This is a genomic window from Variovorax boronicumulans NBRC 103145 (assembly GCF_001591345.1).
GTDB lineage: Bacteria > Pseudomonadota > Gammaproteobacteria > Burkholderiales > Burkholderiaceae_C > Variovorax > Variovorax boronicumulans.
Genome location: NZ_BCUS01000049.1, coordinates 1 through 43,473, shown reverse-complemented (window position 1 = coordinate 43,473; position 43,473 = coordinate 1). Strand labels below are relative to the sequence as shown.

Here is a 43,473-nt window from a genome sequence, read left to right as displayed (position 1 = left end):
GGGCGGCCTGCTGCTCAGCAGCTCGGGCCACTACCCGGTCGACCGCGCCGCGCTGCAGCGCCCCGACCTGCTGGCCGGGCGCAAGCCGCGCACCATCAACATGAGCACCATCGGCGATGCGCTGCTCGACACCGCCAAGCCGGTGAAGGCCGTCGTGGTCTACAACAGCAACCCGGTGGCGGTGGCGCCCGAGTCGGCCAAGGTGGTGGCGGGCTTCGCGCGCGAAGACCTCTTCACCGTGGTGCTGGAGCAGTTCCGCACCGACACCGCCGACTACGCCGACTACCTGCTGCCCGCCACCACGCAGCTCGAGCACTGGGACATCCACTGCAGCTACGGCCACACCGACGTGCTGCTGAACCGCCCGGCCGTGGCGCCGCGCGGCGAGGCCCGCAGCAACGCCTGGGTGTTCCGCGAACTGGCGCGCCGCCTGGGTTTCGACGAGCCCTGCTTCTCGGAGAGCGACGAGTCGTTGTGCCGCACCGCCTTCGCCGAGAAGGCGATCGACTTCGAGCAGCTGCGCGCGCAAGGCTTCACCAGCCTGAAGCTGGCCGAGGCGCCGTTCGCCGAAGGCAGGTTCCCCACGCCCTCGGGCCGCTGCGAATTCTTCAGCGAGCGCCTGCAGGCCATGGGCATGGACGGCCTGCCCGACCACGTGCCCAACTGGGAGCCGGCCGGCAGCTCGACCGAGTTCCCGCTGGCCATGATCTCGCCGCCGGCGCGCAACTTCCTCAATTCGACCTTCGTCAACGTGACCAGCCTGCGCGCCATCGAGGTCGAGCCGCTGCTCGAGATCCACGCTGACGACGCCGCCGCGCGCGGCATCGAGGACGGCGCCACGGTGCGCGTGTTCAACCAGCGCGGCGAGCACCGCTGCCGCGCCGAGGTGTCGCGCCGCGCGCGCCAGGGCGTGGTGCACGGCATGGGCATCTGGTGGCGCAAGCTCGGCATGGACGGCACCAACGTCAACGAGCTGACCAGCCAGCGCCTGACCGACATCGGCCGCGGCCCGACCTTCTACGACTGCCTGGTGCAGGTCGAAAAGGCGTGATGCGACGGCTGCGCGCGCCCGCGCTGGCGTTGGCCGGCGCGCTTTTCTTGAGTGGCTGCGCCGACCTCGGCTACTACTGGCAATCGGCCAACGGCCACCTCGACATCCTGCGCGCGGCCAAGCCCGTGCCCGAATGGCTGGCCGACCCGGCCGTGGGGGCGCCGCTCAAGGCCAAGCTTGAGCTTGCCCAGCGCATCCGCCGTTTCGCATCGAGCGAACTCGGCCTGCCCGACAACGCGAGCTACACCTCGTATGCCGATCTGCACCGCCCCGCGGCCGTGTGGAACGTGGTGGCCGCGCCGCCGTACTCGCTCACGCTCAAGAGCTGGTGCTTCCCGGTCGCGGGCTGCGTGGGCTACCGCGGCTACTACGACGAGGCCGCCGCGAAAACCGAGGCCGAGGCGCAGAAGACGAATGGCCTCGAAGTGGCCGTGTACCCCGTGCCGGCCTACTCCACGCTGGGCTGGATGAACTGGGCCGGCGGCGATCCGCTGCTGTCCACCTTCATCGGCTACCCCGAGGGCGAGCTGGCGCGCCTCGTGTTCCACGAGCTGGCGCACCAGGTGCTCTATGTGCCGGGCGACACCGTGTTCAACGAGTCGTACGCCACGGCCGTCGAGCGCATCGGTGGCGCGATGTGGCTGCAGCGCGAAGCCGGCGAGGCGGCGCGCGCCGAGTACGCGCAGTTCAATGCACAGCGGCAGGACTTCCGTGCGCTGGCGCTCAACACGCGCCGCACGCTCACGCAGGTGTACGAGTCGCCCGAAGCCAAGGCGAAAGACTGGACGAAGGTCGAGGCGCAGAAGCAGGCCGCCATGGCCGACTTCCGCGAGCGCTATGCCGCGCTGAAGGCGGCATGGACCGGCCCGCGCCAGAACGCCTACGACGGCTGGGTGGCGCGCGCCAACAACGCGGCCTTCGGTGCGCAGGGCGCGTATGACGACCTGGTGCCGGGCTTCGAGGCCCTGTTCGAACGCGAGGGCCGCGACTGGCCGCGCTTTTACACTGCGGTGCGGCGCATCGCCGCGCTGGCCACGACGGAAGAGCGCCGCAGCGCCCTGCAGGCCGCCACGGGTATCCTGCACACCCACGCGCGCCAAGGCCGCACACACGACAACAACGGAGACGACGGTGCCTGACATCCAAATCGAACGCAACCACACGCTGGGCATTGCCGGCGCCCGCGAAGTCGCGCGCCAATGGGTGCATCAGGTCGAGCAGGACTACGGTCTGGAATGCACCTACACCGAGGGCACCGACTGCGACCGGGCCCAGTTCAGCCGTGCGGGCATCGACGGCACGGTGGAGGTCACGGCCGACACCTTCCGGCTCGAGGCGACGCTGGGTTTCCTGTTCAGCAGCTTCAGCGACCAGATCGAGCAGAAGATCTCGCGCAACCTCGATGCGCTGCTCGACGCGCCGCAGGGCGGCACCCGCTTCGCCTGAGGCGGAGGTTTTTCTTCAGGCGATGGTGTAGCCGCCATCGACCGGCAGTGCCACGCCGCTGACCATCGCCGCGCCGTCGGACAGCAGGAACAGGATCGGCGCGACCACTTCGTCGACCTGCGCGAAACGTCCCAACGGAATGTTCTTGAGCGCTGCCGCGCTCTTGGCCGGATCGGACCATGCCTGCTCGGCCATGGGCGTGAGCGTGACGGTCGGGTTCACGCTGTTCACGCGGATGCCGTGCGGCCCGAATTCGAGGCACAGCGCACGCGTGACGGCGTCCATCGCCGCCTTCGAGGCGCTGTAGCAAAGGTGGGCGTCGAGCGCGACCAGCGAGGCTTGGCTCGACACGTTGACGATGCTGCCGTGCACGCCGGCCGCGATCATGGCCCGGCCGCAGCGCGCGGCCACGAGCGCTGCGGCGCGTGCGTTGACGGCCATCACGGCGTCGAAGCTCCCGGCCTGCAGGTCGATGGCGCGCTCGATGCGTGTGGTGCCGGCGCAGTTCACGACGAGGTCGAAGGCGGGCAAGGGGGCGAGCGCTTTTTCCAGTGCGGTGACGTCGGCCACGTCGAGTGCCAAGGGCGAGCAGCCGGACTCGGCCTGTAATGCTTCCAGCGCGTCGGCGTTGCGACCTACGGCGGTGACTTGTGCGCCTGAGTGGGCGAGCTGCGCTGCTACTGCGCGGCCGATGCCGCTGCTGGCGCCTGTCACGAGGGCGCGCTTGCCTGAGAAGTCGTAGGTGAGTGTCATGGTGTTCTGCTCATCAAAGGTGGTGGTTCAGGGCGTGTGCACAGGCCACCGGGTACTTCCCTCCGCGAATGTCCCCCGGCCTGCGGCCTCCTCCTTGATTTCGCTGCGGGAAGCACCCAGTGTCCTGTGCACGGGACGTGCTGCTGGTGCTCGCCGATCAACAACCGCTGCTGACAACGATCACGCTGATGGGGTGCCTTGCGCAGCGAAATCAAGGAGGAGGGCGAAGCCCGGGGGACATTCGCGGAGCAAGGTGCCTCGTCGGCGGGATCGTGCCCCGGACAGATGCGTCATCCCAACCGATGCATCGCATCGCGCAGAGCCGGGTACAGCGAGGTGTAGATCTCGAAGCGCTCCCGGTAGACCGCCTGCGCCGCAGGCTCGGGCCGCGCGCGTTCCTCCAGCGTGACCCAGCCGCGTTCGGCGGTAGCTGCATCGACCAGCCCGGCACCGAGCGCCGCGAGCATCGCCGCGCCGAGGGCGGCCTCGACCTCTTCCTCGATCGTGAACACGCGGTAGCCCGTGACGTCCGCCACGATCTGCATCCACAGGTCGGAATGCGCGGCGCCGCCGACCACGATCAGGCGGTCGTCCAGCGGTTGGCCGCTGCGTCGGCCGGCCTCGATGTTGTGCTGCAGCGCGAAGCTCACGCCTTCGAGCACGGCGCGGTACAGGTGGGCGCGGCTGTGCGCGAGCGAGAGGCCGAGGAAGGCGCCCTTGGCCTGCGCGTCCCAGATCGGGCTGCGCTCGCCCATCAGGTAGGGCAGGAAGACGAGGCCGTCGGCGCCGGGCGGCACGTCGACCGCGCGGCGTTCGATCAGGGCGTGCGCGTCTTCGCCGGTGCGCGCGGCCTCGGCCACCTCGGCCTGGCAGAAGGCCTCGCGAAACCAGGTGACGGCCGCGCCGGCCGTGATCGCGCCGCCGAACACGTAGCTGCGGTCCGCGCCGCGGTAGACGTGCGGCATGGTGATGAGCTGATGGCGCGCATCGACGGTCGGGCTCACGAAGCCCCAGCACATGCTGGTGCCGATCATCGCGACGTGGTCGCCGCTGCCGGTGACGCCCGCGCAGAAGGTGGCCACCGCCGCATCGACGCCACCGGCCATCAGCGGCATGCCTTCGCGCAGGCCCAGCTGCGTGGCCCACTCGGCGCTCAGGTGGCCGACCACCTCGCTCGATTCGACGAGCCGCGGCGGCATCATGCGCGCCGGAATGCCGAGCATGTCGAGCGCCTGTACCGACCAGCGCCGCCGCGCCGCGTCGTACACGCCGCCGATGTTGCCGGCCGAGCTGTGATCGACCGCGAGCTGGCCCGTCAGCCGCCAGTTGATGTAGCTGTTGGGCGGCAGGAAGTGGTGCGTCTTCGTCCACACCTCGGGCCGGTGCTCGCGCAGCCACAGCATCTTGGTGAAGCCGTAGTAGCTGTCGACGCCGTTGCCTGTGATGGCCTGCAGCCGAGCCACGTCGATCGTCGCGTTCACCGCGTCGACCTCGGCGGTGGCGCGGCGGTCCATCCAGATGAGGCAGGGGTGCAGCGGGCGCATGGCCTCGTCGACCGGGATGCCCGCGCCGCCGTAGAGGCTGCTCACGCACATCGCGGCGATGTCGGTGGCTGCGACGCCGCCTTGCGCCACGCAGGCGCGCACGCTCTCGCACACGGCCTCGAACCAGACCTCGCAGTCCTGCTGCGCCCACAGCGGCTTCGGCGTCTCGGGCTGGTAGGCCACGCTGGCCTGCGCGTGCACCTTGCCGTCGATGCCGACCAGCAGGCACTTGGTGCTCTGCGTGCCGATGTCGACGCCGATCACGTACTTCATGAGGTGGCGCCCGGCGTGCGGGGCTCGGGCTTGAGCAGCACCTTGATCGAATCGAGCGAGTTGGCCAGCGCGAAGGCGCGCTCCCATTCGGTCAGCGGAAAGTCGTGCGTGACGATGCCCTTCGATGTGACGAGCCCGCGCGCCAGCAGGTCGATGGCGACCGGGTAGCAGTAGGGCCCCAGGTGCGCGCCGCGCACGTCGAGTTCCTTGCGGTCGCCGATGATCGACCAGTCCGCGCTCGTCTCCGAGCCGAACACGCTGAACTCGACGAAGCGGCCGAGCTTGCGGATCATGTCCAGGCCCTGCGTCACGCCGATGGGCGCGCCGGTGGTCTCGATGTACACGTCGCAGCCGTAGCCTTCGGTGAGGCCCTTGACGATGGCGTCGGCGTTCTCGGTCTTCGGGTTGATGACGACGTCGGCGCCGTACTGCTTCGCGAGTGCGAGGCGTTCGGGCACGAGGTCGATCACGATCAGCTTCTTGGGTGTCTTGAGCGCCGCCACCTGCGTCATCATCAGGCCGAGCGGGCCGGCGCCGGCGATCACCACCACGTCGTCGAGCTGGAGCTCGCCGCGGTTCACGGTGTGGATCGCACAGGCCAGCGGCTCGATGATGGCCGCGTCTTCCAGCGAGATGCCGTCGGGGATCTTGTGCACGCGCGAGGTCGGCGGCAGGCGCATGTAGTCGGCCATGCCGCCATCGGCCACGACGCGCTGGAAGCCGAAGATGTGGTGCACCTCGCACATCCAGTACTTGCCCGAGGTGCAGAAGCGGCACTTGCCGCAGGGCACGATCTGCTCGGCGATCACGCGGTCGCCTTTCTCCACGCCGAAGTGCTCCGCCGCGCCTTCGCCCAGCGCCTCGACGTAGCCGAAGAACTCGTGGCCGGGAATGACCGGCGCCTTGACCCACGAGGGCTGGCCGTCGCCGCCCCAGAACATCTTCGCGCCCGAGTGGCACTTGCAGTCGGAGGCGCAGATGCCGCAGGCCGCGATGGAAATGAGCAGTTCGTTCGGGCCGATGACGGGCATCGCGACGGTCTCGAGCCGGTAGTCCTTCGGGCCGTGGCACACGACGGCCTGCATGGCGGCGAGTTCGCCGATGGCGCCCGTGGCGCCGGGTTGGAGCTTTTGATACGACATGGATTCCTTGAGATCAGGAGGGGTGCGAAGAAGCGGAGGAGAAGAGGTCAGCGGCGGGCTTCGCGGCTGATGAAGATCGCAAGGAGCACGATGCCGCCCTTGATGATCAGTTGCAGGTACGGCGACACGCCGATCATGTTGAGACCGTTGTTGAGCACCGCCAGCAGCAGCGCGCCGACCAGCGTGCCCACGATCGCGCCGCGGCCGCCCGCGATGGACGTGCCGCCCATCACCACCGCCGCGATGGCGTCGAGCTCGAAGCCCACGCCCACGCCGGGCTGGCCGCTGGTGACGCGCGCGGCCTGCACGATGCCGGCGACAGCGGCCGTGAGGCCGCTGAGCACATACACCAGCAGCTTGTAGCGCGACACGCGCACGCCCGACAGCCGCGTGGCTTCCTCGTTTCCGCCGATGGCGTACACGTAGCGGCCGAAGGGTGCCATGTTGAGCAGCACGTAGGCCACGAGGTAGGTGGCCAGCATGATGAGGATCGGCACCTTCAGGCCCGCGAGCGTGCCGCTGCCGAGGAAGGCGAACGACTCGGGCAGCCCGTCGATTGGGTAGCCGCCGGTGTAGATCAGGGCGATGCCGCGCGCGATGCCCATGGTGGCCAGCGTCACGATGATCGGCGGCATGCGCAGATAGGCCACGCAGTAGCCGTTGAACAGGCCGATCACCGCGCCCACGCCGAGCCCGAGCGGCACGGCGAGCACGGGCGGCAGGCCGAAGTGCACCATCAGCCCCGAGGCCAGCGTGCCCGACAGCGCCACCACCGCGCCCACCGACAGGTCGATGCCGCCCGTGAGGATCGCGGCCGTCATGCCCACCGCGATGATCGCGTTGATGGACGACTGCAGCGCGATGTTCTGCAGGTTGCTCGCCGAGAGGAAGTTGTCGGTCGCCACGATCATGAAGACCGAGATCGCGACCAGGCCGACCAGCGGCAGGAAGGCCGTCGAGCGACGCAGCTGCGTGAAGAACCCGCCCGCGGGTGCCGGCGGCGTGGGATGGGTGGCGGTGGCGGTCATGGGGGGCTCCCGGAGGAAGAGGGAAGGGAGGGAGAAGACGATGTCGCGTGGCGCATGATTTCGCCCGCGTTGATCGCGTCGCCCGTGAGCGTGGCCACGATGGCGCCGCCCGAGAACACGGCGACGCGGTCGCACAGGCCGACGATCTCGGGCAGCTCGCTCGAGATCATCAGGATCGATTTGCCCTGGCGCGTGAGTTCGCGCATCAGCTGGTAGATATCGGCCTTGGCGCCTACGTCGATGCCGCGCGTGGGCTCGTCGAAGATCAGCACGTCGCAATCGTGGCCGAGCCAGCGCGCGATCACCACCTTCTGCTGGTTGCCGCCCGACAGCGTGGCCACGCGGGTGTCGATGCCCGGCGCCTTCACGCCCACGCGGCGCGAGAGTTCATCGGCAGAGCGTTTCTCCGATGCCGTGTCGACCACGCCCGCGCGGCGGTGCCGCCCGAGGTTGTTCAGCGAGATGTTGAAGCGGATCGTGAAGTCGGTGATCAGCCCTTCGACCTTGCGACTTTCGGGCAGCAGGCCGATGCCGTGCGCGAGCGCCTGCGTCGGGTCGTCCAGGCGCGCGGGCTGGCCGTTGCGCAGCACCGTCTTGCGGTGCGCGCGGTCGGCGCCCATCATGCCCAGCGCGAGTTCGGTGCGCCCCGAGCCCACCAGCCCCGCGAAGCCGAGGATCTCGCCCGCGTGCAGGTCGAAGCGGTTGACCGGGCCGTCCTTCACGAGCTGGATCTCGGGCACCTCGAGCACCTTGCGGCCGTTCGGCGCGGGCTGCGGCTTGGGCGGAAAGCTCTGTTCGATGCGCCGGCCCACCATCATCTCGACCAGTGCGTCCACGGTCGTGGCGGCCACCTCGGCGTGCCCGGCGTTGGCACCGTCGCGCAGCACGCTGATGCGGTCGCACACCTCGAAGATTTCATCGAGGTGGTGCGAGATGAAGATCATCGCCACGCCCTTGGCGCGCAGCGCGCGCATCACCTTGAACAGGTGCTCGGCCTCGTTGGGCGTGAGCGTGGCGGTGGGTTCGTCGAGCACCAGCAGCCGCGCTTTCAGCGACAGCGCCTTGCCGATCTCGACGAACTGCTGCTGGGCCACCGAGAGCTGGCAGATCGGCACGCCGAGGTCGATCTGCACGCCCAGCTCGTCGAACACCGCGCGGGCTTCGCGCTGCATCGCCGCCTGGTCCATGAGGCCGAAGCGGTTCGTGAGGTAGCGGCCCAGGAAGATGTTCTCCACCGCGTTCAGGTACGGCACCAGGCTGAACTCCTGGAAGATGATGCCGATGCCCGCCGCGATGGCGTCGCCGTAGCCGGCGAAGTGGCACTCGGTGCCGTCGATGACGATGCGGCCCTCGTCGGCCCGGTGGATGCCGCCGAGGATCTTCATCAGCGTCGACTTGCCCGCGCCGTTCTCGCCGAGCAGCGCGTGCACCTCGCCCTGGCGCACCGAGAGGTCGATGTTCGACAGGGCCTTCACGCCCGGGAAGCGCTTGGACACGCCTTCCAGCCGCAGCATCTCCCGGGGTGGTTCGTACGTGACGGTCACGGGCGGCGCGTCCGGCAACTTACCAGCTGAAGGTCTTGGCGCCTTCGGCGTCGATGAGCTTCACGTCGACCGGCACGGCCGCGGGCACGTTGGCGCCCCACTTCTTGGCCAGGGCGATGCCGATGGCCAGGCGGATCTGGTCGCGCGGGTACTGCGCGGTGGTGGCGATGAATTTCGAGCCCGCCTTCTGCATCGCCTTGATGGCTTCGGGTGCGCCATCGACGCTGGTGAGCTTCACGTCCTTGCCGCTGGCCTCGATGGCCGCGAGCGCGCCCATCGAGCCGCCGTCGTTCACGCTGAACACGCCCTTGAGGTTCTTGTTGGCCTGCAGGATGTTCTCGGTCACGGTGAGCGCGGTGGCGCGTTCCTGCTTGCCGTTCTGCGTGCTCACGACCTTGATGCCGGGGTACTTGGCCAGCGCCTCGCGGCAGCCCTTCACGCGCTCCAGGATCGGCACGACCGGGATGCCGTCGAGGATGGCCACGTCGCCCTTCTCGCCGATGTTCTTCGCCAGGTACTCGCAGGCCAGGCGGCCGGCGTCGAGGTTCTTGGAGCCCACGAACGAATCGACCGGGCCCTGCGCGTTGGCGTCGACCGCCACCACGATCACGCCGGCCTTCTTGGCCGAGCGCACCGCCGACTGCACGCCGGCCGAGTCGGTCGGGTTCAGCAGCAGGATGTCGATCTTCTTCTGGATCATGTCTTCCACGTCGCCGATCTGCTTGGCCACGTCGTGGCGCGCATCGGTGGTGACCACGGTGGCGCCGATGCTGGCGGCGGCTTCTTCCAGTGCCTGCTTCATCGTCACGAAGTAGGGGTTGTTCAGTTCCTGGAAGGTCATGCCGATGCGCAGCGGCTGCTTGGGCGCCTGGGCCAGTGCGGCGGTGGTGCCGCAGGCCAGGGCGGCGACGAGGGCGGTGGCTTTGAGAAGGCTCTTCATTGGGTTGTCTCCTTGAGGTTGGTTGTGTGACGGTCTGCAAAAAACGCGGGCAAAGGGCCGCCCCGCGCGGCGCGCAAGGCGCCGCGCCAGGAACGACGCGGGGAACACGGGGCGGCGCGCTACGGCGGGCTGTTGGCGGCGCGCGATGCAGCGAGCTGCATGCGATGGAAATGGCGGAACTTGGTCGGCGGCATGCGCTTGTGCAGCAGGAACTGCCGGTTGAAGTTCGACACGTTGTTGAAGCCCACGTCCATGCAGACGTCGAGCACGGGCTTGTCGCTGTTGGCGAGCAGTTCGCAGGCGCGGCCGATGCGCAGCCGGTTCACGTAGCGCACGAACGACTGCCCCGTGTGCTTGCGGAACGAGCGCGAGAACGCGCTCGGGCTCTGGCCCACCAGCTCGGCCAGCATCGGCTCGCGCAGCTCGTCGCCCAGGTTGGCGGCAATGTGCGCCAGCACGTTGTTGATCGCGTGCGACATGAAGGCCTTGGGGTCGGGCGTGAACGCGGGGCTGGCCAGCCGCTGGCGGTCGTCGCTGGCCACCAGCAGCTCGAACAGCGACAGCAGCAGCACCACGCGGCGCAGCCCGCGCGCCTCGAGCAGCGCTTCCATGATCGGCTTGGCCGCGGCGGCGGTGGCGGCCGAGAAGAGCAGGCCGGAGGCCGACTCGGCCAGCAGCGGCTCGATGCGGCGGAACTCGGGGAAGGTGGCCGCCATGTTGCGCACCAGCGCGGCCGGAAACTGGATCACGATGCCGCGGCGCTCGACGCTCTGGCCGGCGGGCACGTCGCTGATCCAGTTGTGCGGCAGGTCGGGGCCCATGAACACGAGGTTGCCCGGCTCGAAGTGGCCGACGTGGTCGCCCACGAAGTACACGCCCTGGGTCTCGACGATCAGCTGGATCTCGTACTCGGGGTGGAAGTGCCAGCGCACCGTGCGATACGGATAGCCGTGCGCCCAGGCGGTGAACGATTCGTCACCTTGGACTTCGACGATTTCCAGATCGGGTTGCATGGCTGGCAGTCTTTCCTCTGTGGTGGTGGCCCCGGGGTGGGGTGAGGCGGACTGTACGAATCGCTCCGGATGCCAACAACCAGCGTTGGGGTGCGCAACTGATACTTTTTTGAGTCGCGGTCCTGCCTGGTAGTGAAGGGCGCGACGACGCGCTGCGCTGCAGCAAACCCCTTTCTCCTCGGGGCGTGGCGCATGCCGGAGCGCAATTGCTGCGGTGCAAAAGAGCCGCTTCGCGCCGTGTCAAGATTTCATAGGTGTTTTCCCGGCCCGACCCGGTGTCCGGGGCGGCACGGCACACTCCCAAACCATGACGCAAAGCTCTCTTTCCCTTCCGGCCGCGGGTCCGCTGGCCGGCCTCAAGGTCGTCGAACTCGGGCAACTCATCGCCGGCCCGTTCGCGGCGCGCACGCTGGCCGACTTCGGCGCCGACGTGGTCAAGATCGAGCCGCCCGGCGCGGGCGATCCGCTGCGCACCTGGCGGCTGCTGAAGGACGGCACTTCCGTCTGGTGGCAGGTGCAGTCGCGCAACAAGCGCTCGCTGGCGCTGGACCTGCGCCAGCCCGAGGCGCAGGCCATCGTGCGCCAGCTCGCGGCCGAGGCCGACGTGCTGGTCGAGAACTTCCGCCCCGGCGCGATGGAAGGCTGGGGCCTGGGGCCCGACGAGTTGCTGGCCGCCAACCCCGCGCTCGTGATGCTGCGCATCAGCGGCTACGGCCAGACCGGCCCCTACCGCGACCGCCCCGGCTTCGGCGTGGTGGCCGAGGCCATGGGCGGGCTGCGCCACCTCACGGGCGAGCCGGGCCGCGTGCCGGTGCGCGTGGGCGTGTCGATCGGCGACACGCTGGCCTCACTGCATGGCGTGATCGGCGTGCTGATGGCCATGCAGCATCGCCACGCCACCGTGAGCGCCGAATTTCCCAAAGGCCGGGGCCAGGTGGTCGACGTCGCGCTGTACGAGGCGGTCTTCAACTGCATGGAAAGCCTGCTGCCCGAGTACGCCGAATTCGGCGCGGTGCGCGAGGCCGCCGGCAGCGCGCTGCCGGGCATTGCGCCCACCAACGCCTACCGCTGCGCGGACGGCGGCTACGCCATCGTCGCGGGCAACGGCGACAGCATCTTCAAGCGGCTCATGGCCTGCATCGGCCGGCCGGACCTCGCAGCCGACCCGGCGCTGGCCGGCAACACGGGGCGCGTGGCGCAGGTCGGGATGCTCGATGCCGCCATCGGCGACTGGGCCGCGCAGCGCACGGTGACCGAGGTGCTGGCCGCGCTCGATGCGGCGCACGTGCCGGCCGGGCGCATCTACACCATCGCCGACATCGCGGCCGACCCGCACTACGCCGCGCGCGGCATGCTGCAGGAGGTGAAGATGCCCGACGGCAGCGCGCTCGCGGTGCCCGGCTTCGTGCCCAAGCTGTCGCTCACGCCGGCCGGCCACCGGCGCAATGCGCCGGCGCTGGGGGCGGATACGCAGGCGGTGCTGGAGGAGATCGGGCTGAGTGCCGAGCAGATCACCGCGCTGCAGGAACGCGGGATCGTCGGCTGATCGGTCAGCCTCGGAGGGACTCGATCAGGTCGATGTACTTCTGCTTGGCTTCGTCGGCCGTGGCGCCCTTCTGGGCGGTCCACGCGTCCCACTTGGCGCGCGCGACGATGTCGCTGAAGCTGGGCTTCTTGGCGGTGTTGTCGCCTTCGGTCGCCTGCTTGAACAGGGCGTAGATCTTCAGCAGCGTCGGGTTGTCGGGGCGCTCGGCCAGCAGCTTGGAGTTGGCCTGGGCGGCTTCGAATTGGGCGTTGAGGTCGGACATGGCGGTCGGGAAGAAGGTCAGAAACCGCGCATCTTAAATGGATTGGTACCAAGTGGTACCAATCGTGAGCTTGCAGGCCCTTCAGTCCGTCAGCCCCGCCCGCGCCAGCTCCACATCCAACCGCTCCCGCGCATCCGCCGGCGTCAGCGCCGCCGCCTTCTCGTACAAGCCGTTCGCCTCGCCGAGGCGCGACTCGCCGTGCAGCATCAGCAGCGCACGCGCGTACTCCATCATCCCGGCCGCCGACTGCGGGTGCAGCGCCAGCCCGCGCTCGAACAGTTCGATCGAGGTTTCGGCGCGCACGCCGTAAGTCATGCGCCCGACCAGCGCGCCGACCTTGTCGATCACCTCGGCGTGGAAGGCGGCCAGCGCGAGGTGCGCGTCGCCGTGCTCGGGCTGCAGCTCGATCACGTGCTCCAGCGCGCCCTTGAGCTTGGTGCCCAGGCCCTGCGCCAGGGCGCGCGCCACGCTGATGCCCTGGCTGTAACGGCCCAGCGCGTAGGCCTGCCAGTACAGCGCCTGGCAGTTGTCGGGTTCGGCCGCGACCTGCGCGCCGGCGCGTTCGATCACCTGGCGGAACATGGCGAGCCGCACGGCCTCGCGCGGCTCCAGGTAGTTGGCGTAGATGGCGGTCGCCTGGTTGGCGAGCGCCAGGCCGTCGGGGCCGTGGCGCAAGCCGAGGGCGGCGGCGCGTTCGAACTCGCCGCTGTGGTACAGCGCCCAGCCTTCGGCCAGCGGCGCGTCAGGCGCGGGCGGCGGCAGCGCGTGGCCGGCGTGCAGGCGCTGCCAGTGGGCGAGCAGGCTGCGCGCGTCGTAGCGGGGCACGTCGGGGTAGGGAAGGGGCGTCCAGGGTTCGGTGCCGGCGGTGGCCGTGGCCGCGGCAGGGCCGGCGGACAGCAGCGAGAGCGGTTTGAAATCGGAGTGGGGCATGGATGTTCTAGGCCGCCATATCGACAGTCGGTGGCACGGGGCTGGGGTTGCTGTTGGCGGCGCTTTCGCCGTTGTAGGCATTGCTCAGCGCCAGCAGGTGGCGGCGCTGGTCGCGTGCGAGGTAGGGCGCGAGCAGGTGCAGCGTGTGGTGGCCGCCGCGCATCAGCGCGCCCTGCGCGTGCGCGGGCTCCAGCGCCTGGCGCGGGTTGCGCACGTACTCGTAGCTGAGCCAGTAGGTCAGCACGACGACCATGCTCTGGGCCAGCGTGTCGACCTCGTGCGCGTCGATGTCCAGGTGGCCGGCGCGGCTCAGGCCGGCGATCAGCTGGCGGATGGCGCGCGCCTTGTTCTTGAGCACGAGCTGGAACTGGGTCTCCAGGTGCCGGTTCTTGCTCAGCAGGTCGTTGAGGTCGCGGTACAGGAAGCGGTAGCGCCAGATCAGCTCGAAGAGGCTGTGCATGAAGAACCAGGCGTCCTCCACGTCGTGCACGCCTTCGCTGGCGTGCAGCAGCTCGTTGAGCTCTGCTTCGTAGCCTTCGTAGAGCTTGTTGATCAGCTCTTCCTTGGCGGGGTAGTGGTAGTAGAGATTGCCGGGGCTGATGTTCAGCTCGCCGGCCACCAGCGTGGTCGACACGTTCGGTTCCCCGAAGCGGTTGAACAAATCCAATGCGGCTTCGAGGATGCGTTGCGCAGTGCGGCGTGGCGCCTTCTTTGCCATGTCGGTGCCCCCGTGGTTTCTCTTGGTCTTGGGGGCACTCTAGCGCATGTGCGCTGCACCATGAACGGTGCGGGACATGTTTTGCGGCGCTGAATTTTTGTGCAGTGCCGCAATTACAGAACGATGTCAGCCGGCCTTGGTGCGGCGCAGGGTCTTCTTGGCGGCGGGGGCCGGCGCGGCCTTGCGCGCGGCGGACTTGCGGGGCGCCGTGGCGGCGGTCTTGGCGTCGCGCTGCTTGAGCTGGGCTTCGAGCGCCTCGACGCGCGCCTGCAGCGCGGCCACGTCGGCGGCCGAGGGCACGCCGAGTTTTTCGAGCGCGCGCGCCACGCGGTCTTCGAAGATGTTCTCGAGCTTGCCCCACTGGCCGGCGGCCTTGGTGCCGAACTCGCTGGCGAAGCCGGCCATGCGCTGCTGGGCCTGGGCCAGGGTTTCCTCGGCGGCCTGCTGGGTCTTCTTCTGCATGCCGGCGCCGTCCTTGACCAGCGCCTCGAAGGCCTTGCTGCCTTCCTGCTGCATCTTGGCGAAGGCGCCGAGGCCGGCCAGCCAGATCTGCTGGGCCGAGTCCTTGATGCGGTCGGTCTTGTCGTTGCTGTCGTCGTCTCGGGAGGTGGCCATGCGGTGTGTTCCTTGGGATGCAATCACACGACTCTAGCCGCCCGGGCGCGCCGTGGTTAGGGCGCGCCGCCTATCCCCGCGCCCCGGATCAGGGCGTGCCGCCGGCGGCGCGGCTGGCGTCCAGGTGCGCCTTGGCGCGCTCGGCCAGTGCCATTTCGCCGGGCGTGCCGGGCACGAAGGCTTCCACCGGCAGCGGCCGGCCGTGTGAGTCGACGGAGACGAACACGATCAGGCATTCGGTGGTCTTTTCCATCACGCCGCCCTTCATGTCGCCGCTGCGCACCTCGACCGAGATGTTCATGCTGGTCTTGCCGGTGTAGGCCAGGCGGGCCTCGACCTCGACCAGGTCGCCGATCATGATCGGCCGGTGAAAACGGATGCTGCCGATGAAGGCGGTGACGCAGTAGCGCTTGGCCCAGCTGGTGGCGCAGGCGTAGCCGGCCTCGTCGATCCACTTCATGACCGTGCCGCCGTGGACCTTGCCGCCGAAGTTGACGGTGCTGGGTTCGGCCAGGAATCGGAGGGTGATGGAAGACATGGGGCGCCTTTTTTCTGTGGGCTGTGGGTGGGGAGCCGCGATTATGCGAGCGCCCGGGCGCCCTTTGGTGCCGTTCAGCTGCCGCTGAACAGCTGGGCCAGCGTGCGGCGCAGCCAGGCGTTGCCCGGGTCGGCATGAAAGCGCTCGTGCCAGTGCTGCTTGACGGCGTAGGCCGGCAGCGTGAAGGGCGGCGCCAGCACCTTCACCGGCTCCTGCGTGGCCAGCACGTTGCCCAGGATGCGCGGCACCACCACGATCAGCTCGGTGTGGGCCACGATGCGCGCCACGCTCAGGAAGCTCGACAGCCGCACCACCACGTTGCGCTTGAGGCCCAGGCGCGCGATGGTGGTGTCGACGATGGCGTGCCCCGTGCCCGAGCTGGACACCACCGCGTGCGCCTCTTCCTCGAAGCGCTTGCGCGTGAGCTTGGCGCCGATGCGCGGGTGGTTCTGCGCCGCCAGGCAGACGAAGTTCTGCATGAACAGCACCTGCTGGTAGAAGCCCGCGTCCAGCTGCGGCATGAAGCCCACGGCCAGGTCGACGTCGCCGTCCTGGAGGCGGCGGCCGCTGTGGGTGGAGATGATCTCGGTCTCGATGTGCACGCCCGGCGCCGCGTGCCGCAGGTGGTCGAGCAGGCCGGGCAGCAGCACCACCTCGCTGATGTCGGTCATGCAGATGCGAAAGCGCCGCTGCGCGCGCGCCGGCTCGAAGCTGCTGCGGTTGCCCTGCGCCTGCGCCAGTTGCGCCAGCGCCTCGCGCAGGTTCGGGTAGATGCGCTCGGCGTGCGGCGTGGGCTGCATGCCCTGCGCGGTGCGGGTGAACAGGCGGTCGTCGAAGTGCGCGCGCAGCTTGTTCAGCGCCGTGCTGGCCGCCGCCTGCGCCATGCCCAGGCGCTCGGCCGCCTTGGTGACGTTGCCGGTCTTGTAGACCTCGTCGAACACGGCGAGCCATTCGAGATCGAGCTTGGACATGGGGTGAGGCGGGGTGGAGCCCTGAAGGCGAAAGGCACCATTATCGAAATTTCGAATTCCGTGTATTGGCATGCGGTCTTGAGGAAATAGTGGTGCGGGTCAACAATGCCGCCAACGGAGACACCGACCCCATGAACCCCGCTTCTTCCCATGCCGCCAGCGCACCGGCCAACGCCGCCGAGCGCCGCGACTACTACGCCCGCATCCGCCCGCTGAATCTCTCGCCGCTGTGGGAATCGCTGCACGTGCTGGTGCCGCGCGAGCCCAAGAGCCCGTGCGTGCCCGCGCTGTGGCGCTACGACGAGATTCGCCCGCTGCTCATGGAATCGGCCGACCTCATCACCGCCGAAGAGGCCGTGCGCCGCGTGCTGGTGCTCGAGAACCCGGCGCTGCCCGGCAACGCGTCGATCACGCAGTCGATCTACGCCGGCCTGCAGCTCATCATGCCGGGCGAGGTGGCGCCATCGCACCGCCACGTGCAGTCGGCGCTGCGCTTCATCGTCGACGGCAAGGGCGCCTACACCACCGTGGGCGGCGAGCGCACGACGATGCACCCCGGCGACTTCATCATCACGCCCTCGTGGGCCTGGCACGACCACGGCAACGAAGGCATCGAAGGCGTGACCGAGCCGGTGGTGTGGCTCGACGGCCTTGACATTCCCATGCTGCGCTTCTTCGACGCCGGCTTCGCCGAGAACGACGACGCCAAGGTGCAGCACGTGGCGCGCCCCGAAGGCCACAGCCTGGCGCGCTTCGGCCACAACATGGTGCCGGTGCGGCACGACCACACCTCGGCCACCTCGCCGATCTTCAACTACCCCTACCTGCGCAGCCGCGAGGCACTGGCGCAATTGCAGAAGCAGGAGGCGCCCGATGCCTGGCTCGGCCACAAGCTGCGCTACATCAACCCGCTGACCGGCGGCTCGCCGATGCCGACCATCTCGACCCAGCTGCAACTGCTGCCCAAGGGCTTCGCGGGCCAGGCGCACCGCGCCACCGACGGCACCGTCTACAGCGTGGTCGAAGGCCACGGCACGGCCGAGATTGCCGGCCAGCGCTTCGACTTCGGCCCGCGCGACACCTTCGTCGTGCCCTCGTGGGCGCCGCTGCTTCTCGAGTCGCCGAACGAAGACACCGTGCTCTTCAGCTTTTCCGACCGCCCCGTGCAGCAGGCCATGGGCATCCTGCGCGAAGCCTTCCTCGAAGACGCCTGAAAGCGCGGCGACCTTCTTTCCTTCTTTTTTCTTGTTTGTCTGATGTGCCGTCCCACGCGGCAGGAGCTTCCATGTCCTTCGTCTTCACGCCCCCTTCCATCGTCGGCCTGCCCATCGTGGGCTCCGACCAGCAGTTCCCCGTGCGCCGCGTCTACTGCGTGGGCCGCAACTACGCGGCGCATGCGCGCGAGATGGGCTTCGACCCCGACCGCGAACCGCCGTTCTTCTTCTGCAAGCCCAACGACGACGCCTCGGTCGTGCCCGTGGCCGAAGGCGCCATCGGCGCCGTGCCATACCCCTCGCTCACGAGCAACTACCACTACGAAGCCGAGCTGGTGGTCGCCATCGGCAAGGGCGGCAAGGACATTCCTGTCGACCAGGCCGCCAGCCACATCCACAGCTACGCCGTGGGCCTGGACATGACGCGCCGCGACCTGCAGATGAAGATGCGCGAAGCCGGCCGCCCCTGGGAGATCGGCAAGGCCTTCGACTTCTCGGCCCCCATCGCGCCGCTGCGCACGCTGGCCGACGTGGGCGAGATCAACGCCGGCGCCATCACGCTCGAGGTCGATGGCCAGGTGCGCCAGAACAGCGACATCACGCACCTGATCTGGTCGGTGAACGAGGTCATCGCCAACCTCTCGACGCTGTTCGCGCTGCAGCCCGGCGACCTGATCTTCACGGGCACGCCCGAAGGCGTGGGCGCGGTGAAGCCGGGCCAGACGATCAAGGTCAGCATCGAGCGTCTGCCGTCCCTGACTGTTCGCATCGACTGAGCGCCCCGGCCCGCGCATGACCCTCTCGAAGCATCCTCCCTCCGTGCTGCTCGTCGGCGGCGGCATCGGCGGCATGGCCGCCGCGCTCGCGCTCGCACGCCTGGGCGTGGCCATCGACCTGCTCGAACAGAGCGCCGTCATCGGCGAGATCGGCGCCGGCCTGCAGCTCGGCCCCAACGCCTTCGCGGCGCTCGACGCGCTGGGCGTGGGCGAGGCCGTGCGCCGCAGCTCGGTGTTCACCGACCGGCTCGTGATGATGGACGCGGTCGACTGCAGCGAAGTGGCCTCGGTGCCCGTCGGCGAGGCCTTCCGCGCGCGTTTCGGCAACCCGTATGCCGTGAGCCACCGCGCCGACCTGCACGGCGCGATCCACGAGGCCGTGAAGCAGCATCCGCTGATCCGCTTCCACACCTCGGCGCAGGTCGAGGCGATCGACACCGGCGCGCACGGCGTCACGGCCGTCACGCGCGACGGCCGCCGTTTCCAGGCCGACGCCATCGTCGGCTGCGACGGCGTGAAGTCGGTGGTGCGCGCCAAGCTCATCGGCGACGCGCCGCGCGTGTCGGGCCACGTGGTCTACCGCGCTGTCGTGCCCGCGGCCGACATGCCCGCCGACCTGCAATGGAACGCGCCCGTGGTCTGGGCCGGCCCGAACTGCCACCTCGTGCACTACCCGCTGCGCCACGGCGAGCAGTACAACCTGGTCGTCACCTTCCACAGCCGCGATGCCGAAGAGTGGGGCGTCACCGACGGCAGCAAAGAAGAGGTGCTGTCGTACTTCGAAGGCGTGCACGCGCGCCCGCGCCAGCTGCTCGACCGCCCGACCTCGTGGCGCCGCTGGAGCACCGCCGACCGCGACCCCGTCGAACGCTGGAGCGACGGCCCGGCCACGCTGCTCGGCGATGCGGCGCATCCCATGATGCAGTACCTCGCGCAGGGCGCCTGCATGGCACTCGAAGACGCCGTGACGCTCGGCGAGGCCGTGAAGGCCTGCGACTTCGACATGACCGCCGCCTTCCAGCGCTACGAACAGGCCCGCATCGCACGCTGCGCGCGCGTCGTGCTGTCGGTGCGCGAGATGGGGCGCCTGTACCACGCCCAGGGCGTGGAGCGCCTCGTGCGCAACAGCCTGTGGACCGGGCGCACGCCCGAACGCTTCTACGATGCGGTCGAATGGCTCTATGCCTGGCGGCCCGAGCACTGCCTGGGCGATGCGCCCGCGCCGCGCTGACACGGTTTTTCTGCGATACCCCCACCCACGAGGCCGAAGGCCCAGGAGACAACCCATGAACTTTCCGCGCACATTGCTGACGACCGCCGTCCTGGCCCTGACCGCCGCCTCCGGCGCCTGGGCGCAGGGCAGCGACTACCCGAGCAAGCCGGTGACGCTGATCACCCCGTTCGCGGCCGGCAGCGGCCCCGACGCGGTGCTGCGGCTCGTGTCCGACAAGCTCTCGCGGCTGTGGAACCAGCGCGTGGTGGTCGACAACCGGCCCGGTGGCGGCGGCTTCATCGCCATCGACCAGGCACGCCGCGCCGCGCCCGACGGCTACACGCTGCTGCAGCTGGACAGCGAGCACATCGCCGCGCTGCCGCACCTGTACAAGTCGCGCAACTTCGTGACCTTGCAGCACTTCGACCCGGTCGCCTCGCTGTTCCGCACGCCCTTCTTCGTGGCCGTGGGCACCGAGTCGAAGTGGAAGACCATGGGCGACCTGATCGCCGCCGCCAAGGCCAACCCCGAGGGCGTGGTCTACGGTTCGTGGGGCGTCGGCAGCCCGGGCCACCTGGGCGCGCAGCAGCTCGAGGCGCTCACGGGCATCCGCATGCGGCACGCGCCGTACCGCGAGGTGTCCCAGCTGTATTCCAACGTGGGCACCGGCGAGGTGCCGTGGGCTTTCGCGAGCATCCCGTCGAGCCAGGGCATCTACAAGGCCGGCAAGCTGCGCTACATCGCCGTGGCCGCGCCCAAGCGCATCCCGCAGATGCCCGACGTGCCCACCATGGCCGAGGCCGGCGGCCCGGCCTCGCTGGAGGTCAACTCCTTCGTGTCGCTGCTGGCGCCCAAGGGCGTGTCGGCGGCCGTGAAGGCCAAGATCAACGCCGACGTGGCCAAGGTGATTGCGGACCCCGACATCCGCGCCCGCTTCGACACCTTCGCCTTCGAGCCGCTGGCCTGGTCGCCCGAGGAGATCGAGCGCAATGCCGAGGCCAAGTCGAAGGTGTACGGGGAGCTGGTGCGCCGGGGCAACATCAGCCTCGACTGACGAGGGTGCGCCTTGCCCAGGGCTCGGCGCGCCAGTTAAGCTGGCTCTCTTTGCATTTTTGTTTACCTTTTAACCGTCTTTTTCCATGCAAGCCACCAAGAGAGCCCTCCTGATCGCCTGCGGCCTGGCCGCCACCGCGGCGCTGCCGCTGTCCGCCAGCGCCGACACCCCCGCGTGGCCGACCAAGCCGATCCGCCTGCTGGTGGGTTTCCCGGGCGGCTCCACGCCCGACATCGCGGCGCGCACCATCGCCGAGCCGCTGTCCCGCGCGCTGGGCCAGCCGGTCGTGGTGGACAACAAGGCCGGCGCCTCGGGCAACATCGCGGCCGACCAGGTGGCCAAGGCCACCGACGACCACACGCTGGGCATCGTCATCAACGGCAACCTCACGTCGTCGAAGATGCTGTACCCCAAGCTGCCGTACGACCCGGCGAAAGACTTCACCTACCTGTCGCTGATCGCCACCGCGCCGCTGGTGCTCGTGGCGCAGAACAGCCTGCCCTCGGGCACCGCCTTCTTCGACGCCGCGCGCCAGGCCGGCGACAAGTGGAACTACGGCTCGGTGGGCGTGGGCTCGGTCGGCCACCTGGGCATGGAACTTCTCAAGAGCCGCGTGAACGGCTTCAAGCCCGAGCACGTGCCCTACCAGGGCAACCCGCAGGTTGTCACCGGCATGCTGGGCGACCAGGTGCAGATGGGCCTGATCCCGCCGGGCGTGGCCATGCCGCAGATCCGCGCCGGCAAGCTCAAGGCCGTGGGCCTCACGGGCGGACGCAGCGCGCTGGTGCCCGAGATCGCCCCGCTGGCCGATGCCGGCGTGAAGGACTTCAGCCTCGAGGTGTGGGTGGCGCTGCTCGGCCCGGCCAGCCTGTCGAAGCCCGCGCAGGCGCGCATCAGCCGCGAGATCGAGATCGTCATGAAAGACCCCGACGTGCGCCGCAAGCTCTTCGAGCAAGGCTGGCAGGCCGTGGGCACCTCGCCCGACGGCATGCGCACGCGCGTGAAGGAAGAGGCGGCGATCATGAGCAAGATCATTTCGACCCGCGGCATCAAGCTCCAGTGATGGCGACGACGCAGCAACAACACACCCTGACCGAACCGGCACGCGCACTGCCGGTGTTCGGCGACTTCGACGTGGTCGTGGTCGGCGGCGGTCCCGCCGGCATTGCCGCCGCCGTGAGCGCCGCGCGCCACGGCGCGCGCACGCTGCTGGTGGAGCGCTACGGTTTTCTCGGCGGCATGGGCACCGCGGGCGGCGTGACCAACTTCGCGGGCCTGTACGGCAAGCGCCGCGGCGAGATGACGCAGCTGGTGCGCGGCGTGGTCGACGACCTCATCGACCGCATCGCCGGCTTCAACGGCATGAACGCGCCGCAGAACGGCATGGGCGGGCGCATCTGCGTGCGCTCGTACGACACCTCGGCCTACAAGCTGGCCGCCGACCAGCTGCTCGAAGCGGCCGGCGTGCAGATGCTGTTCCACGCGTATGCCGCGGCGGTGCTGCACGACGGCGCGCGCATTGCTGCGCTGGTGGTCGAAACCAAGTCGGGCCGCCAGGCGATCCGCGCCAATGCCTTCATCGACGCCAGCGGCGACGCCGACGTGGCGGCCTTCGCGGGCGTGCCCTTCGAAGTGGGCGACGGCCACGGCAGCGGGCTGTTCCCGACCACCATGTTCCGCATCGGCCAGGTCGACGCGCCGGCCGCGCTGGAAGCGGTGGGCGAGTTCTCGGCCATCAACGGCTTCATGGCGCGCGCCGAGCAGCAGCATCCGGGCAAGTACAGCTTTCCGCGCGAAGGCGCGATCCTGCGGCCCAACAAGGACCCGCGCGAGTGGCGCGCCAACGTCACGCAGATCCGCAACGCCGAAGGTCGCGCAATGAACGGCGTCGATGCGCGCGAACTCAGCGACGGCGAGCTCGAAGGCCGGCGCCAGATCGCGGCGTACTTCAAGTTCCTGCAGGCCGAGGTGCCGGGTTTCGCGCCGTCGGCCATCGTGGAGATCGCGCCGCAGGTCGGCATCCGCGAGACGCGGCGCATCCAGGGCCTGTATGCGCTCGGGCGCGAAGACATCCTCGGCTCGGCCACCTTCGACGACACCATCGGCCTGAACGCCTGGCCGATGGAAATGCACGCCGACGGCCGCATCGAATGGGCCTTCCCGCGCGACGAAGCCAACGCCTACAACCACCTGCCGTGGCGCATGCTGGTGCCGCAGACGCTCGACAACCTGCTGGTGGCCGGGCGCTGCGCCTCGATGACGCACGAGGGCCAGTCGGCCGCGCGCGCCAGCGGCGGCTGCTTCGTCATGGGGCAGGCGGCGGGCACCGCGGCGGCTTCGCTGGGCAGCGGGCGCTTCGCGGCGATCGACGTGGCGGCGCTGCAGAAAAAGCTGCTGGCCGACGGCGTCGACCTGGACCGTTGAGCGCGGCGCGGCGCTAGAGTCCGGGGCTGGATGAACTCGAACCCCGGACACACCGTGCCTCTTTCTTCTTCGCTGTCGACCCCCGCGCGTCGCTTCTTCCTGGCGCTGGCCTGCGCCGCCTTCGGCCTGCTGCAGGTGGGCTGCGCCAGCACCCCCGAGGGCGACCCCGTCCACGGCAAGGACCGCGTGCTGAGCTTCGTCGCGGCCAAGGACGGCCGCAAGGTCGCCATCGCCGGCGACAAGTACCACTACGTGTTCGACGGCGACCCGTCCGTGGCCGCGCTGCTGCGCTGGGACGGCCGCACCAAGGTCACGCCCGCGCTCATCGGCGAACTGAAGGTGGCGCGCAACCAGAGCTTCGAAGGCCAGTACGTGCTGATGGCCTTCGACGCCGACCTGACCCCCGAAGACCGCAACTTCCTCGTCCAGACCGGCTTCGCGAAGGCCGAGGTGAAGTACGGCGACCGCACCGGGCCGGTGCTGCGCTACTTCGGCACGGTCTACGGCAAGCGCTACGCGGCGGTGGCGTTGAAGTCGGCCGACACGGTCGATTTCTCGCGGCGCCAGTACCTGAAGTACGTCGAGCAGGAAACGCTCAGCGGCCCCTTCAGCCAGGCCGCGCGTTCGCCGCTGGCGTACGGCGCCGACGGCGCGATGCTGCTGGGCGGCGTGCCGGTGCGCATGGTGGACGGCGGCACCGACCACGGCTGCAGCCTGCGCCTGATGCTGGACATCTGCTTCTTCAAGTAGGCCCGCCCGGGAGGCGCTGACCGGGCCGCGACAGCGCGCGGGCCCGGCCTTTGCTATCGTCGTGGATTGCTTTTCTGCGCCGAATCCCTTCCCCCGATGACCCCCGAACCCGTCCTTGCCGCCCGCCTCGTTGCCGACCTCGTCGCCCTCATGCAGCTCGAACCCCTGGGCGGCGATCGCTTCCTGGCCCAGAGCGAGGACATCGGCACGCCCGCCGTCTTCGGCGGCCAGGTGCTCGGCCAGTCGCTCATGGCCGCCAGCCTCACGGTGGGCGCCGAGCGCCCGGTGCATTCGATGCACGCCTACTTCCTGCTGCCCGGCGAGCATGCGCCCATCGAGTACAGCGTCGACCGCGTGCGCGACGGCCGCAGCTTCACCACGCGCCATGTGGTGGCGCGCCAGCAGGACCGCATCATTTTCGAGATGTCGGCCTCGTTCCAGACCGTGGACGAGGGCGTCGAGCACCAGTTCCCCATGCCCGCCGTCGAAGGCCCCGAGGGCCTGACCAGCGAACTCGACCAGCGCATCGCGCTCGGCGACCGCCTGCCCGAACCCTGGCGCTCCAAGGCCATCCAGCCGCACGGCATCGAGTACCGGCGCGTCGACCCCGAAGACCTGCTGCGGCCCGAGGTGCGCCCCACCGAGAACCAGAGCGCCATCTGGATGCGCGCCATCGCGCCTTTGCCCGACGACCTGACGGTGCACCGCGCGCTGCTGGCCTACGCCTCCGACCACGGCCTGCTGCGCGCCGCCATGCTGCCGCACGGCCTGAGCTTCATGAGCGGCCAGGTGCGCCCCGCCAGCCTGGACCACGCGATGTGGTTCCACCGCGATTTCCGCTTCGACGACTGGCTGCTCTACGTGGTCGATTCGCCCAGCGCGGGCGGCGCACGCGGCCTGTGCCGCGGCAGCCTCTACACGCGCGACGGCCGCCTCGTGGCCTCGGCGGCGCAAGAAGGCATGCTGCGCATCCGCAAGCCGGGATCGCCGCGCACGCCGATCACGGGCTGAACGGCCTGCCTCCTTTTTCAACACCTACTCGATCACTCCGGCCATGAAGATCTTCTTCTCTCCCGCGTCTCCCTTCGTGCGCAAATGCATGGTCGTGGCCCACGAGCTGGGCGTGGCCGACCGCATCGAGAAGCTGCCCAGCGCGGCCGGCCCGGTGAAGCGCGACGCCCGCATCCTGCCGACCAACCCGCTGGGCCAGGTGCCGACCTTTCTCACCGACGACGGCCAGGCGCTGTTCGACAGCCGCGTGATCTGCGAGTACCTCGACACCGCGTACGCCGGCGGTCTGTTCCCGGCCTCCGGGCCCGCGCGCTGGGCGCGCCTGACCGAGCTGTCATTGGCCGACGGCATGACCGGCGCCGCGCTGCTCGCGCGCTACGAGACCATGCTGCGCCCCGAGGCGCTGCGCTGGAGCGACTGGACCGATGGCCAGCTCGACAAGGTGCGCACCGGCCTCGAGTGGCTGGACGCGGCGGCGCCGTCGTTCGGCGATCGCGTCGACATCGGCACCATCGCCTTCGGCTGCGCGCTGGGCTACATGGACTTCCGCTTTCCCTCGGTGGACTGGCGCGCCCAGGCGCCGAACAGCGCGAAGTGGTTCGCCGTGTTCAACCACCGGCCGTCGATGCAGGCCACGTTGCCGACGGCCTGAGCGATGACGTTCGACGATCTCTCGCGCCGCACCGGCATCGAAATTCCCCCGTTGCTGCAACAGCTCCTTGCCAGCGGGCCGCCTGATCTGGTCGGCTTCCCCGACTTCGAGTGGCTGGACGCCGAGCAGGCGGCCAACGACCTCGATGAGTGGCTCGACGCCAAGTGGCAGGACGGCCGCCGCTTCCTGCCCTTTGCGCAATCGGGCGCGGGCGACGCCTACTGCCTCGTGCCGCTGGATGGCGGCGCCGTGGGCGTGGCCTTCGTGTGGCACGACGACGAGGAAAGCAGCGTCGGCCACGGCTCGTTCGCCGATTTCGTCTGCGCGAAGTTCCTGGAAGCCTTCGTCGACCTGAGCTACCTCGGCGACTGGGACCTGTCCGAGCCCGAGATGGCCGAGCGCATCGCGGCCGACGTGGCCACCGTCACGGCTTTCATGGACGGCACGGAAACCGCCGCCTACCTGCAGGCGCTGAGCCGGCAGCCGCTGGTCTCGCGGCCTTTCAAGACGGGCCCGCGCGCCAGGCCCGAGCAGGTGCCCTCGCTGATGCCGCAGGCCGAGTTCGAGGAAGACCTGAAGCGCTTCACCCTGCAGGACAGCGCGCCTTTCCCCGTGAAAGCGCGCTGGGACATCGAGGGGTAGGCTACGGGGTTTCATCCGAAGGAGGAACCCACCATGTCAGATCAGAAAGTAGCCATCGTCACCGCCGGCGGCAGCGGCATGGGCGCCGCGGCGGCGCGCAAGCTCGCGGACGACGGCTTTCGCGTCGCCATCCTGTCCTCGTCGGGCAAGGGCGAGGCGCTGGCGCAGGAACTCGGCGGCCTCGGCGTCACCGGCTCCAACCAGTCGAACGACGACATCCAGCGCCTCGTGGACAAGGTCATCGCCGAATGGGGCCGCATCGACGTGCTCGTGAACAGCGCCGGCCACGGCCCGCGCGCGCCGATCCTGGAGATCAGCGACGACGACTGGCACCGCGGCATGGACGTCTACTTCCTGAGCGCCGTGCGCCCCGCGCGCCTCGTGGCGCCGCACATGGTGAAGCAGGGCGGCGGCGCGATCATCAACATCTCGACCTTTGCCGCCTTCGAGCCCGACCCGGTGTTCCCGACCTCGGGCGTGTTCCGCGCCGGCCTCGCGGCCTTCACCAAGCTCTTCGCCGACCAGTACGCGAAGCACAACGTGCGCATGAACAACGTGCTGCCCGGCTTCATCGACAGCCTGCCCGAGAAGGACGTGTTCCGCGAACGCATCCCGATGGGCCGCTACGGCCGCAGCGCCGAGATCGCCGCCACCATCGGCTTCCTGGCCTCCGAGGGCGCGGGCTACATCACGGGACAGAACCTGCGCGTGGACGGCGGCATCACGCGCTCGGTCTGAACCCGGCCACGGCGCCCATGACCGCCCCCACCCCGGTGCACGAGCACATGGACCGCACCCTTGCGTCCTACGAAGCGTCCGCGCGCGACTACAACGCGATCGTCGCGGGCCACCGGCCGCCCGAGATCGAGGAGGCGGTGCGCCGCATGATGCAGCGCGTGCCCGCCGGTGGCACCGTGCTCGAGATCGGTTCCGGGTCGGGGCAGGACGCCGACTTCGTCGAATCCCTGGGCGGGGTCGTGAAGCGCACCGATGCGGTCCAGGCGTTTCTCGACCTGCAGGCCGAGCGCGGCAAGAAGGGCGAGCTGCTCAACGTCGTCACGGATGCGCTGGGCGGGCCGTACGACGCGGTCCTTGCGATGTGCGTGCTGATCCATGTCGATCGCGCGCAGATCGCACCGGTGCTGCGCAAGGTGTTCGATGCGCTCGCGCCCGGCGGGGTTTTTCTCGCGGCCATGCGCATCGGCGAAGGCGAGACCCTCGGCGACTACCAGACCGTGTACTGGGCGAAAGACGCGTTCGCCGACGCGCTGGCGACGGCGGGCCTTGACCTGCAATGGGACAGCCAGTGGATCGGCCGCGACAACGTGACGTGGGCCAATTTCCTGGCGTGCCGTCCGCGCTAGCGGACGAACACAGACTCAGACTTACACGCCCAGGTAGCGCGTCCACAGCGACCGGTCGGCGTCGAGCGCGGCCGAGTCGCCCTGCCACACCACGCGCCCGCGTTCGAGGATCACGTGGCGGTCGGCCAGCGGCAGCAGGCGCTGCACGTACTTGTCGACCACGAGGATCGCCTCGCCTTCGGACTTGAGCGTGGCGATGCAGTGCCAGATTTCCTCGCGGATCACCGGCGCCAGGCCTTCGGTGGCTTCGTCCAGGATCAGCAGGCGCGGGTGCGTCGACAGCGCTCGGGCAATGGCCAGCATCTGCTGCTCGCCGCCCGAGAGCTGGTTGCCCGCGTTGGCCTTGCGTTCCGACAGGCGCGGAAAGAGCTTGTACAGCGCCTCCACGGTCCAACGCGGCGCGCTGCCGGGCCGGGGCCGTGCGAAGGCGCGCAGGTGCTCGTCCACGCTGAGGTTGGGGAACACATGGCGCCCCTCGGGCACGATGGCCATGCCGCGCCGCGCGATGGCGTCGGGCCGGTGGCCGCCGATGGCCGCGCCGCAGAACTGCACGCCGCCGCGCATCGGCGCGATCGTGCCGGTCAGTACCTTCAGCAGCGTGCTCTTGCCCATGCCGTTGCGGCCCAGCAGCGCCATCACTTCGCCCGCACCGACGCGCACATCGATGCCGAACAGCACCTGGCTGGCGCCGTAGCCGGCTTCGATGGCGGTGGCCTCGAGCAGGGTGGATGTCGTGGTCGTCGTGCTCATGCGTGTCCTTCCGCTTCGGTGCCGAGGTACACGGCTTGCACATCGGGGTGGCCCCGCACTTCATCGGCTGTGCCGCTCATCAGCACCTTGCCCTGCACCAGCACCGTGAGCCGGTTGGCGAGGCGGAACACGGCGTCCATGTCGTGCTCGATGAGCAGGATGGCCATCGATTCGCGCAGCGATTCGATCAGATCGACCATGCGCGCCGACTCGTCGGGGCCCATGCCGGCCATCGGCTCGTCGAGCAGCAGCAGCTTGGGTTCGGCGGCCAATGCCAAGGCCACGTCGAGCGCGCGCTGCGCACCGTGCGGCAGCGTGCCCGCGATGCGGTGGCGCTCGCTGCCCAGGCCCACGCGGTCGGCCAGCGCGTGGGCGCGGTCGACCAGGTCGCGTTCGTTCGCACGCGGTGCCAGGAAGCGCAGGCTGCTGCCTGCATGGGCCTGCGCCGCGAGCATCAGGTTGTCGTGCACCGTTTCCTTGGCGAACACGCGCGTCACCTGGAAGCAGCGCGACATGCCGGCGGCCACGCGCTGGTGGTCCTTGTAGGCCGTGATGTCCTGCCCGTCGAGCATCAGCCGGCCCGCGTCGGCCTCCAGCAGGCCGGTGATGAGGTTCACCAGCGTGGTCTTGCCCGCGCCGTTGGGGCCGATGAGCGCATGCACTTCGCCGCGCTCCACCGTGAGGCTCACATGGTCGGTCGCCAGCAGGCCGCCGAAGCGCTTGACCAACCCTTCGATTCTGAAAAGGCTCATGGCTTGGCGCTCCCTGCGGCCGTTGCAGCGGAAGCCGCTGCTGCTGCGACCGTGCGGCGTTTCGTCGACAGTGCGGCCAGGCCGCGCGGGGCCCAGAGGGCGACGGCGATCAGCAGCAGGCCCAGCGGCATGTGCCAGTGTTCGGTGTGCTGCTTGAGCGCTTCCTCGAGCACCAGCCAGACCACGGCGCCCACCGGGCCGCCCCAGCTGCGGCCCAGGCCGCCGATGACGACCATCACCACCAGCGTGGCCGACTGCGTCCAGTGCATGGTCGCGGGGCTCACGAAGCCGTTGCCGCCGGCCAGCAGCGCGCCGGCCAGCCCGGCGATCGCGCCGGCGATGGCAAAGGCCACGAGCTGCAGCCGGAACACCGGGTAGCCCAGCGCGCGCATGCGCGTCTCGTTGTCGCGGATGCCCATCAGCGCATGGCCGAAGCGCGCCTGCGTGGCGCGGTGCAGCCACCACAGCGCGAGCGCCACCACCACGAGCACCACCCAGTAGAAGGTCGATTCGTTGCCCAGGTCCAGGCCCGGCAGCAGCGTGGGGCGCGACATGAGCGTGTAGCCGTCGTCGCCGCCGTACTTGCGCAGCGACACGACGACGAAGTACAGCATCTGCGCGAAGGCCAGCGTGGTCATGATGAAGTACACGCCGCGCGTGCGCAGCGCCACCGTGCCGATCAGCGCGGCCACGAGGCCCGCCACCAGCGCGGCCAGCGGCCACAGGAGCCAGGCCGACATCACGCCGGCGTCGCTGAGCGCCACCACCGTGTAGGCGCCCATGCCGATGAAGCCCGCGTGCCCGAGCGCCACCATGCCGCCGAAGCCGAGGATGAAGTTCAGGCTCGCGGCGGCCAGCGCGACGACGAGCACGCGCCGCACGAAGCCGATGTAGAAGTCGAGCCCGAACAGCGGCGCGACCAGCGGAAAGGCCGCGAGCGCCACGAGGAGCAGCCCGAGGCCGAAGGTGCGTGACGAGGGTTTCATGCGCGGGCGGAGAAAAGGCCCGAGGGCCGGAAGATCAGGACGACGACCATGAGCGCGTACATCGCCACTTCGGCGAACAGCGGCCCCAGGTCGGCCGCCGTGGCGGGCGGCAGTGTGGCGCGCAGCAGCATCGGCACGAAGGCGCGGCCGATGGTGTCGACCACGCCGACCAGCAGCGCGGCCACGAAGGCGCCGCGCACCGAGCCGATGCCGCCGATCACCAGCACCACCAGCGCCGGGATCAGGATGGCTTCGCCCATGCCCACCTGCACCGCGACGATCGGGCCCATGAGCGCGCCGGCCAGCGCGGCCAGCGCCGCGCCGAGCAGGAACACGCCGTTGAAGATGCGGCCCACGCGCACGCCCATGAGCTCGGCCATCGGCCGGTCGGACGCACCCGCGCGCACCCGCATGCCGATGCGCGTGTGGTTCACGAGCACGTACAGCGCCAGCGCCATCAGCAGGCCGCCCGCGAGCACCACGAGGCGGTACGAGGGGTAGGGCAGGCCGTCCATCAGCTCGACCGGGCCCGAGAGCGCGGCCGGCGTGGGGGCCATCACGGGCGAGGGGCCCCAGATCATCTTGACGATGTCGTCGGCCACCAGGATCACGCCGAAGGTGGCGAGCACCTGCGCCAGGTGGTCGCGCTTGTAGAGGCGGCGCATCAGCAGCACCTCGATGAGCAGCGCCACCACCACGGTGACGAGCACCGCCACCACGATGGCGGCGGCGAAGGAGCCGGTGCGCGTGTGCGCCTCGGCCGCCACGTAGGCGCCGGCCATGAACAGCGAGCCGTGCGCCAGGTTCAGCACGTCCATGATGCCGAACACCAGCGTGAGGCCCGCCGCCAGAAGAAAGAGCATCAGGCCGTAGCCGATGCCGTTGAGCAATTGCTCGAGGACGAGGATGCCGCTCATGGAAAGACGAGCCGCATCACTTCATTGCGCACTTGCTGGCGTAGCTGTCGCCGTAGCTTGTCAGCACGGTGTTGATCAGCTTGTTCGTCACCTTGCCTTGCGCGTCCTTGCCGATCACGCGCAGGTAGAAGTTCTCGATGGGGAAGTGGTTGTTCGCGTACTTGAAGGTGCCGCGCGTCGAGGCGTAGCTGGCCTTCTTCAGCGCGGCCACCACGGCCTCGCGGTTCTGCGCGTTGCCGCCGGCCTGCTTCACGGCGGCGTCCATCGCGAGGATCGCGTCATAGGCCTGCGCGGCGTACACCGACGGGTAGCGGCCGTTGTATTCCTTGCGGAAGGCGGCCACGAAGGCCTTGTTGGCGGCGTTGTCCAGGTCGTGCGCCCAGTGCGAGGTGTTGAACAGGCCGAGCATCGGCTCGCCCACGGCGCCGATCACGTCCTCGTCGGCCGAGAAGCCGCTGGTGACCAGCGTGATGTCCTTGGACAGGCCCGCGCCCACGAACTGCTTGATGAAGTTGATGCCCATCGCGCCGGGCAGGAAGAAGTAGATCGAGTCGGGCTTGGCCGCGCGCAGCTGCGCGAGTTCGGCGGCGTAGTCGATCTGGCCCAGCTTGGTGTACAGCTCGTCGGCCACCTGGCCCTTGAACTGGCGCTTGAAGCCGCCCAGCGCATCCTTGCCGGCCGGGTAGTTGGGTGCGATCAGCACGATCTTCTTGAATGCGCGGTCTTGTGCGAACTTGCCGGCGGCCTCGTGGAACTGGTCGTTCTGGTAGGCGGTGCCGAAGAAGTAGGGGCTGCACTGCGCACCGGCGAACTGGCTCGGGCCGGCGTTGGCCGACAGGTAGGGCACCTTGGCGTTGAACAGCGTCGGGCCCACGGCCAGCGCCACATTGGAGCCGATGGGGCCGCTGAAGATGTCGATCTTGTCGCGCTGGATCATGCGGTCGACCAGCTGCTTGGCCTGGTCGGGGCTGCCGGCCATGTCGGCCTGCACGAACTCCACGTCCTGCCCGCCGAGCTTGCCGTTCAGCTGCTTGATGCCGAGCGCGAAGCCGTCACGCGCCTCGGCGCCCAGGGCCGCGAAAGGCCCCGAGATGTCAAGGGCCAAACCCACCTTGACCGGCGCGGCCACGGCCGATACCGAGGCCCCGAGGGCGGCGCCGCACAGCAGCAGCGAGATCAGGGTGCGCGGCAGCGCGGGCGATTTCAGGAACGTGGGGCGCATCGGGTTCTCCGGCTAGGGAAGGGTTGAGACAACTGAACTGTTGATAGTTAAATACTTTAGCCGTAAACAATTCGGTGTCAACGGTACTAGCACGAATGGTGCCAGTGAACCGTGTCGCCTTCGCCGCGCCGGACCCTCGCGAAAGGTTACGCAAACGTCAACCGAACGGACTTGCAGTGGCGAACCAGAGGCCGATGCCGGTCGCGATGATGAAGGCCCCGTCGGTCACGCCGGCGACCAGGAAGAACTTGGTCTGCAGCGTGTCGACCAGCTCGGGCTGGCGCGTCGTCCCTTCGAGAAACTTCTGGCCCACCAGCGCGATGCCGATGCACGAACCCAGTGCGGCAATGCCGATCAGCAGGGCAACGGCGAGCGGGAGGATGTTGAAGCCGGTCATGGTTTTTTCTCCTGGTTGATGAATCGATGGACCCACTGTTCCAGAACGGGTGCATCGAATCCATGACGCGGGAGGTCATGCGCCAGACGAAAAAAAGGCCGGCCGTCGAAACGGCCGGCCTGGGGTCAGGCGCGAAGCGCAGGGCTTAGGGCAGCTGTGTCCAGTTCTGGTTGTTGCCGCCGTTGCAGGTCCAGGTGATCAGCGCCGTGTCCTGCGTGGTCGAGCCGTTCGGCACGTCCAGGCACGAACCCGAGGCGCGGTTGCGCACCGTGCCGCCCACCAGGCTCCACTGCGCCGTGTTGCCCGACGAGCAGGCCACCTGCACCACGGCCGCGTTCGTGGTCGCCGTGCCGTTCTGCGCCAGGCACAGGCCGCTGTGCTCGGCGATGAACTGCACGTAGCCGCCGGTGACGGGCGTCATCGTGAACTTCTCGTTGCCCGCGTTGCCGCACGGCCATTGCACCGCCGTCGCGCCGCTGGTGGTCGAGGCGCCCTTGATGTTCACGCACATCGTCGGGTTGAGGTCGGAGCGCAGCCGGGTGACCACCGCCGGGGCGGTGTCCTGCGAGCGCACGTACTCGCGCAGCGCCACCACGTCGTTCGCCGGCAGGCTGGAGGCGTTGCCGTGGCCGCCCGCGAGCAGGTCCTGCAGCGTGGCCGCCTGGCCGTTGTGGAAGAACGCGGTGGTGTTCCAGGTGCCCGACAGGGTCGGCGTGTCGAAGCCCACGCCCGCCAGCGGCTGGTTGCTGCCCTTGCCCGACGAGGCCTGGATGGTCCCCACGTCGTGCCGCAGGCCGTCGCGGAAGGTGGCGCCCGTGTGGCAGGTGGCGCACTGGGCCGTGTTGAACACGGTCTGTCCGCGCACCGCGTCCACGCTCAGGCTGCCGTCCGCGGCGCGCGCCGGGCTGCGCATGTACTTGTTGAGCGAACCCAGGTACACGGCCAGGTCGTCCAGCTGCGCGCTCTTGCCGGCCTTCGGGGCGCCCAGCGGAGCCTGCGTGGCGGCCCAGTCGGCGTTGCTCAGGAAGCCGGTGCCGCCGAACTCGTTGCGGATGTCGTTCTCGAAGTCCTGCACCTCGTCGAAGTTGGCCGTCCAGTGCAGCTTGCCGTGGCTGGTGCCGCGCCGCCCCTGCAGGCTGATGGTGCGGCGCAGGCCTTCGCCGCGCTGGGTGAAGTCCCACACCATGCCGTCGTCGCCGCCGTCCGCGTGGCAGCTGGCGCAGGAGATGTAGTTGTCCTTGCTCATGCGCCGGTCGGCCGCGTTGTAGAACACCTGCTTGCCGCGCAGCGCCGCGGCCGCCATCGGCTCCTGCGCCACGGTGGCCACGTTCTGCAGGAAGATCGCCGCGTTGGTCTCGGCCGACAGCACCTTCGCCACGTCGTGCACCGACACCGAGCGCGCCAGGAAGTTGTTCACGAACAACCGCTTGCGCGCCGCGTCCAGGTACAGGCCGTGCGGGGCGCTGCTGGCGTTGATCTCGCCGCGCACCGCGCGGGTGTAGCTGTCGACGATGGCGACGCGGTTGCCTTCCATCTGCGCCACGAACAGGTAGTCGCCGGCGGGCGAATACAGCGCGGCGCGCGCGGGGGCGCGGTCGTCGAAGTCGATCTGCTCGGAGAACACCTCGGCGGCGCTTTGCAGGTTCACCTGCGACAGGATGGAGCGCACCGTCTGGTCGTGTGGCAGGTCCTTGCCGTCGCGGAAGCGGCCGCGCACGATGTTGTCCTTCTTCGAAGGCAGCACGGCGCGCGAGCCGTCGGGCGAGATCACCACCTGGCTCAGGTAGTTGGCCACGCCGCGCGCGCGGCTCTCGGTGTCGACGGTCGTGGTGTCCACCGGCAGCGGGATGGTCTGCAGCGCGGTCAGCGACTGCAGGTTGACCTTGTGCAGCTGGCCGCCCGTCATCTTCGACTTGAAGCGCGTGACGTAGGCCACCTGCGAGTCGGCGCTCACGGCGATGCCGCGCACGCCGCCCTCGAGCGCCAGCGCACCGGTGGTGGCGCCGTTGCTCGGGTCGAAGCTCATGAGCACCGACTTGCTTTCCAGCGTGAGCAGGCCCTTGGCGCCGTTGGGCGTGAAGGCCACGCCGTAGGGGCCGCTGCCGTAGGCCAGCGGGATCGACACCGACTGCGAGCCGTCGGCGGCGTTGAGTGCCACCAGCTTGTCCTCGCCCTGCACCGCGACCCAGATGCGGCCGTCCGGGCCCACGGCCAGCGTCTTGGCTTCATCGCCGACGCGCACTTCCCACAGCTTGGCGAGGGTCTGCGCGTCGATGGCGGCCACCGTGCCGCTGTCGGGGTTCACCGAGTACACCCGGCTCGCATCGCCCGCGATGTTGGTCGTGTGCGTGGGCGCGGTCGCGGTGACCGGCGCGATCACGGTCACGTTGTAGGTGTAGTAGGTCTCGCGGCCGCTGCTGTCCTTCACCGTCAGGGTCACCGTGTAGTGGCCGGGGGTGGTGTAGGTGTAGCTCGTGTTCGGCTGGTTCGAGAAGGCCGTCTGCGTGCCGTTGCCGAAGTTCCAGCGGAACTGCACGCCGCTGGCGCCGAGCGTCGCGGGGTTGAAGCTCAGCTGGCCGTTGACCAGCTTGGGCCCGCCGCCCAGGCCCGGGTCGCCGATGATGGCCTGGCCGCGCAGCGTGTCCACCTCGGCCTGGCCGAGCACGCGGCCGTACACGCGCACCTCGGCCAGCGTGCCCTTGAAGAGCGCCGTGTTGCCCTGGATCTGGCCCATGACCTGGAACTTGGTCGACAGGCCCTTGGTGCCGGTCGGCCCGGTCGACGTGGTCTTCACGCCGTCGACGTACACCGCCTGCGCGCCCGAGGCCGCGTCGCGCGTGAGCACGACGTGGTGCCAGTTGCCGTCGTTCACGGCCGCGGTGGAGGTGGTGCCGCCGTCATTGCCCACCGAGAGCTTGATGCGACCGCCGGTGTCCAGCCAGCCCCAGAACACGTCGTCGGTGCCGCCCGACTGGTCGCGACCGAAGATGCCGGGCGCGGTCCACGAGTTGGCGCCGCCGGCCTGCGTGGTCTTCATGTAGAAGCTCAGCGTGGCGGTGCCGCCCAGCGCGCTGGCCACGGTGTCGTTCTTCAGCGGCACGCCGGCGGTGCGGTTCGCGAAGTTCAGGCCGATGCTCTCGAACGCGTCGCCGGTGGCGGGGGTGCCGTTGTTGGCGCCGATCTGGTCGCCCAGGTTGCCCGTCAGCGGCCAGTGGTGCATCAGGTTGATGTCGCTGGCGTTGCCGGTGTTGAAGGTGGAGCGGTAGTCGGCGCCGATGGCGTTGCCCGCATAGTCCTTCACGCCGTTGGCCGGCAGGAACACCTCATAGCTGGTGCCCGGCAGCAGCGGCTGCGCGGGATGGAAGTTGACGATGCCCAGCTGCACGCTGTAGGTGCCCGCCAGCGTGTTGCCGCCCACCGGACGCACGATGAAGGTGTTGCTGTTCACGCTCTCCGGCAGGATGTTGTCGGTCATGCCCAGGCCGATGCGCGAGCTGAGGGCCTGCTGCTTCGCACCGTTGGCGGGCGAGACCTGCTTCACTTCGGGCTTGGTGGTGTCGGGGTCCACCGCGTGCACGACGAAGCCGCTGCCCGAGCCGTGGTCGTTGCCCACGAAGACGAGGTTGCCGAACATCGCGACCTGGCCGTTGTCCGAGTGCGAGAAGTTCGGGTCGTCCTCGCGCAGGATGCTGCCGCGGCCCACTTCCACGTGGTTGAGCGGGTTGCTCACGTCGACCTTGTGGATGCGCGTCTGCGCGCCCTGGATCACGTAGTTGTCCTGCGTGGCGCAATACAGCTGCTCGTCGATGACGAGCCGGTTGTCCTCGGCCACGAAGCGCGAGCGGTCGCTCAGGTCGTAGCTGTACATCTTGGCGCCGCTGCCGCGCGCGGAGGCGTGCACGCTCTTGCCGTCGAAGCAGGTCGCGTAATAGAACGGCGTGGCGCCGGCGATGGAATCGAGCACCTTGGGGTTGAGCGGGTCGGAGATGTCCAGGCTCGCGAAACCGCCGTTGCTTTCCATTGCGGTCAGCACCATGTGGTTGCCCATCGTGAAGATCGGGCCGAGCCGGAAGCCGCCGAGCTCGCCGGTGGGCACCGGGTTGGGCTTGCCGGCGCCGCGGTTGGCGACCACCGCGTTCGCGGGGTCCGTCGCGTCGACGATGAACATGCCCCGGCCGGCCGAGGCCACGTACAGGTAGGGCGCCTGCCACCACAGCTGCCAGGACACGTTCTCGTAGTCGCCCGAGTTGACGCCGGGCAGCACCAGCTTCTTCACCTGCTTGATGTCGTTGATGTCGGTGAAGTCCCAGAACTCGACGCCGTTGATGCTGGGCAGCACCACGTAGGTCTTGCCGCCGATCTTCGCGGTGCCGAAGGAATGCGTCTCGCGGAATTCCTTGGTGCGGCCGCCTGTCGCGTCATCGGGCTCGTAGATCTTCTTGACGAGCCTGATCTGGCGCGGGTTCGACACGTCGTACAGCAGGAAGCCGCCGGGGCCGAGGCCGCTGTCCGGCGCGAAGGAGGTGAGGAAGTAGCCGTTGACCATGATGCCGGCGTTCATGCCGTAGTCCTTGCGGCCCGGGTACGTGGCGGGCACGTCGCGCGCCTCGTAGGCGTCGCTGTGCGCCGGATCGAGCGGGTGCGCGGCGCTGGTGATCATCGACACCGGCTTGAACAGTTCCGCCGAGGTGTAGGTGAGGTTGCCCAGGCCCGGCCCCTGCAGCGGGAGCGGGTCGGCCACGACAGCGGCAGCCGCCGTGGCCATCTTGTTGAGGGTCGTCATCGGACTGACCCCGGTGATTGCCGCATGCGTCAGCAATGTGACGCACGGCACCAGGAACGCCATCAGGAAATACCGGATCTTCATCGTCGCCTCCAGGTTGTTTGAAGTTCGCAGGGAACCCTCTTGTCCTTGGTTCTCTCGAGTCACTCGGTCGCTTGCAGGGAAAGCGCACGCGCAGGCGCGCCCCCGGCGGGCAACGCATGCGTTGTCCGCCGTCCACTTCTTCTTCTGTCTTGCTCTCCCGCTGGTTGGCGCCGGCGCCTTCCGGGGGAAGGCACCGGCGCCTGGGCGCTCTTATTTCACGCCGCCCGATTCGTAGAGGTTCCAGGCCGCTTCGGCGCTGGCACCGTCGTGGATCATGGCCATCAGTGCGCTCACCACCGCCGAGGGGTTGGCGTGCTGGTAGACGTTGCGGCCGTACACCATGCCGACCGCGCCCTGGTCCAGGAGCACGCGCGAACGCGCGAACACCTGCTGCAGGTCTTCGCGCCCGCCGCCGCGCACGAGCACGGGGCAGCGCGCGGCCTGCACCACGCGGTGGAAGTCGGTGGCGTCGGTGGTCGGGTCGGCCTTGATGATGTCGGCGCCCATCTCGCGCGCCAGGCGCGTGAGCGTGACGATCTTCTCGGCGTCGCCGTCCACCATGTAGCGGCTGGTGGCGGTGGGTGCCTGCATCACCAGCGGCTCGATCATCAGTGGCATGCCGTAGCGGTCGCAGTCGGCGCGCACGCGGGCGATGTTCTGCACGCACTGGCGGAACAGGTCGGGCTCGTCGGGCAGCATGAACAGGTTGACGACCACGCAGGCCGCGTCCCGCTGCACGGCGGGCAGCACGGGGTCGTCCTGGTTCTGCAGCACGGCCCACATCACGCGGTGGTGCACGGCGTTGTAGGGGTTGCCCATGTCCAGGCGCATCACCAGCGCGGGGCGATCGCGCCCGGGCCGGTCCTGCAGCAGGTCGGACTGCCCGTAGTTCAGCTGGATCGCGTCGGGCTTCGCAGCCACGAGCTTGTCGATCACGCCGGGCATGTCCTCCAGGCCGTCCAGGAAGGTGGGTTCGTTGCACACGCCGTGGTCCAGGGCGATGTCCAGGCAGCGGCCGTTGTGCAGCAGGCGGTTGAGCCGCGCGGTCTTGTCTTTCGACATGAAGGAAGAACTCCGTGTTGAGGAAAAAGGAAGGGAAGAAATGCGCGCGCTCAGGCGAGCGCGTCCAGGTGGCGCTTGGCCGCAGCGTCGATGAGCTGCAGGGCTTCGCTGTCGAGCACGACCGCGCCGGCGCCGGCGTTTTCAATGGCCTGCTGGCGCACGCGCGCGCCGCACAGCGCCACCGAGACGGTGCCGCGGGCCACGGTCCAGGCGATCATCATCTGGCCGAAGGAGCAGCCCAGGTGCGTGCGCAGCGGCTCCAGCGTGTCGAAGAAGGCCTTCAGCTTCGCGCGGTTGGCTTCGCTGAAGCGCGGGTTGGTGGCGCGCTGGTCGTCGCCCTTGAACTCGCGCGCGGGGTCGATGGGCCCGGCCAGCAGGCCCAGCGCCAGCGACGAGTAGCCCAGCACCGCCACGTTGTGCTCGGCGCACAGCGGCGCCAGCGTGGTCTCGATGCCGCGGTCGATGAGGCTGTAGAGCTCCTGCGCCGCATCGACCGGGCCGTGCTTCAGGTACTCGGACAGGATCTCGGGCGTCGCGTTGCTCACCCCGATGGCGCGGATCTTTCCCTGCTTCTTGAGCGCCAGCAGCGCGTCCATGGTCTCGGCCACGGGCGTCGTGTGGTCCTGCCAGTGCGTGATGTACAGGTCGATGTAGTCGGTCTGCAGGCGCTTCAGGCTCTCTTCGCATTCATGGAAGATCGAGTCGCGCCCGAGGTAGCGGTACACCGGGTGGCCGTCTTCCTCGAAGAAGTGCGTGCCCTGCTGCGTGTGCCACACCAGGCCGCACTTGGTGGCGATCACGGCCTCGTGGCGACGGCCCTTGAGCGCGGTGCCGACGATGCTCTCGGAGCGGCCCAGGCCGTAGGCCGGTGCGGTGTCGATCAGGTTCACGCCCGCATCGAGCGAGGCCTGGATGGCGATCACGGCAGCGGCGTTGTCGCCGCCGCCCCACATCCATCCGCCCATGGCCCAGGTGCCCAGGCCGATGGCCGAGCTTTCGATGCCCGAGGGGCCCAGGGTGGTCATCTTCATGTGCGTTGCGCTGCTCATCGCTTGGTCTTTCTCGTGTTCAGGATGTGGTCGATGGTCACGGCCGCGAGCAGGATCAGGCCCTTGATCACGTCCTGCCAGTAAGGCGACACGTCGAGCAGGATCAGCGAGCTGGTCACCACCGACAGCAGCGCCAGGCCGAGCACGGCGCCGAGCACGGTGCCCGAGCCGCCCTTGAGGCTGGCGCCGCCGATCACGGCCGCGGCAATCACGTTGAGTTCCATGCCCATGCCGAAGGTCGGCGTGGCGGCGCCGAAGCGCGCCGTGTAGATCACGCCGGCCAGGCCCGCCGAGGCGGAGCACAGCACCGTGACCCAGAACTTCACGCGGCCCACGCGGATGCCGGCATACAGCGCGGCCTTCTCGTTGCTGCCGGTGTAGAACACGCGGCGCAGCAGGGTGGAGCGGCGCAGCACGAAGTCGCTCACGATCACGATGGCCAGGAAGATCAGGATCACGGCCGGCACGCCGAACAGCGTGCCCTGGCCGATGAACTTGAACTCGACCGGCAGCGAGAACAGCGACTGCGGCGTGCCCTGCGTGAGCGCCAGGCACAGGCCGCGCACGATCACCATGAAGGCCAGCGAGGCGATGAAGTGGTTCAGCCCGATGCGCGTGACGCAGCCGCCGATCATGGCGCCGATGAGGCCGCTCGCGCCGATGGCCACCAGGCTCGCGAGCCACGGGTCCATGCCCATGAGAAAGAGCTTGCCGGTCACCACCATCGCGAAGCACACCACCGAGCCCACCGACAGGTCGATGCCGCCGACGATGAGCAGGATGGTCATGCCCACCACCACGATGCCTTCGATGGAGAACGACAGCAGCATCGCGCGCACGTTGTCCCAGGTGAGGAAGTAGGGCGATGCGAAGCTCATCGCAACGCACAGCGCCACGATGATCAGCACCAGCCCGGCCTCGCGCATGCTCGTGAGCTTGTTGGCCTGCTTCACGGGGTCTCCTGTTCGGCGGGGTTGCAGGGAGCCGGCCGTGGCCGTGGCCGCAGCGCCTGCGTCGATTCTGGTCGGAAAGTTCATGCCATTGCCTCTTCGGGTTCGCAAAGTCCGGAGGCCAGCCGCAGCAGGGCTTCCTCCGTCATCTCGTCATGGGCCAGTTCGCCCGCCAGTCGCCCTTCGCGGATCACCAGTGCGCGGTCGCACAGGCCGATGATCTCGGGCAGTTCGGAAGAGATCACCACCACGCCCACGCCCTGGTCGGCCAGGTCGCGCAGGATGTGGTGGATCTCGGATTTCGCGCCCACGTCCACGCCGCGCGTGGGCTCGTCCATCAGCAGCACCGCGGGCTGCGTGGCCAGCAGCTTGGCGATCGCCACCTTCTGCTGGTTGCCGCCCGACAGGCTGGACACCTCGATCGCCACGCCGTCCGACTTCAGGTTGAGCTTGGCGCCCAGCTGCACCGCGAGCCGGTGTTCGCTGGCGCGCTGCAGCAGGCCCAGGGCCGAGCTGACGCGGCGCAGCGCCATCGACGAGATGTTCTGCGCGATCGGCAGGTCGAGGAACACGCCGGCCGCCTTGCGGTCTTCGCTGAGGTAGGCAATGCCTTCGCGCAGCGCGTCGCTGTATTTGCGGATGGCCAGCGTCTTGCCGTTCAGGCGCACTTCGCCGCGCCGCGCGGGGCGCAGGCCGCACACGGTCTCGGCCAGCTCGCTGCGCCCGGCGCCCATCAACCCGGCAATGCCGAGGATCTCACCACGCTTCAGCGTGAAGGAGATGCCGTGCACGCGCTCGTCGTCGGCGATGCCGTCGACTTCCAGCACGGGACCGGCGTTCGCATCAGCGGCAGCGCCGGCTTGCTTGGGCGGGTAGTAGTTGCCCAGGTCGCGCCCGACCATGCGCCGCACCAGCTCGTCGGGCGTCATGCCTTCGAGCGGGCCGCTGTGCACGTTGCGTCCGTCGCGCAGCACGGTGGCGCGGTCGCAGTGCGTGAAGATCTCGGCCATGCGATGGCTGATGTAGATGATGCCGATGCCCTGCGCCTTGAGGTCGTGCAGCACCCGGAAGAGCGCGGCCGATTCGTTGTCGGTGAGGGCGGCGGTGGGCTCGTCGAGGATGAGCACCTTGCAGTCCAGCGTGAGCGCCTTGGCGATCTCCACCAGCTGCTGGCTCGAAATGCTCAGGTCGCGCACCAGCGCGGCCGGGTCGATGTCCTGGCCCAGGCGCGCCAGCACTGTCGCGGCGCGCGTGTTCAGCGCGGAGAAGTTCATCCACGCCTGCTTGCCGGCGTTGATTTCCGGCATGAAGATGTTCTCGGCCACGGTGGCGTCGGCGCACAGGGCGATTTCCTGGTGCACCAGGCCGATGCCCAGGCGCATGGCGTGGGCGGGGCCGTCGATGACGACCTTCTGGCCGCACAGCACGATCTCGCCTTCGTCGGGCTGGTGGATGCCGTCGATGATGTTCATCAGCGTCGACTTCCCCGCGCCGTTCTCGCCGCACAGGGCGTGGATCTCGCCGGCCTGCAGCGAGAAGTCCACGCCCGAGAGCGCGCGCGAAGCGCCGAAGCGCTTCGCGATGCCGCGCAGTTCAAGCAATGCGGCAGGGGTGCTCACTCGCCGATTCCCTTGGTGCCACGGCGGGCAAGGTACTTGTCCCAGTAGAAGTCGTCGGCGTTGGCCTTGCTCACCACGGCCAGGCCGTTGTCCAGGAAGGGCACCGACATCGGGTTCGTGCCGTTGCGCTTGGCGTCGTTCATCGGATCGATGAGGCCGGGGTTCTTGGCCAGGAACAGCATCATCATGCCCATGTAGCCCTGCATGCCCTGGTTCGGGTTGATGGCGCCGAACACGTCGCCCGACTTGATCATGTCCAGGATCTTGGCGTTGACGTCGCAGCACATCACCTTGATGTTCTTCTTGGTCTCGACCTTGGCCTGCGCTGCGCCGAGCGCCGAGTTGGCCTCGGGCATGAAGAGTGCACCCAGGTTCGGGTTGGCCTGCGCCAGGCTCAGCACGGCCTGGTAGGCCTTGTTCGGGTCCTGGTTGCTGGCGGCGCGGCCGACCAGCTTCATGCCCGGGTGCTTGGCCTTCATGCGGTTCACGAACGCGGCGATGCGGCGGTCGTGGTTGTCCTGGCCCGGGTTCTCGAGCACGGCGTACTCGCCCTTGCCGTTCAGCGACGCGGCGATGGCGTCGGCGGCCTGGTTGCCTTCGCGGTCGTTGTCGGAGGTGATGAACGAGGTGCGCTTGGAGTTGGGCGAGTCGGCCGCGAAGGTCACGACCGGGATGCCCATCGCGGCGGCGCGGTTGATGGGTTCGATGAACGGGTCGGGGTTCATCGGGTGCAGCAGGATGCCGGCGGGCTTGCGGGCCAGTTCCTGCTCGAACGATGCGAGCTGCTTGTTCACGTCGTACTCCGGCGTGCCGGTGTAGCGGGTGCGAACGCCCAGCGTGCGGCCGAGCTGCTTCATCATTTCGTAGACCGGGAACCAGTACTCGACGCCCGAGACCATCACGTTCATCACGTAGACGTCGCTGGCATTGCCGCGCAGGCCGGCACCTGCCGCAGGGGCTGCGGACTGCTGCTGCGCAAATGCGCTCGCACCGGCCAGGCCGATACCGGCGGCGGCTGCGGACTTCAGGAAATTACGCCTCATTCTTTGTCTCCTCACGTTGACTGGCAGAGCTTTCGGCCTGCCATTGCGTGGCAGACCTGTGGACCGTGGTGTCACGACAGTTGTTATGACAGGCTAGAATGTAATGGCGGGCCGTTTCACCCGATAACTAGGGGAAACGCTACTGGTGACAGTCTTTTTTTCCGCCGAAGCTGTTATGACATGAAGACCAAAATACTGATCGGCATCGACATGGGCTCGAGCAGCCTGAAGGCGCTGGCCCTGGACGCGGGGAGCGGGCGCAGCCTGGCCGTGTCGCGCCTGCCCCTGCGGCATGCGCGGCTGCCCGGCGGCGGGTGCGAGGTGGGCGCGGCGGCGATCCGCGCGGGGTTGACCCACGTGCTCGGCGACGTGGCGCGCCAGCTCGGCCCGCGCGCGGCGGACGTGTGCGCCATCGGCTGCACCGGCCACGGGGCGGGCCTGTACG

At 69.0% G+C, this 43,473-nt stretch carries 41 protein-coding genes and 1 pseudogene; 17 read left to right on the top strand and 25 right to left on the bottom strand.

Features of this window, described 5'->3' with window-relative positions; all coding sequences use genetic code 11:
- From VBO01S_RS15915 to VBO01S_RS15905, 3 genes are all read left to right on the top strand, one after another.
- Positions 1-1,051 (top strand): molybdopterin-containing oxidoreductase family protein (locus VBO01S_RS15915; RefSeq protein WP_157627375.1); only part of this gene is annotated, 1,051 nt, incomplete at its 5' end.
- Complete coding sequence (locus tag VBO01S_RS15910) at positions 1,051-2,190, top strand: aminopeptidase (protein WP_062476139.1); 1,140 nt, start codon at positions 1,051-1,053, stop codon at positions 2,188-2,190. The genes VBO01S_RS15915 and VBO01S_RS15910, both read left to right, overlap by 1 nt.
- Positions 2,183-2,497, top strand: a complete 315-nt coding sequence (locus VBO01S_RS15905; protein ID WP_062476134.1) for a polyhydroxyalkanoic acid system family protein — start codon at positions 2,183-2,185, stop codon at positions 2,495-2,497. The genes VBO01S_RS15910 and VBO01S_RS15905 overlap by 8 nt, the downstream gene beginning before the upstream one ends.
- 15 nt (positions 2,498-2,512) lie before the next feature.
- Here the strand turns inward: VBO01S_RS15905 and VBO01S_RS15900 are convergent, their stop codons facing one another.
- The 7 genes from VBO01S_RS15900 to VBO01S_RS15870 form a co-directional block, all read right to left on the bottom strand.
- Positions 2,513-3,250 (bottom strand): SDR family oxidoreductase, encoded by a 738-nt coding sequence (locus VBO01S_RS15900; protein ID WP_062476130.1) that lies wholly within the window; start codon positions 3,248-3,250, stop codon positions 2,513-2,515.
- A gap of 290 nt (positions 3,251-3,540) precedes the next feature.
- Positions 3,541-5,067, bottom strand: a complete 1,527-nt coding sequence (locus tag VBO01S_RS15895) for an FGGY-family carbohydrate kinase (RefSeq protein ID WP_062476127.1) — start codon at positions 5,065-5,067, stop codon at positions 3,541-3,543.
- Complete coding sequence (locus tag VBO01S_RS15890) at positions 5,064-6,209, bottom strand: alcohol dehydrogenase catalytic domain-containing protein (RefSeq protein ID WP_062476124.1); 1,146 nt, start codon at positions 6,207-6,209, stop codon at positions 5,064-5,066. The genes VBO01S_RS15895 and VBO01S_RS15890 overlap by 4 nt, the downstream gene beginning before the upstream one ends.
- Before the next feature lie 47 nt (positions 6,210-6,256).
- Entirely contained in the window at positions 6,257-7,237 is a 981-nt protein-coding gene (locus VBO01S_RS15885; protein ID WP_062476121.1) for an ABC transporter permease, read from the bottom strand.
- Complete coding sequence (locus tag VBO01S_RS15880) at positions 7,234-8,751, bottom strand: sugar ABC transporter ATP-binding protein (protein WP_062476118.1); 1,518 nt, start codon at positions 8,749-8,751, stop codon at positions 7,234-7,236. Before VBO01S_RS15880 ends, VBO01S_RS15885 begins: the two co-directional genes overlap by 4 nt.
- 49 nt (positions 8,752-8,800) lie before the next feature.
- A complete protein-coding gene (locus VBO01S_RS15875; RefSeq protein WP_062476114.1) occupies positions 8,801-9,721 on the bottom strand; it encodes an ABC transporter substrate-binding protein in 921 nt (306 codons plus the stop codon).
- A 119-nt stretch (positions 9,722-9,840) separates the two neighbouring features.
- The gene (locus tag VBO01S_RS15870) at positions 9,841-10,734 is read right to left on the bottom strand and encodes a helix-turn-helix domain-containing protein (protein WP_062476111.1); all 894 of its coding nucleotides are present in this window, start codon (positions 10,732-10,734) and stop codon (positions 9,841-9,843) included.
- Between the two features lie 307 nt (positions 10,735-11,041).
- Here VBO01S_RS15870 and VBO01S_RS15865 point away from each other — a divergent pair, with 307 nt between their 5' ends.
- Positions 11,042-12,280, top strand: a complete 1,239-nt coding sequence (locus VBO01S_RS15865; RefSeq protein ID WP_062476107.1) for a CaiB/BaiF CoA transferase family protein — start codon at positions 11,042-11,044, stop codon at positions 12,278-12,280.
- A gap of 4 nt (positions 12,281-12,284) precedes the next feature.
- On the opposite strand, the gene VBO01S_RS15860 is transcribed toward VBO01S_RS15865, so the two are convergent.
- The 6 genes from VBO01S_RS15860 to VBO01S_RS15835 all read right to left on the bottom strand — a co-directional run bounded on the left by VBO01S_RS15860 (position 12,285) and on the right by VBO01S_RS15835 (position 16,314).
- A complete protein-coding gene (locus VBO01S_RS15860) occupies positions 12,285-12,542 on the bottom strand; it encodes an acyl-CoA-binding protein (RefSeq protein ID WP_062476104.1) in 258 nt (85 codons plus the stop codon).
- A gap of 81 nt (positions 12,543-12,623) precedes the next feature.
- Positions 12,624-13,472 (bottom strand): tetratricopeptide repeat protein, encoded by an 849-nt coding sequence (locus VBO01S_RS15855; RefSeq protein ID WP_172438466.1) that lies wholly within the window; start codon positions 13,470-13,472, stop codon positions 12,624-12,626.
- Between the two features lie 7 nt (positions 13,473-13,479).
- Positions 13,480-14,190: a TetR/AcrR family transcriptional regulator gene (locus tag VBO01S_RS15850; protein ID WP_062476101.1), complete on the bottom strand. Its 711-nt coding sequence runs from the start codon at positions 14,188-14,190 to the stop codon at positions 13,480-13,482.
- A 126-nt stretch (positions 14,191-14,316) separates the two neighbouring features.
- A complete protein-coding gene (locus VBO01S_RS15845) occupies positions 14,317-14,805 on the bottom strand; it encodes a phasin family protein (protein WP_062476098.1) in 489 nt (162 codons plus the stop codon).
- Positions 14,806-14,893: 88 nt separating this feature from the next.
- Positions 14,894-15,343, bottom strand: a complete 450-nt coding sequence (locus VBO01S_RS15840) for an acyl-CoA thioesterase (protein WP_062476095.1) — start codon at positions 15,341-15,343, stop codon at positions 14,894-14,896.
- A gap of 74 nt (positions 15,344-15,417) precedes the next feature.
- Positions 15,418-16,314, bottom strand: a complete 897-nt coding sequence (locus VBO01S_RS15835) for a LysR family transcriptional regulator (protein WP_062476092.1) — start codon at positions 16,312-16,314, stop codon at positions 15,418-15,420.
- Between the two features lie 131 nt (positions 16,315-16,445).
- Between VBO01S_RS15835 and gtdA the strand changes: the two genes are divergently transcribed.
- The 12 genes from gtdA (at position 16,446) to VBO01S_RS15775 (ending at position 27,414) form a co-directional block, all read left to right on the top strand.
- Positions 16,446-17,528, top strand: a complete 1,083-nt coding sequence (gene gtdA, locus VBO01S_RS15830; RefSeq protein ID WP_062476145.1) for a gentisate 1,2-dioxygenase — start codon at positions 16,446-16,448, stop codon at positions 17,526-17,528.
- A gap of 71 nt (positions 17,529-17,599) precedes the next feature.
- Complete coding sequence (locus VBO01S_RS15825) at positions 17,600-18,304, top strand: fumarylacetoacetate hydrolase family protein (protein ID WP_062476089.1); 705 nt, start codon at positions 17,600-17,602, stop codon at positions 18,302-18,304.
- Between the two features lie 16 nt (positions 18,305-18,320).
- The gene (locus tag VBO01S_RS15820; protein ID WP_062476087.1) at positions 18,321-19,535 is read left to right on the top strand and encodes a 3-hydroxybenzoate 6-monooxygenase; all 1,215 of its coding nucleotides are present in this window, start codon (positions 18,321-18,323) and stop codon (positions 19,533-19,535) included.
- 55 nt (positions 19,536-19,590) lie between these two features.
- Positions 19,591-20,571 (top strand): Bug family tripartite tricarboxylate transporter substrate binding protein, encoded by a 981-nt coding sequence (locus VBO01S_RS15815; protein WP_062476084.1) that lies wholly within the window; start codon positions 19,591-19,593, stop codon positions 20,569-20,571.
- 85 nt (positions 20,572-20,656) lie between these two features.
- Complete coding sequence (locus tag VBO01S_RS15810; protein ID WP_062476081.1) at positions 20,657-21,634, top strand: Bug family tripartite tricarboxylate transporter substrate binding protein; 978 nt, start codon at positions 20,657-20,659, stop codon at positions 21,632-21,634.
- On the top strand, positions 21,634-22,995 hold the full coding sequence (locus VBO01S_RS15805; protein WP_062476078.1) for an FAD-dependent oxidoreductase: 1,362 nt from the start codon (positions 21,634-21,636) through the stop codon (positions 22,993-22,995). Before VBO01S_RS15810 ends, VBO01S_RS15805 begins: the two co-directional genes overlap by 1 nt.
- Positions 22,996-23,049: 54 nt before the next feature.
- Complete coding sequence (locus VBO01S_RS15800) at positions 23,050-23,745, top strand: hypothetical protein (RefSeq protein WP_255221127.1); 696 nt, start codon at positions 23,050-23,052, stop codon at positions 23,743-23,745.
- 96 nt (positions 23,746-23,841) lie between these two features.
- A complete protein-coding gene (locus VBO01S_RS15795; protein WP_062476073.1) occupies positions 23,842-24,756 on the top strand; it encodes an acyl-CoA thioesterase in 915 nt (304 codons plus the stop codon).
- Positions 24,757-24,799: 43 nt separating this feature from the next.
- The gene (locus VBO01S_RS15790) at positions 24,800-25,408 is read left to right on the top strand and encodes a glutathione S-transferase (protein ID WP_062476071.1); all 609 of its coding nucleotides are present in this window, start codon (positions 24,800-24,802) and stop codon (positions 25,406-25,408) included.
- Between the two features lie 3 nt (positions 25,409-25,411).
- A complete protein-coding gene (locus VBO01S_RS15785) occupies positions 25,412-26,050 on the top strand; it encodes an SMI1/KNR4 family protein (protein WP_062476068.1) in 639 nt (212 codons plus the stop codon).
- Between the two features lie 33 nt (positions 26,051-26,083).
- Positions 26,084-26,788, top strand: a complete 705-nt coding sequence (locus VBO01S_RS15780; RefSeq protein WP_062476065.1) for an SDR family oxidoreductase — start codon at positions 26,084-26,086, stop codon at positions 26,786-26,788.
- Between the two features lie 17 nt (positions 26,789-26,805).
- On the top strand, positions 26,806-27,414 hold the full coding sequence (locus VBO01S_RS15775; RefSeq protein WP_062476061.1) for a methyltransferase: 609 nt from the start codon (positions 26,806-26,808) through the stop codon (positions 27,412-27,414).
- A 21-nt stretch (positions 27,415-27,435) separates the two neighbouring features.
- On the opposite strand, the gene VBO01S_RS15770 is transcribed toward VBO01S_RS15775, so the two are convergent.
- The 12 genes from VBO01S_RS15770 to VBO01S_RS15715 form a co-directional block, all read right to left on the bottom strand.
- A complete protein-coding gene (locus VBO01S_RS15770) occupies positions 27,436-28,164 on the bottom strand; it encodes an ABC transporter ATP-binding protein (RefSeq protein ID WP_062476058.1) in 729 nt (242 codons plus the stop codon).
- Positions 28,161-28,916 (bottom strand): ABC transporter ATP-binding protein, encoded by a 756-nt coding sequence (locus tag VBO01S_RS15765; RefSeq protein WP_062476055.1) that lies wholly within the window; start codon positions 28,914-28,916, stop codon positions 28,161-28,163. Before VBO01S_RS15765 ends, VBO01S_RS15770 begins: the two co-directional genes overlap by 4 nt.
- On the bottom strand, positions 28,913-29,902 hold the full coding sequence (locus VBO01S_RS15760) for a branched-chain amino acid ABC transporter permease (RefSeq protein ID WP_062476052.1): 990 nt from the start codon (positions 29,900-29,902) through the stop codon (positions 28,913-28,915). The genes VBO01S_RS15765 and VBO01S_RS15760 overlap by 4 nt, the downstream gene beginning before the upstream one ends.
- Positions 29,899-30,819: a branched-chain amino acid ABC transporter permease gene (locus VBO01S_RS15755; protein ID WP_062476050.1), complete on the bottom strand. Its 921-nt coding sequence runs from the start codon at positions 30,817-30,819 to the stop codon at positions 29,899-29,901. Before VBO01S_RS15755 ends, VBO01S_RS15760 begins: the two co-directional genes overlap by 4 nt.
- Positions 30,820-30,835: 16 nt before the next feature.
- Positions 30,836-32,041, bottom strand: coding sequence for an ABC transporter substrate-binding protein (locus VBO01S_RS15750; RefSeq protein WP_062476047.1), 1,206 nt, complete (start codon positions 32,039-32,041; stop codon positions 30,836-30,838).
- 157 nt (positions 32,042-32,198) lie between these two features.
- Positions 32,199-32,438 (bottom strand): F0F1 ATP synthase subunit C, encoded by a 240-nt coding sequence (atpE, locus tag VBO01S_RS15745; protein ID WP_062476044.1) that lies wholly within the window; start codon positions 32,436-32,438, stop codon positions 32,199-32,201.
- Between the two features lie 145 nt (positions 32,439-32,583).
- Positions 32,584-37,305, bottom strand: coding sequence for an Ig-like domain-containing protein (locus VBO01S_RS15740; protein ID WP_062476041.1), 4,722 nt, complete (start codon positions 37,303-37,305; stop codon positions 32,584-32,586).
- 210 nt (positions 37,306-37,515) lie between these two features.
- Positions 37,516-38,367, bottom strand: a complete 852-nt coding sequence (locus tag VBO01S_RS15735) for a class I fructose-bisphosphate aldolase (protein WP_062476038.1) — start codon at positions 38,365-38,367, stop codon at positions 37,516-37,518.
- A 50-nt stretch (positions 38,368-38,417) separates the two neighbouring features.
- The gene (locus VBO01S_RS15730) at positions 38,418-39,398 is read right to left on the bottom strand and encodes an aldo/keto reductase (protein ID WP_062476142.1); all 981 of its coding nucleotides are present in this window, start codon (positions 39,396-39,398) and stop codon (positions 38,418-38,420) included.
- A gap of 14 nt (positions 39,399-39,412) precedes the next feature.
- Positions 39,413-40,453, bottom strand: coding sequence for an ABC transporter permease (locus VBO01S_RS15725; RefSeq protein ID WP_062476036.1), 1,041 nt, complete (start codon positions 40,451-40,453; stop codon positions 39,413-39,415).
- Positions 40,450-41,985 carry a sugar ABC transporter ATP-binding protein gene (locus VBO01S_RS15720; protein ID WP_062476033.1) on the bottom strand — a complete coding sequence of 512 codons (1,536 nt, stop codon included), beginning with the start codon at positions 41,983-41,985 and terminating at the stop codon, positions 40,450-40,452. The genes VBO01S_RS15725 and VBO01S_RS15720 overlap by 4 nt, the downstream gene beginning before the upstream one ends.
- A complete protein-coding gene (locus VBO01S_RS15715; RefSeq protein WP_062476030.1) occupies positions 41,982-43,028 on the bottom strand; it encodes a substrate-binding domain-containing protein in 1,047 nt (348 codons plus the stop codon). The genes VBO01S_RS15720 and VBO01S_RS15715 overlap by 4 nt, the downstream gene beginning before the upstream one ends.
- A gap of 180 nt (positions 43,029-43,208) precedes the next feature.
- On the opposite strand from VBO01S_RS15715, the pseudogene VBO01S_RS15710 reads away from it, so the two are divergent.
- A pseudogene (locus VBO01S_RS15710) lies at positions 43,209-43,473 on the top strand (FGGY family carbohydrate kinase); the annotation flags it as partial.

What these genes read in the sequence shown, in the direction of transcription:
- VBO01S_RS15875 (WP_062476114.1), bottom strand. Translation starts at nt 9,721, where the DNA reads ATGAAGAGCCTTCTCAAAGCCACCGCCCTCGTCGCCGCCCTGGCCTGC.
- gtdA (WP_062476145.1), top strand. Translation starts at nt 16,446, where the DNA reads ATGAACCCCGCTTCTTCCCATGCCGCCAGCGCACCGGCCAACGCCGCC.
- VBO01S_RS15840 (WP_062476095.1), bottom strand. Translation starts at nt 15,343, where the DNA reads ATGTCTTCCATCACCCTCCGATTCCTGGCCGAACCCAGCACCGTCAAC.
- VBO01S_RS15835 (WP_062476092.1), bottom strand. Translation starts at nt 16,314, where the DNA reads ATGTCCAAGCTCGATCTCGAATGGCTCGCCGTGTTCGACGAGGTCTAC.
- VBO01S_RS15870 (WP_062476111.1), bottom strand. Translation starts at nt 10,734, where the DNA reads ATGCAACCCGATCTGGAAATCGTCGAAGTCCAAGGTGACGAATCGTTC.
- VBO01S_RS15755 (WP_062476050.1), bottom strand. Translation starts at nt 30,819, where the DNA reads ATGAGCGGCATCCTCGTCCTCGAGCAATTGCTCAACGGCATCGGCTAC.
- VBO01S_RS15850 (WP_062476101.1), bottom strand. Translation starts at nt 14,190, where the DNA reads ATGGCAAAGAAGGCGCCACGCCGCACTGCGCAACGCATCCTCGAAGCC.
- VBO01S_RS15820 (WP_062476087.1), top strand. Translation starts at nt 18,321, where the DNA reads ATGACCCTCTCGAAGCATCCTCCCTCCGTGCTGCTCGTCGGCGGCGGC.
- VBO01S_RS15765 (WP_062476055.1), bottom strand. Translation starts at nt 28,916, where the DNA reads ATGAGCCTTTTCAGAATCGAAGGGTTGGTCAAGCGCTTCGGCGGCCTG.
- VBO01S_RS15750 (WP_062476047.1), bottom strand. Translation starts at nt 32,041, where the DNA reads ATGCGCCCCACGTTCCTGAAATCGCCCGCGCTGCCGCGCACCCTGATC.
- VBO01S_RS15730 (WP_062476142.1), bottom strand. Translation starts at nt 39,398, where the DNA reads ATGAAGATGACCACCCTGGGCCCCTCGGGCATCGAAAGCTCGGCCATC.
- VBO01S_RS15805 (WP_062476078.1), top strand. Translation starts at nt 21,634, where the DNA reads ATGGCGACGACGCAGCAACAACACACCCTGACCGAACCGGCACGCGCA.
- VBO01S_RS15815 (WP_062476084.1), top strand. Translation starts at nt 19,591, where the DNA reads ATGAACTTTCCGCGCACATTGCTGACGACCGCCGTCCTGGCCCTGACC.
- VBO01S_RS15795 (WP_062476073.1), top strand. Translation starts at nt 23,842, where the DNA reads ATGACCCCCGAACCCGTCCTTGCCGCCCGCCTCGTTGCCGACCTCGTC.
- VBO01S_RS15770 (WP_062476058.1), bottom strand. Translation starts at nt 28,164, where the DNA reads ATGAGCACGACGACCACGACATCCACCCTGCTCGAGGCCACCGCCATC.
- VBO01S_RS15900 (WP_062476130.1), bottom strand. Translation starts at nt 3,250, where the DNA reads ATGACACTCACCTACGACTTCTCAGGCAAGCGCGCCCTCGTGACAGGC.
- VBO01S_RS15825 (WP_062476089.1), top strand. Translation starts at nt 17,600, where the DNA reads ATGTCCTTCGTCTTCACGCCCCCTTCCATCGTCGGCCTGCCCATCGTG.
- VBO01S_RS15845 (WP_062476098.1), bottom strand. Translation starts at nt 14,805, where the DNA reads ATGGCCACCTCCCGAGACGACGACAGCAACGACAAGACCGACCGCATC.
- VBO01S_RS15860 (WP_062476104.1), bottom strand. Translation starts at nt 12,542, where the DNA reads ATGTCCGACCTCAACGCCCAATTCGAAGCCGCCCAGGCCAACTCCAAG.
- VBO01S_RS15785 (WP_062476068.1), top strand. Translation starts at nt 25,412, where the DNA reads ATGACGTTCGACGATCTCTCGCGCCGCACCGGCATCGAAATTCCCCCG.
- VBO01S_RS15895 (WP_062476127.1), bottom strand. Translation starts at nt 5,067, where the DNA reads ATGAAGTACGTGATCGGCGTCGACATCGGCACGCAGAGCACCAAGTGC.
- VBO01S_RS15780 (WP_062476065.1), top strand. Translation starts at nt 26,084, where the DNA reads ATGTCAGATCAGAAAGTAGCCATCGTCACCGCCGGCGGCAGCGGCATG.
- VBO01S_RS15715 (WP_062476030.1), bottom strand. Translation starts at nt 43,028, where the DNA reads ATGAGGCGTAATTTCCTGAAGTCCGCAGCCGCCGCCGGTATCGGCCTG.
- VBO01S_RS15910 (WP_062476139.1), top strand. Translation starts at nt 1,051, where the DNA reads ATGCGACGGCTGCGCGCGCCCGCGCTGGCGTTGGCCGGCGCGCTTTTC.
- VBO01S_RS15890 (WP_062476124.1), bottom strand. Translation starts at nt 6,209, where the DNA reads ATGTCGTATCAAAAGCTCCAACCCGGCGCCACGGGCGCCATCGGCGAA.
- atpE (WP_062476044.1), bottom strand. Translation starts at nt 32,438, where the DNA reads ATGACCGGCTTCAACATCCTCCCGCTCGCCGTTGCCCTGCTGATCGGC.
- VBO01S_RS15775 (WP_062476061.1), top strand. Translation starts at nt 26,806, where the DNA reads ATGACCGCCCCCACCCCGGTGCACGAGCACATGGACCGCACCCTTGCG.
- VBO01S_RS15855 (WP_172438466.1), bottom strand. Translation starts at nt 13,472, where the DNA reads ATGCCCCACTCCGATTTCAAACCGCTCTCGCTGCTGTCCGCCGGCCCT.
- VBO01S_RS15880 (WP_062476118.1), bottom strand. Translation starts at nt 8,751, where the DNA reads ATGCTGCGGCTGGAAGGCGTGTCCAAGCGCTTCCCGGGCGTGAAGGCC.
- VBO01S_RS15725 (WP_062476036.1), bottom strand. Translation starts at nt 40,453, where the DNA reads ATGAACTTTCCGACCAGAATCGACGCAGGCGCTGCGGCCACGGCCACG.
- VBO01S_RS15810 (WP_062476081.1), top strand. Translation starts at nt 20,657, where the DNA reads ATGCAAGCCACCAAGAGAGCCCTCCTGATCGCCTGCGGCCTGGCCGCC.
- VBO01S_RS15865 (WP_062476107.1), top strand. Translation starts at nt 11,042, where the DNA reads ATGACGCAAAGCTCTCTTTCCCTTCCGGCCGCGGGTCCGCTGGCCGGC.
- VBO01S_RS15885 (WP_062476121.1), bottom strand. Translation starts at nt 7,237, where the DNA reads ATGACCGCCACCGCCACCCATCCCACGCCGCCGGCACCCGCGGGCGGG.
- VBO01S_RS15790 (WP_062476071.1), top strand. Translation starts at nt 24,800, where the DNA reads ATGAAGATCTTCTTCTCTCCCGCGTCTCCCTTCGTGCGCAAATGCATG.
- VBO01S_RS15760 (WP_062476052.1), bottom strand. Translation starts at nt 29,902, where the DNA reads ATGAAACCCTCGTCACGCACCTTCGGCCTCGGGCTGCTCCTCGTGGCG.
- VBO01S_RS15735 (WP_062476038.1), bottom strand. Translation starts at nt 38,367, where the DNA reads ATGTCGAAAGACAAGACCGCGCGGCTCAACCGCCTGCTGCACAACGGC.
- VBO01S_RS15740 (WP_062476041.1), bottom strand. Translation starts at nt 37,305, where the DNA reads ATGAAGATCCGGTATTTCCTGATGGCGTTCCTGGTGCCGTGCGTCACA.